The organism is Limosilactobacillus equigenerosi DSM 18793 = JCM 14505 (assembly GCF_001311375.1).
GTDB lineage: Bacteria > Bacillota > Bacilli > Lactobacillales > Lactobacillaceae > Limosilactobacillus > Limosilactobacillus equigenerosi.
In genome coordinates, this window is the sequence record NZ_BBAS01000001.1 from 115343 (window position 1) to 173013 (window position 57671).

The window sequence follows — 57671 nt, forward strand, 5'->3', positions numbered from 1 at the left end:
TAGCTTTCAGGTTACAATATGGAATAAGAATGCCGATAATACTTTAACGGAGGTTTAATTATGCAATATCGTAGCACCCGCGGAAATATTAAAAACACATTAAATTCAGCCCAAGCGGTCATCCAAGGACTCGCTCCGGATGGCGGGTTATATGTGCCCGTTGCCTTTCCGCATCCCGATGTTGATTTAGCTCAACTCAGCAATCTATCCTATCAAGAATTAGCCCAAGTCATCCTTAGTTGGTTCTTTGATGACTTTACTGATGAACAATTAACCACCATCGTCAACCAAGCCTATGGTGACCAGTGGGAAGATGACGCAATCGCGCCGGTCTCCGCCCAACACGATGGTAATTATTACTTAGAATTATTCCATGGTCCCACGCTGGCCTTTAAAGATATCGCCTTGCAAGTCTTACCGCGTTTAATGACCAAAGCCGTGACCCTTGAACACGTTGGTAAAGATATTATTATCCTAACCGCTACTTCGGGGGATACTGGATCAGCTTCAATGCATGGTTTTAGTGACCAAGCCAACACCCAAGTAATTGTCTTCTACCTGCTGGTGGGGTTAGTCCAGTGCAATTAAAGCAAATGCTTAGCTTACGGGGACAAAACTTAACCGCAATTGCGATTGAAGGGAACTTTGATGACGCCCAAACAAAGGTCAAAGAAATTTTCAATAACCATGATTTTGGCCACCGATTAGCGGTTAATGGTTATCAATTCTCATCCGCCAATTCAATGAATATTGGGCGGTTAATTCCCCAAATCGTGTACTATTTCGCCGCCTATGGTCAATTAGTCCAACGCCATGCAATTACGGTGGGGGACCAAGTTAATTTTGCGGTGCCAACTGGGAATTTCGGTGACATCCTCGCCGGTTACTACGCCCAACAACTCGGTTTACCAATTAAACACTTAATTTGCGCGTCTAATAAAAATAACGTCTTAACCGATTTCTTTAAGACGGGGACCTATGATCGCCAACGGCCATTCTACTTAACCAACGCCCCAGCAATGGACATCTTAGTTTCTAGTAATTTAGAACGGTTGTTGTTTGATTATTATCAAGGTGACGCCGACGCAGTAACAGAATTAATGGATCACTTAACTCAAAGCGGCCACTACACCGTCACGGCGGAAGTCCACGACCAATTAGCTCAAACCTTTCCGGCCGGCTTTGCGACTGAAGCTGAGGTCCGCGCCGAAATCAAACGCCTCTATGACCAAACTGGGTACTTAATTGATCCACACACGGCCGTGGCTTCACACGTCACCCATCAATACCAACAAGCCACGAACGATCAAACGCCAACGGTAATTATTGCCACCGCTAGTCCGGCAAAATTCCCCGAAACCGTCTTAACGGCCCTGAACGGTCAAGCACCAACACTACCGGTTTGGCAGCCATTCAAACCTTATTTGACCAACTTGGGCAACCACTTTCGCCAAACGTCCAATCATTATTCGACCAAACACCCCGGCCAGAACAAACGATTGCGACGAATGAAATGGAAGCAAAAATTGCCCAACTATTGAAGTTGGATGATTAACTAAAAAAACTCACCTAACTAAAAGCAGCGCCGAAACTAGTCTCACTAGTTCCAACGCTGCTTTTATTATTACGCCAGCCGGTCTTAACTACGCTCACCGAGCAAGCGACTAGGACTAACTGAAAACGAACCCCGACGTGTGCCACGTCAGAGCCCGTTTCTGAGTTAGCCTATCGTCGCTTTTTACGCTCGGTTCGCGACCTGATATTAACTACGTTCGCCACGCGGAAGCCTAGTGCCTAACTATGACAAAGTCGCCGACCCTAGCATAGCTAGTGCCAACGACCTGTCTACGTTAGGCCACGGCTTCCTTAATGCGTGGCTCACGACCTATTTAAAAATCAATTGATACGCTTGATACTTATCACGCTTTTCATCATCCCTAAGTGCGTCATAACATTTAACCAACGCTAAGGCATACTCAGGTAACATAAAATATGACTCTAATTGATGCACCCGATCAATCCCCGCCTGCAAAACTTGCGCAGCTGTTTCATATCGATGCTGATCGATTAAAAACAAACCGTATTGATAATTAACAACATTCAAATTTTCACGCTGATAATCATAACTATTTAATGCCGTAATAGCCAATTTAAACAACTCACTGGCTTGTTCATCATCCCCTAACCGATGACTAATAAAGGCAAGCGAATTAATTAATAGGAGCTCAATCTCATTTTGTGGCTGTTTTACCTGCCCCGCCATGGTATATGCTAATGCCATTTTAAGATAATGACGCGTCAGTAATTCATACCCGGTCACTCGAAAATAGGCACATCCGTAATAGTAATAATAACTTGAAAATCATGATTATTCGTTAAGCCGTTAATAACTGCTGGTGAATCAAGATACTCCAACATTTCAGCATATTGGTGCTGTTTGCATAAATTAAAAACATGTTTAGAAAATTGAGCTTGTAAGCCAAACTGAAGACTGGTTTGCAAGAATTCATGATCTAACGAAATTTCTAACCGCCGGCATAATTCAATAAACATCGATGCATTTGGCAGATAATTTCCTTTTTCGATACTACTAATCGTTGGCTGCGAGCAAATTCCATCTGCCAACTGACCTTGCGACAAGCCCATTGCTTGCCGGCGCTGTTTAATGATTTGCGCAATTTCGGTTTCTAATTCCTGCATTACACCCTCCCCTAAATCACATGGTTATTTCATATCAATATACCGGATTATGACCAGCTAAGCAAATTTCGTCCTCGTGATTTTGCCTGTTGATAAGCAATTGCCTCCTCAATTGCTTGATACCGAAACGTCTTATCAATTGGTAAATATAATTTATCCATTGCTAACAATTCAATTAGTTCTTGATACCCCTTTGGCAACAACGGTTCACTAATAAACTTCACGCCGGGTAGTTGATTCCGCGCAATCGACCAAACTGGAATTTTCGCCTTTAAATACTCATTAATTTCAGTTAAATATCCTTGATTGCTGAGATCAATCACAACGGGCCGCTTTCCGTGACCACGAATCAAGGACACATTAGCTAATGCTAATTGATGATTAAAATATGCTTGCGACTGTTCCCGAACAAGCGCCTGAATCGGAATTGGATCGTCAATCGCTAATAATTGAATTAAGGATAGTCCAACAACTGAATTGGCGCCCAATAAAATCACTTCATCCACTTGCAACTGTTTTAGTTTATGCTTCAAAACCATGGCAATATCAGCACCACCAATCAGCGCCGTGGCCTGTAAACTATCAACAGTATCAGGCAATTGGAAACAGTATAACGGAATTAGGGGATAGTTAAATTGCTGAAACGTCCCACTTGGATTTAGAAATAAGACGCGTTGGTTTAGTAATTTGGGTGAGCGAAATATTCCAGTTTCGACTACCGTCCCAACACCCCCATATCCCATTACCTTTGGATTTGAATTTCCCAATTGTAATAAATCATAACGTAATAGTGGCGTATATTCTGTTTTAATTTTAATCGCCGTGGGACTAACAGGCGGTTCTTCAACTTCAACCATATGCGGAGGCATGGAATTAGCGATGACCTGCATTAGTAGATTGCCTCCATTGTTTCGACTACCCGCTTAATCCCAGTTAAATTATCTTTAAAGGCATTGCGAATCACTGGTTTCAACATTAAAGCCACTCCGTTTAATGCCGTTGTTGATGTTAAAGATAGTGTTTGTTTCAGTCGTGTTTGATGCCTTGACAACGATTCAAGCTCCCATTCAATCAAACAATTAATGGTCCCATCAAAAGATTCATATTCAATTGTGTTACCACGCTGAGTTACTTTAATCGTTTCAGTAGTATTTAACGCCCCCCCATGCCGTAAAATCATATACTCATCATGATCAATTGTGGCGACTTGTTTAATTTCTGGGTTCCATTTAATAATATTTTCTAAATTTAGCAATAACTTTTCAATACGTTGATTATCTGCATCGATTAAAATCTCATTGGTAAATAATTCTTTGGTCATTCGATTAACCTCCATCTGCTGATGACATTAAAGTATGTTGGCCATATCATACTGACAACCTAGCATTTTTACTAATCGAGACCCTAATATTGATTATTATTATCGTAATATTTAGCCAACTAAAAAGGACCGAAGTCAAAAAAACTTCCGTCCTTCTAATTCTACTCATCCACTTTAATCTGGCTCGCAATCCATTGCACACCTTGTCGTTGCGTTGCACTTTGATAACTACTTGCTAATAATTCCTGCTTCGAAATTGTACTTTGTTCGTAACCTTGTTGATAAGTTGGTAAATCAGGATCTTCCTTAATTTTCCAAACTGTTATCTGATCACCAGCTACTTTAAAGAACAAATCACTAGCGGCAGTGCCAAAGCCAATTTGCTGCCGTCCTTGATTGTCTTTGGTCAAAATCATACTGCTAGCACCAGTCAGTTCTGTCTGCGGATAATATTTCCAATAGAGCATTATTGCTAATTCCGCTGGCGAAATCTCATTCGTTGATGATGCTTGACTGTTAGTTGCTTGCTGACTACTAATCTTAGCTGGAGGCATTGAATCCAGCGGTTGATTAGCTTGATAGTGTTCATAGCCACAGATTCCTGCGACCGCAATCACGACGAACCCGAATAACCACCAACCAAGGTATCGATGGCTAACTGGTTCTGCTACTTTAATCACGTTCGTTGCCTTCGGGGTTGGTTTAACTAACGTTCCACATTTCCCACAAAATTTAATTCCAGGCGTTAATTCACTTTCACAGCGATGACAATATTGCATTACTTCGCTCCTTCTTTAAACTGACAACTGACTAAATGATCATTCACGAGTCCAATCGCTTGTAAATACGAATACGTCGTCACCGGTCCCATGAATTTAAAGCCGGCTTTTTTTCAACGCTTTCGCTACCGTTTGCGCCACCGCTGTTTGACTCGGAACATCCGCCATCGTTGCCGGATAATTAATGATCGACGCTGGAATTAATTCCGTTAACAACGCCCCTAACGTTTGCCCTTGTTGATGCCAAGCAATTAAAATTTGGGCATTATTGATCGCCGCTTCAATTTTACCCCGATGACGAATAATCCCCGGATTTTGGAGCAAGTTTGCAATGTCAGTTTCGGTAAATCCTGCCACTTTAGCCACCTCAAAATTAGCGAATGCTTGGCGAAACGCAGCTCGTTTCTTTAAGACAATTTCCCACGACAACCCCGCTTGGAACGATTCCAATACCATCATCTCATAAAGATAGTCCTCGTTTAAATTTAGTTTTCCCCATTCTTGATCATGGTAAGTTTGCATTAATTCACTTGTTTGGGCCCATGGACACCGACTTTGATTTTCCATTTTATCCTCGCTTCGTACTTATATATATAAATTATGATTAGTATACTAAATTCTAGTTGTTTAGGCGAATTTCCCGGGAAATAACCGCCAAAACCACTGACGGAGAAGTGGCGGGTGACTGGCGGAAAGCTGGCGTGGCATTTTGAGTCGTTCGCCGTATAATTAAGACAAAGTTAAGTAAGGAGGCACTACCATGAGTGACAACAAAATCAAGACTTTTCGGAAACAACAAAATCTTTCACAAGAACAACTCGCCGAAAAAGCCCAAGTTTCCCTTCGCACCATTCAACGCTTAGAAGCCGGCGAAGAAACTAACACCACGACCTTAAACTTAGTCGCGGGGGCATTAGGCGTTGAAGTTAGTGACCTTGCTTCCCACGATGATTCTGAACAACATCAAGCTAAATTAGCGGACGCTGACGAACAGCTGCAACTCCAACTCCATGATCGCCATGATGAGTACAAAATGTATCGAACTTTCTATACCGTGGGCTACATCATCGTCATGTTTGCATGGGGCGCTTGTTTACCGCTCGTCCATAATGAAATTGCTAAATCCATTATGGGAGTCTTTTGGATTGGTGGTTGGATTATTTTTGGTGCCGGTCGCCGTTGGTTAACCTTATATAAACTCAATCCTAAATTAGATCAAAAATACCCCCTCACCGTTAATCGCCTTGATAAAAATAAATAATTTAACCCTGCGTCTAACTTCCGGCGCAGGGTTTATTAATTACTGATTGTACTTAATTACATCTCGGTAAACGTAATTAAATGACAGTTAACTTGTTTGGCTAATTGCTGACATTGCTCCGTAAAGCCATGTTTAGCAAATAAATAGAAGTGTTTTTGCGGGTACGAAAACAACCGACTCCGTTCAATTAATTTTTCTAAAACTGACACTGGCACTAATTCATTACGCCACTTACATTCACCAAAATAACCATTTAATGCCGCTTCATCAAAACCAACAATGTCCATTTCCACTGCCTCACGTTTTTTTGGCATCCGTCCCCCACCAATTACCTAATTCGATAAATGGGGTTGGTACTACTTCGGGTTGATATATGTGGTCCCACAAGTAATTCTGCGATAATTTTTCAAATTCTGGACCCATAAAGTGAGGTAGCAATTGCATAATTTGATCCAAGACGGGTTCAATTAGTCCTCGTTCAATCTGACTAACTCGTCTTCCCACAAAGGTATACCAAAATCGAAACATTCCATCGTTAATAACATACACTGATTTCCGGCTGCGTGCCTTCCCCAATTCCGTCACCGGAACTTTTTTCGCAATAATTCCTAAATCAATTAAATTATCCAAGTACTTACTTAAGCCCCCACTAGCAATCCCGGTTTTCGTTGCGATTTCTCCTTGGCGACTTGCTCCAGCTGCGATAGCTGAAATAATTGAATTGTAATTAGCTGGTTCCCGCAGTTCTTGATTTAAAAGACTGCTTGGTTCCGCAAATAAAATCGCATTGGGATTTAAGTAATTATCAGCAATATTATCCCGAATCCCTTTATTAGCTGACATCAACGATAAGTACATCGGAATGCCACCCGTAATTGCATTCAAGATAAAGACATCCTCCGCCGGCAAACTAGGAAAGTAGGCTTGGGCCTCAGCAAACGAAAATGGTTGCAGCTTAATTTGAGCCGTCCGGCGTCCATACAGCGGGCTTTGGTACCCTAAGACTTGATTTTCCATAAACGACATCGAACTACCGCACAAAATAATAAATAAATTGGTTTGCTTAAAATATAGATCAATATACGATTGCAACATTGAGCTAATTGGCGGGTAAGCCTGTGCCAGATACGGAAATTCATCAATTACTAATACTACTTTTTCCCGTTGTGAAATCCGAACTAATTTTTTTAAAGGCTTGCTCGAAATTAGCAAAACTTGGCGCATCTAAACCATCATCATCCCGATAATTATTAATAGCATCTGAAAAACGTTCTAAATTTTCTGTCGCACTTTCCTCTAATCCCGTGAAATAAATTGTCGCTTTATCTTTAACAAACTCATTAATCAGTGAGGTCTTCCCAATCCGTCGGCGTCCATAAACAATCGCACACTGGAATTGGTCAGCTTGGTATAAATCATTTAAAACTTGTAATTCTTTTTTTCGACCAATAAACATCTGTGGTCACCTCCTCCCTAAATTATATTTAACTATTTCGCATTTTACAACCTTACGATATTGTAACTTATGATATTGCAGAACGTACGGTTGCTATTTGCAGAAAAATTAACAATCCGAGGCATTAAACATCAAATCATAGCCCTGCAAACTAATTCATTGCCGAGCTAGGATTTTTAATTTTACAAACTCAACCTTAAAAAAAGCTGAAAATCTATTTGGATGCCTTTATTTTTTTATTAATTTCACTCACTACTCGTTTTTGTTCCAAAACAATGATTACCCAAATCACAACATAAATCAGAAGGAACAAACAGATTGATTGCCAATTAACCGGCCAACTATTAATTACTACCATGATTAAAAACAAACTAAATGTTCCTAATAAATGAATCCCCATGGAAATCATTAATGGTAAATCAGATTTTAAAATCATTGATAAAATCCCTATCAACCCTGATATCACAAATACTGAACCGACCCCAGTTACGGTTGGAGCTACCCCCGGATATAAAAACGTTAATATCAACAAGTAACTACTAGCCCCAAAGCCAATTCCAGTCACTATATACTCCAATACTTTACTAATCCACTTCATTTTAAAGCCCTAGTTTCCTTTCTAAATTCACCAAATATCGTCTTGAAATATCCGATCGTAAATTAACGGCTAGCATCGCCACCATATTGCCCGCAAAGCCACTTTCAATCGACTCCAAATAATTCAAATTAATAATCGAATGCCGAGAGACTTGGACAAAATCTTCGCTTAAATTTTCTAATACTTGGTATAACCGGCCATTAGCTTTCACCACCTGCTGCGTCGTGTAATACATTAAAACATTTCCTTGAACTTCAACTTTAACTAACTGATCAACTTTAATCGTAATAATCCGCTCAAGCGTCTTAACCGGAATTATACGTTGTTCCTGTGGTTTAAAATTACTAATATAATCAATTAATTTATCAATCGTATCAGTTTGGGTGGCCGCTTTAATTTCGATTTCGATTTCATCGTCTACTGATCCATTTGGTTGAAAGGTAATTTTCAATTTTTAAACGCTCCTTCTCCGGTTAAACAGCCATGACATGATAACAATAATAATTATTAAAATTAACATCATCCCCAGCATAATATAAAGATCATCAATCCGTTTTAATTGATAACCGTTAATTTTAAAGTAGATTCCCAAGTAATCAATCATTTGGTATCTAAGTTTAGCTGATAAATCATGCTGACTGACTTGATTAAGCAACAAACTCCGTAACGCTGCTGCTTCATAACTACTTGGCACTAATTTTACCAAAGCTTGTGTATGGGATGTCAACGCTCCATATGGTAAATAAGTGGCAACATCAAAACCCGCAATTGCCCCAATAATGGATGATAACCGACTAAACGTCGTTGATGAATGAATAAACAAAATAATAATGAGGTTTAATAAAGTAGCAACTAACGAACCAAGCCCCATATATCCTAACGACGGCCAAATCACTCCCGTAGGAATCAAAATTCGATCAACCAGTTTGAAATACCCCATCATTACCAATAGCGTAATAACTTGCATCATAAAACTAATTAGCGTCCCTGATAATACATACGCTAAATTTTGCTTAACTACGGATACATCGGTCAAACTCAAATCATCAATCGTCCGGGATTCTCGATCTTTAACTAATTGTCCTAACGCTTGAAAAGAAGTTGTAATGCCAGCAATACTGACAATTCCCGCCGTCATCCACAAATCTAGTAATTCCTTAATATTAGAAATCAATTTCCAATTAGCTTCCAAATTCGATTGTAAAAAACCAATAAAGATAACAAAGGAAATTAACGCGCCTAAACAAGACATTACCACCCCAGCTCGATTCGAAAAATAAATTTTAATATTTCGTTGGACTAATGCCACCATTATTGCAACTCCTTTCCTGTTACTGCAATGAATGCATCATCAATTGATCCCTGGCGATATTCAAACTCAATAATGTCCGTCTGAAATTCCTGCAATAACTTTAAAACTGCTTGCGTTGATAATGAACTTACTTCCACCTTTCCGGCATTAATTACTTTAGCTTGATAATTATTCAATAACTTTTCTGGGTTCGCCATTGCAATTGTTAATTTCGAAGGGGCATATTGCTGCTTAATTTCACTCGCTGACCCTTTAACTAACAGCTGACCATTTTCAAGAATATACATTTGATCTGCATTGGCAGCTTCTTCAAGATAATGCGTTGTCAAAAAAATCGTTAAACCATACGCTGTTTGTAATTGTTGCAATAAATTCCAAATGGCTAATCTAGTTTGCAAATCCAGTCCAGTGGTCGGTTCATCTAAAAATAATAAATCTGGTTTATCAATCAGAGCCCGTACAATATCAACTCGTCTTTTTTTGACCACCCGACAACATTCCATATTTCTGAGATAAAAACTTTTTCACCCCAATCACCTCAATCAATTGCGCCAACCATTCTTTAGAGGCGTGTTTATATAATCGTAAGCGTAAATTTAAATTATCACTAACGGTTAAGCTATCATCTAAAACACTAGTTTGAAACACGACCCCCATTTTTAAATTTTGGGCATACGTAATCCTCCCCTCTGTTGGGGCTAATAATCCCATTAAAATATTTATCGTGGTCGATTTTCCCGCTCCATTAGTACCTAAATAAGCAACTAATTGTCCTTGATCAATATTTAAATTAACATTCTTTAAAACCGTTTTTTTACCGTAACGTTTCGTTAAATTTCTTGCTTCAATCAACATTTCAAGTTAATTTCCTTTCTTGTCTATGTTGATAGCATACAAATTTAACCATCATCCGTATCGCGTAACTTGATAACTGGTTTAGGTATTGACATAAAAGGTATTAATTCATACATCAATTTGAATTTCAAATCGATAAAAATTAATTTGACCATGTCATTAATTAAAAATCCACCACTTAGAATATTAAAATTCTGAATGGTGGATCTCATTTTAAATCTAATCTATAAAAACTACCAAAAACTGCTATTATTTTGTTGAATCCAATAATTACCTTAACGCCAATTACCCAAACATCTTATAAATTATGTTTAAAAAAAATTAACCGTATCGAACCATGAACGATAGGCATCTTGCATTACGCTTACTTTATTTCTTTTGCTATATCTATTATTAGGCTGAAAAGGTATTGTTAACATATGTCCACTATTCTGAAAACTTTTGATAACCACACTTACATTATTATGGTTATTTTCTATTCTGTTCTTTAGCAAAATGCACGATTTATAGGAATCCCAAACCTCATCTTCAACACTACAAATAAGAGAATCTAATATATTTTGAGTTGATTTCTTCTTGACATTCGTATGAATACGTTCTATATTATTAGAAAATTCTAATCTTTTTATAATGATGCGTTGATGAGAAGAGTAAGGGTAACTAACTTCTAACAGTGACTACTAATGGTGAGAAGGTAGGTATTTGGTTACCGTGAAGATGAGCTCTGAGCAATGATGAATGGTCAGAACGACTGGCTATGATTCCGGAAGGATCCGTTACCATCCCTGGTATTTAAGATTACTTTCTTAAGTACTGTTGAGGCTGATAGTAATATCAGTGAATTTGGGTGGTACCACGTTATTGACGTCCCTAGGTGAGATTTCTTACCTAGGGATTTTTTAGTTAAGGAGGAAATAATAATGACTGAATTTAATACCAAATTAGTCCATCAACCGGCGCAACATGATAATAATACCGGTGCCGTTACCGTTCCAATTTATAAGGCCACGACCTTTAAATATCCAGAAGTGTGTGCACAAATCAAAGACGATTATTCACGTTCAGGTAACCCAACGCGACGGGCGGTTGAAGAGCAATTAGCTGCTTTGGAGGAAGGCGATTACGGCTTTTGTTTTTCGTCGGGAATGGCAGCGATCCATGCCGCACTGGCAATCTTTAAAAAAAAGGTGATCACTTGCTTGTTGGAAACCAGATTTATGGCGGGACATTTCGGCTACTTCATGAATTCTTTAAGCGGTGGGGGTTAACGATTACTGCTGTTGATACCCGAGATTTAAGTGCCATCGAACAGGCGATTCAGCCAAATACCAAGGCAATCTATTTTGAGCCAGTTACTAATCCGTTACTTAAGGTAACTTCAATCAGTCAGGTTTCCCAGTTAGCGCATCAATATAATTTATTAACAATTGTTGATAATACCTTCTTAAGTCCTTATCTGTTGCGACCACTGAATCTTGGTGCAGACATCGTCATTCATAGTGCAACAAAGTATCTTTAGGGGCATTCTGATATTTCCGCAGGAGCAGTGGTAGTTAGAGACCAATCTTTGGCAGAACGGGTTTACTTTATTCAAAATGCTCTGGGTGCAGTTCTTTCTCCTGAAGACAGCAATGAGCTAGCAAGGGGAATCAAAACACTCGGGATCCGTCTTGAACGTCAAATGGAGAATGTAAAAAGGATTATTCATTACCTTCAAGAATCAAATGCGGTTCAAAAAAATTTACTATCCTGGACTATCCGATCTTCCGGGATACCAAGAATTACGAAAAGAGGCCCGGGGAGCTGGAGGAGTATTTTCATTTGAGCTTACTGAACAGGTTAACCCGAGTGAGTTCGTTAACCACCTTCAACTATTTAAGTTAGCAGTTAGTTTAGGTGCCGTAGAAAGCCTGGTGGAGCTTCCAAGTAAGATGAGTCACGCTGAGTTAACCCCTGAAGAACAACTTGCTGCTGGTATTAAGCCGGGATTAATTCGGATGTCTGTCGGAATTGAAGATTATCGTGACCAAGTTAGTGATATTCAACAGGCATTCGAAAAGGCCCACAATTAGGAGGAAATCTTTATGTGTAAACAATCAATTGAAACAATCACTGCTCAAGCAGGAAGTCACTTAGACGGAAATAAGGCAGTTGCTTTACCGTTGTATTTTTCCTCAAATTATCGTCACGAATCACTAGCAGAGGCAAAAAGCTTTGATCCCCATCAAGGCTACACTTATTCACGAATTGCTACGCCTAACCGTTCCGTCCTTGAGCAAACGATGGCAAAACTAGAAGGTGGCACTGCTGGATTTGCCCTTAGTTCAGGGATGGCTGCTATTCAACTAGCCCTCAGTATTTTGAAAACAGGCGATCAATTAATTTCTTTGAATGACTTATATGGTGGAGACTTTCGTTATTTCCGTTATCTTCATAAACATTTTGGGATTAATTTTGACCAGTGGGATGGCCAACGGATTAGTGATTTACTACAGAAGATTACTCCACGGACAAAGGTAATTTGGTTAGAAACGCCATCTAATCCAACGATGAAAAAACTGAACATTGCTAAAATTGCTGCAGCAGTTCACAGTAAAAATACGCAAATTTTGGTGATCGTTGATAACACTTTCTATACACCGGTTTATCAGCGACCACTAACTGAAGGGGCGGATGTGGTTGTTCACTCGGCAACTAAGTACCTTTCTGGACATAATGATCTTTTGGGCGGAATTCTGGTTTGTAAGGACCGGAAGTTAGCGAAAGAATATTTTGAGTACTATATTACGACTGGTGATACGCTTGATTCTTTTGATTCATGGTTATTATTGCGAAGCCTGAAAACTCTAACAATCCGAGTTAAGCAGCACACGAAAAATGCCCAGGCAATTGTTAAATACTTAAAGGATGAACCCCGGATTGATAAGGTCCTTTATCCGGGGCAAGGTGGTATGATTAGTTTCTATGTAAAGGATGAAGCGGATGTAACAAGACTCCTTGACAATGTCAAAATTATTACTTTTGCCGAGAGCCTTGGTGGAGTTGAAAGTCTAATTACAATCCCGTACTACCAGACACATGCCGATGTTGAAATTGAGCAACGCCAGCGACTAGGAATTACCCCAAAGTTGCTTCGGTTGTCGGTAGGACTTGAAGCAGCTGATGACTTAATAGAAGATTTAAAACAAGCATTGGATTCTTGATAAAAATAATGACCTTTAGAGTTCAGACTTTGCCGAGCTCTAAAAGGCCTTTTACGTATTATATAAGTTTTATTTCGGCAGATTGTAAAATTTAAGTTGAACATTTAAGTGGACAGAAAAACCCATCAAGGACGTTTCATGAGATATATCGCTAACTACTTAGGCTTTAGTAAGACCACGATCTTTAACGAACTTCACCGGCTAATCAGTCACGGCCGCTAAATTGAGGAGCGGCCTCATAAAATCGAAACTCGCCAGGAATTTGGTCACTTTGAAGCTGACACCGTGCTTTCTGGCAAACGTAAAGGTCAAGCTGTGGAGCGTAAGAGTCGCCTGACCATTGTTAAACGGCTCCATGGTCGCTACAGTCAGTCCTTGACTCAAGCCGTTTTGGAACTAGCTAGTCAACTTCAAGATAAGCTAAAAACGCTTACTGTGGATCATGGAAAAGAGTTTGCTAATTACCAGGCAATTGAGCAGCTAACTGGTACTAATGAAATGAATGTTTCAATACAACTAAACTTGATACGTTTTTTTATTTCCTCAAATGTCAAATTAAGTTAGAAAAAGCACCCAGCTTTTACACTGAATGCTTTCTTCATATGGCAAACACTTTGGCAAACAACCATATTGAATTAACAGTTTTTTTCGTAGGTATTCCTTTTTCTAAAGCCTATAATAACGGCTTTCCCCCACCAAGTTATATTATATCTTTATTCCCATTCAATCGTGGAAGGCGGTTTACTCGTAACATCGTATAGAATTCGGTTCACATGATCAACTTCATTCACAATCCGTGTCGAAACCGTTTGGAGAACTTCCCATGGTAACTTAGCAAAGTCAGCCGTCATCCCGTCAATACTCGTGACCGCGCGAATCCCGACGGCATAATCATATGTCCGACCATCACCCATCACCCCAACGGATTTCATATTCGTCAAGACGGTGAAATATTGCCAAACGTCTTTGGTTAAGCCAGCTTTTTTAATTTCTTCCCGTAAAATGGCATCACTTTCGCGGACAATCGCCAATTTTTCGGGCGTCACTTCGCCTAAGACCCGAATCCCTAAGCCTGGGCCAGGGAATGGTTGGCGCCAAACGAGGTCATGTGGTAAGCCAAGTTGTTCCCCAAGGGCGCGCGCTTCGTCCTTAAAGAGCGTCCGCAGTGGTTCGATTAACTCAAAGCCTAATTCTTTTGGCAATCCTCCAACATTATGGTGCGACTTAATCGTTTGGGCGGTATCAGTCCCACTTTCAATCACATCCGTGTACAACGTCCCTTGGGCTAAAAAGTCGGCATCCTTTAACTTGCGGGCTTCGTCATTAAACACTGCCACAAATTCGCGCCCAATGATTTTCCGCTTTTGTTCGGGTTCAGCCACTCCTTGCAGGGCCGTTAAGAACCGTTCACTAGCATCAACTTTGACAATTTTAATGCCCAAACCATCCGCTAAGGCCGCCATCACTTGATCGGCTTCATTTTTCCGCAACAGTCCGTGGTCAACAAAAATCGCCGTTAATTGATCCCCAACCGCACGTTGAAGTAAGGCGGCCGTCACCGAAGAATCAACCCCGCCGGAAATCCCAAGAATTACTTTTTTTGTCCCCAACTTGTTCGCGAATTTCCGCCACTTGGCGCTCAATAAAGTCGGCCATCGTCCAATTAGCTTGAGCACCACAAACTTGCTTGGCAAAATTAGCTAACATTTGGTTCCCAAATTCCGAATGCCGGACTTCAGGGTGGAATTGTAACGCATAGAATTGGCGCGCTTCATCCGCCATGGCTGCCACCGGACAATTTTCACTCGTGGCAATCACTTTAAACCCAGTCGGGACGGTGGTTACTTTATCCCCGTGACTCATCCACACCGTTTGCGTTGTTGGCAAATCCTGAAATAGCAATGATTGTTCATCCGTTACTGTAATCGCCGCCCGGCCATATTCCGAATCATCCGCGGCCGATACCGTTCCGCCTAATTCATTGGCCATTAATTGCATCCCATAACAAATCCCCAAGATGGGAATTCCCAACTTAAAAATGGCCGGATCAACTTTAAACGCATCGGTCGCGTAAACACTATTGGGTCCCCCCGAAAAGATGATTCCCTTCGGATTAAAGGCCTTAATTTCAGCAATACTCATTTGATGTGAGCGTAGTTCCGAATAAATGCCGAGTTCTCGAATTCGCCGGGTAATCAATTGATTGTATTGACTTCCGAAATCGAGGACTAAAATCTTATCAACATCGACTGCTTGTGTCGTCATCATCAGTTCTCCTTTTTAATTAACGAGGGGTGGCTAAAATTATCCGTATTGTACGTTCATTTCTCTCCTAGGTCAATCACTGATAGATAAATTTCGCAATTAATTCTAACTTGCTATAATTTAATCAATTAATTAGAGGAGTTAACTTATGAATATTTATGGTGACCAGGCACAATATTTGCCGTTAATTTTAACCGATTTAGAAGACCGCTTAACCGATCTCAATCAGGCCCAACCAACTAAATTATATGAACATTTAATTGGCCGCGTAAAAGCTGAACCTAGCATGATTGAAAAATGTCACCGCAAAGGGTATCCAGTCACTGCCCACAGTGCCCTGCGTGAATGTAAGGACGCAATTGCCATCCGCCTCGTTTGTCGCTTTATCGAAGACGTCTACACCACGGTTGCCGTTTTAAAGCAACTTGATTGGGCGCAAGTCGTAACCGAAAAAGATTACATTAAGAATGCCAAACCCAACGGCTACCGGAGTTATCACCTGATTTTAGCGGTTACTACCCCGTATCCCGACGTTGATGGTCACACGCCCGGGCAATACTTTGTCGAAATTCAACTCCGCACGATTGCCATGGATTCATGGGCCAGTTTGGAACACGAACTGAAGTACAAACAAAATATCGACCATCCCGAACGAATTGCCAAAGAATTGCAACGCTGTGCCGAAGAACTGGCAGCGTGTGATTTACAAATGCAAACCATTCGCCACTTAATTCACCAAGATGAGGAGGCCTAACGATGAAAATTTTAGTTGCTGAAGACCAAGCCGACTTGGCCCGCTTACTCCAAATTGCCATTGAACGCCAAGGTTTTACCGTTGACATTGCAAATAACGGCCAAGTTGCAGTTGACCTCGCCACGCAACATGCTTACGACGTCATGATTTTAGATATTATGATGCCCGTTAAGGACGGCTTAACCGCCCTTAAAGAATTACGTCAAGCCGGCAATGATACCTATGTAATTATGCTTACTGCGATGGCGGAAATCGATGATCGCGTAACTGGGCTCGATGCTGGGGCCGATGACTATATGACGAAACCCTATTCGATTCAAGAATTAATGGCGCGGCTCCGCTCCCTTGATCGCCGCGATAAACAATTTGAAACCGGCCCAATTAACATTGCCAATTTAACGTTTGACCCCCAAGAACAACGCTTAGTCGCCCACACTTCGGTCCGCTTAGGGGCAACGGAAACGCGTGTCTTAAAACTGCTCCTTGCCAACCCTAATAAAGCCATTCCCGCCAGTCAATTACTTCAAGTTGGCTGGGAGAGCACTGATGGCGCCGACGAAACTGATTTGTGGATTACCGTTTCATATCTCAAGCAAAAGCTGGCAGCGATTGATGCTCACGTGACCATCACTGGGGAACAAAGTGGTCCCTTCACGCTCATCACCACGGTAGGTAATCATCATGATGATTAAACGGCTCCGGCAAACCTTCATTATTACCGCTTCGGCCGCCTTATTGCTCGTCATGTTAATCATGGGGGGCGCGATTGTCGGGATTGCCAATTGGAAAACCGAAACGCGCGCCGAACAAATCATGACCATTTTAGCCCAACATAATGGCGAATTAAGCCACGCGCAGGCTACCCAACTCGCCCATCAAAAGCTCGGCAAGGACTTCACCGCTAACAACGTTTTTCAATACCGTTACGTAATTGCCAGTGAAACGAGTGATCACCAATTAGGAATGATTGATCAGGCTAATTTCCCGAATTTACCTCGGGAAATTATCGCCACCTTAGTAAAACGTGCCCAACAAACCCCCGATAATCACGGGGTGTTATTATTAGGGAAAACCCAATATCGCTTCCAAAAACTAACCGGGCAACCGACGCGGTATTTATTCTTAGATCAAACTGCCATCGCCCAAACGCAGCGTGATTTAACGCGCTTTAGCGTACTGATTGGCTTAATTTGTTGGATAATTTTTACCATCGTGATCATCCTAATTGCCAACCGGGTCTTACAACCCATTATTGCCGCCGAACAACGCCAAAAACGGTTCATCACTAATGCTGGCCATGAATTAAAAACGCCCCTCGCCATTATTAGTGCTAATAATGAAATGGCTGAAATGTTGGACGGTCAAACCGAATGGACCACCAATAATACCCAACAAATCAAGCGATTGACTCGCTTAATTAACAATTTAATTAATTTAGCCCGTTTAGACGAAGATCCCGAAATTAAACTCACCAAAATTGACGCCTCAAGCTTGGTGAATCAAGTTGTCAATGACTTTAAGCCATTACTGGAGAATCAAGGCCTCAAGCTAAATTACCAAGTTAATCAAGGGGTCAAAGTGCTAGCCAACGCCAATTATTACACCGAACTTTGTAATATCTTGCTTGATAATGCCGTGAAGTATTGCGATCAAAATGGGACCGTTACCGTGACCCTAACTAAGCATTCCCGTGGCAGCGAATTAGTCATTGGTAACACTTATCAAGCCGGAGCTAACCAAGATTACACCGAATTCTTTGATCGGTTTTACCGGCAAGATACGGCCCATCAAATTGACGGCCCCGCCGGCTTTGGCATTGGGCTCTCAATGGCGCAAAACCTCGCCACCATCTTTCAAGCTAAATTAGCCGTGACTTATCAACATCAGCAGATTTTCTTTCATGTTAAATTCAGGTCGTGAGATCAGCTATCAAAGCGCCTATTGGCGTAACGATATAAATGGCGTCGGAACTGGCATCGCCAGGTTCGGAGTCATTTTGAGTTAGGCCCTAAGGCGCTGCTGAGCGAACGAAGTTAATATCAGGTCGTGAGCCACGCATCAAGGGAGCCGTGGCCTAACAAGACAAACCGTTGTCACTAGCACCGCTAGGGTCAGCGGTTTTGTCGTAGTTAGGCACTAGGCTTCCGCGTGGCGAACGTAGTTACAATGCTGCCGTCGAAGGTTATCTGCTACGGCAACTTAGTAACTTTGCTCACCGAGCAGCGACTAGGACTAACTAAAAACGGCACCCGATGCATTCGCATCAAGTCCCGTTTATCAGTTAGCCTGACGTCGCCTTTAACGCTCGGTTCGCGACCTAGCCTCACGACCTAGTCCTCTCGTAACGATACCTGGTCAATCACATGATGTTTCGTTTTATGCAAAATCACATCCGCGCGATTTCGAGTCGGCAAAATATAATTATCTAAATTCGGTTGATTGACCGTTTGCCAAACCCGCTTCGCCGTCGCTAATGATTCCATACGCGGTTGTTGCGCCATTTCGTGATAGTAGTTAGTCGGATCTTGAAAGGCGGTTTCCAATAAGGTTTCAAACCGTTCCAAATACCACTGTTGAATCAACTTCGCATCCGCATCAATATAAATTGAAAAATCAAAGAAATCACTCACATATAACCGCTGATTACTTGGCAGTTGTAAAACATTAATTCCTTCCACAATCAAAATGTCTGGTTTCGTAATCACTTGTTCTTTCCCATTAATCACATCATAGACTTGATGGGAATAAACCGGAACTTTAACCTCATCTACCCCGGCGTTAACATCATTTAAAAAGGTCAACAACCGTTCCATGTCATATGATTCGGGAAACCCTTTACGGTGCATAATCCCGCGTCGTTTCAGTTCGGCATTCGGATATAAAAAACCATCCGTCGTCACCATCGATACGTTACGCCACGGCATTAACCGTTGCAGCAGCAATTGTAACAACCGCGCCGTCGTACTTTTACCAACGGCCACCGAGCCGGCAATTCCGATAATAAATGGAATCCGGCGACTCGGTTGGTGTAAAAACGTTAACTTTTGCAGTTGCATCTGTTGATAATTTTGGACTTGCAATTGAATCAATTTAATCAATGTCAAGTAAATTTCTTGGACGTCCGCCAACGAGATTTGATCGTTAACCGACTTAATCGCATCGAGATCGGCTTGCGTTAATACCGGAGCTTGGCCCGGATAAAAACTGTGCCAAGTTGACCGATCAAAGTGGTCATAATTAATCCATTCATCCATTTTAGGGAATCTCCTTTAGACTAAAACAGCGGTCAGACAAGTCCGTCCACCCCGCTGCTAGTTTCCTTATTTAGTTGGGAATTTCAACGTCACCCCATTTAATTCTGGAGCATCCGTTTCGTAATCATCAATTGAATTGCGATGATCGTTTTGGTCGCGCCAACTCGTTGGGTGATCTTTTTGCTGTTGCTTCAAGGCTTTAAGCCCCTTCTTCAAGTTATATGAAACACCCTTCTTTTGCACTTTTTCAAACCCTGGCAAGTGATAGAACCGTAATAAATCCCCGTTTAAGAGCTTATCAGATAAGCCTAATTCCGTCGTCACATAGGCTTGCGTTTTATCAAAAGCTCGTTGTTGGGCCTTGGTTGGGTGCTTAATTTGCTTACCCGTCTTAGTATCAAAGTAATCACCGCCGGCTTCGTGTATTGCGGGGTGACCCAATCACCATTTCTAAACGGCACAATTTGATTATTTTGCGCTGACAATAAGTCTTGCCCAAATTGGATATACTTATCAGAACTAATCCCTAATAAGTCTTCAAGGGTTGGTAAAACATCAATTTCACCACCGTAAGTATCCTTGATACCCCCGTCAATGCCTTCCCCATTAATCATAAATGGGACTTTTTGCCACATCGCCAGGTCGTAATTAGTCACCGACTTCTTCCCTAAAATCTTGGCAATCGCATCCTTATGGTTTTCCGAAATCCCGTAATGATCACCATATAAAACTAGGACCGTGTTTTTCCGCATCCCCGTCTTATCTAAGTAATTTAATAATTCTTGGACTGATTGATCTAAGTAATGCGCGGTTTGCACATATGGATCAACCGTCTTATCCCCAGTGGTCAATTCCGGAAAATCAGTATTCTTCTTATCAATCAAATATGGATAGTGATTCGTCACCGTAATTAACTTAGCGTAAAACGGTTGTGGTAATTGATCTAAGTACTTTGCCGAATACTTCAAGAATAACTTATCTTTGGTCCCATACCCCATATCGGAATCCTTAACTTCTGGGAAATATTCCTTACTAAAGAAGTATTGGTACCCAAATGACTTGTAGGCGTTATCCCGATTCCAAAAACTTGGCACATCCCCGTGGAATGAAGCTGATGAATAACCGAGCTTTTGTTTTAAGAGTGCCGGAGCTGCTTGGAACGTGTTTGACGTCCCATACGTACTCATCGCTGACCCTTCTGGTAACCCATAAAGGGACGTTTCCAACATCAATTCGGCATCACTCGTCTTCCCTTGCCCAACTTGGTTAAAGAAGTTGCTGTATGCTAACGTATTTTGATCGTGATACAACTTATTAATCGTTGGCGTCACTTCCTGGCCATTAACCTTATAGTCAATTAAGAATTGTTGGAAACTTTCCAAGTGCAACACAATAATATTCTTACCTTTGATTTTGCCGTAGTAAGCTTGGTTCGGTTGCGCATAATTCTTCTTGATAAACCGTTCAATTGGCTTCATATCTTGATTGTCAGCTTTTGACCGAACCACACTCGTGCGCGTTGTTTTAATCCCATCATAAATCGTGTAGGCTTCAAGTCCTAAGTACTTCACGATGTAATTATTATCAAACGTCCGCGTTAACAATTGACTTCGATCTCCCTCGGCCATTCCTAGGTTAACCCCAAACAATAGCAATGATAAGGCTGAAATAGTCGCTGCATACCGCCGTTTAAAGGGCCGCATATCAAAGCGAATCACTTTAAAGGCCAATAATAAGATTACGAACACCACATCAAGGTAGACGCAAAAGTCAGTCGGCTGAATAATTTGACTCAAACTCGTGCCTAAATTCCCCGACGCACTTCCGGAGCCTTTAATTACGTTCAAGGTTAAAAAGTCAGAAAATTCTCGGTAGTACAAAATATTCGCTAACAACCACGTTGACACAATGGCATTAACAAGCAACATTAACCAATATGATAACCGGCCCCGGAAATACAGCGCCACCCCTAAAAATAGCAACGCTGCCGGCAACGTATTAAAGGCTAATAAGAATTCTTGCACTGGGCCCTTAACCCCGAGATTAAATTTTGTTTGATATGCCCAGTACATCTTAAGGGCAAATAAGACAACCGTGAACACGAAGAAACCAATCTTCGTATTCAACCCGTTACGAATTTTCTGCCAAGCAGATTTCATGAGTTTTCCTCCGCATATTAAAAATACCAACGCTTATATCATACTATAATTGCTAAATTACAACCTATTATTTTTAACATTCCTAATTTTTCTGATACAACTTTTGATCAACTTGACGAATCAACTCCGTTACCGGACCAATACTCGTCACCGTTAAGTTATGCATTGCCCGCGAACAAATGGTATAAATCAATTGCCGTTCATGGTCCCCCTGGTATTGCGTTTGATTAGCATTCCACACAATGACGGCATCAAATTCCAACCCCTTCGCTAAGTACGATGGCACCACAATCGTTCCTGGTACTAACCGTTGATTTTCCGTCCGAATTAATGTCACCTTTTCGCCACGCGCTTGGAGTAATTCCGTAATCCGCTCACTATCCGCCAAGGTCTTGCCGATAATTGCCGTTGTATCATTGGCTTGACGATCAGTTTGTAGCGTCGCCATCACTTGATCAACCGCCGCCTTTTCATCCGCCAATTCATAAATCAGTGGCAATTCACCTTGCCGCGCAAAGGCTTCAATTTGCTCCCCATCAAGTAACAATTGCTTCGTGAAATCAGTAATTTGTTGCGTTGACCGATAAGATTTCGTTAATTGCACCACCTTCGTATCATCATGACCAAACATTTGACCTAATTGTTGCAACAAAGTATGACTTTGATCATGAGTAAAGATGGCTTGGTTTAGATCCCCTAACAAGGTAAATTTAGCTTTCGGGAAATTAAATTGCAAATAAGCTAGTTGGAAGGCATCGTAATCTTGCACTTCATCGACAAAGACAAACCGCATTTCCCGTTGTCCCCGTTTCCCCGTCAATAAATCGTATAGGTATAAGTAAATACTTACTCCCGCTGCACTTAATTGGCGCTGCTTTAACTTAGCGACTTGTCCGTCAACGTAATTTGTCCAATCAGTAGGGGTTAAGCCGTACGCACTTAAATCGACTAACTTCGGCGTCACCCGTAATAAGTGAACATATTGGGCATTAATATTTAACCACCGGTGATGGTCAATCGCTCGCTTAACGGGCAAGAGCGCTTGCATCACCACCCGCCGAGAAATATATTTATTTTCCGCCGCTTCACTTTCTAATTCACCGGGGTGATCAGCCATCATTTGCCGAAGTTCTTCTTCGCTCAGGGTTTGAATAATTTCTTCCACCCACTTCGCCTTCATTTCGGTTCCTAAACGACCATTGAGGATCTTCATTAATTGTTCTTGCGTCGCATCAATCCGATTTCCCAGGTGATAATTTTGGTTAAACGAATAATAAATTTCAGCAATTTTTTTCCTTCGTAAAGTAGTCCCGGCCTTGGAATTTAATCGGTTTAACCCGTAAATGACCATCACGCCCTAAGCGTTTCGCATACCGGGTGACCGCATTAAAATATTGCCAACTCGTGAGCAGTGCCGTGATTTTTTGGTGGGTCGGAGCTTGATCCGCTTCGAATCGATCTTGAATCGATTCAATTTTAAACTTTGGAACCCGCCGGCTTAAATATTGGAAATACGTCATTTGGACCATATTATGTTCCCCAAGTTCAGGCAAGACTTGATCAATATAGTCATTAAATAATTGGTTCGGGCTAAACATAATCACTTGTGACGCCGTTAAATGTCCCCGATAACGATATAACAGCCACGCTACTCGTTGCAAAATCGCGGCCGTTTTACCGGATCCCGCGGCCCCTTGAACAAATAATAATTTTGCATCCGTATTCCGGATGATTTGGTTTTGTTGCCGTTGGATGGTCGTCACAATGCTCTTCATCTTAGTGCTGGAATGATTATCCAACGCCGCCAAAAGCATTTGGTCGGTCACCGCTTCTTCGGTATCATACATCGTCACAATCACCCCATCCTCAATTTGGAATTGGCGCTTTAATTGGACGTTGACCGTCTGTTCCCCATCTGGCGTTTGGTAAGCAATTTCACCTAACTCACCATCATAATAAATCGATGAAATTGGTGCCCGCCAGTCATACACTAAAAAGTGATCCGGCGAATCAGCAAATGACGCTAACCCAATATAAATCGTTTCGGCGGGCCGGTCGGGAGTTTCTTGAAAATCAATCCGAGCAAAGTAAGGCTTCGCTTGCAAGCGTTCAAGCGTTGTCACTTGATCAGCCGCATGTTGCCACGTATTTTCCCGTTCATCGAGTAATTGTTGTTGCGCCCGCACTGACATGGCGGTATCCATCATCCCCGAATACGTTGAGGTATTCATGCGAATATCATCAAATCCCTTTTGGATATCTGACATTTCGCGCTTGGTTTTCCCTAATTTTTGTTGGGCAACTTGTTTTGCGTGGTCAATTTTTTTCAATTACGTCATCCAATCGATGTTGTTCATAACTTTTAATATCCACGGTTATTTCATCCTCGCTCTGTAAAAACTTGATATTCTATTATATCACCTTAGCAGTGGTCACAAGGGAATTATGTTAAAATGGAAGCAAACGATTACGGAAAGGAATTTATCTTCATGGTAGTAAATGTTTACTTTGTTCGTCATGGACAAACTTATCTCAATGAATTCAATAAAATGCAAGGTTGGTCAGATGCCCCATTAACTGACAAAGGGTTAGCAGATGCTGACCACGCGGGGGACGTTTTAAAGGCTGTTTCATTTGATTATGCTTTTTCCAGTGACTTAAAACGGGCCGTTGATACCGCCAAGCACATCTTAGCGCGTAACCCTAGTGACCACACCGAACCAATCACTGACCCGGCCTTTCGGGAAGTCTTCTTCGGTTACTTTGAAGGGGACCACAGTTCCCTAACTGCTACAACCGTTGCTGGCATGACCAGCGTCAAAAGTTGGGAAGACTTAATCGCCATGGTCGGCATTGAAAAATCCCGCGACCTGACCAAAGCCGCCGATCCATTTAGCCGCGCCGAAAACGACGAAGAATTTTGGCATCGCTTAACCCCGGGGTTGGACCGCTTACGGAATTTACCAGATGGGAGCAATGTTTTGGTCGTGGCCCATGGGATGACGATTCGGTCGTTGATTAGTCGATTTACGGATACGAAAGCCTATTTAGACGCCCCAAAAAATGGTTCAATTACCAAATTAACTTTATCACCATCAACAACGACGGTTGATTACTATAATCACTTGACTTTAGGAGGAAACCAATAAATCTATGGAAAATACTGCGCAGCCGATTGATCAGATCATTATTATTGGGCTTGATAAGGGAAGCCCCGACTTCAGTTATTCAATGGACGAATTGCGAGAATTAGCTGCTGCTAATCACATGGAAGTCCTCGATCAACTCATCCAACCACTGGACCGTCCGAACGCAGCCACTTACTTTGGAAAAGGGAAAGTTGAAGAGCTCGCTAACCTTGCTGCTGCCTTAAATGCAACGACAATTGTTGCTAATGACGAACTTTCCCCCAGCCAAATCAAGAATTTAACTGATGCCACCAAAGTCCGCGTGATTGACCGAACGGCATTAATTTTAGAAATCTTTGCACAACGGGCCAAGTCTAAAGAAGCCAAGATTCAAGTTGAAATTGCCCAACTCCAATACCGCTTACCCCGTTTACGGACAGCTAGTAACATCACCCTCGACCAACAAAGTGGCGGGGGCGCTGGCATGTCTAACCGGGGGGCTGGGGAAACCCAAATGGAATTGGATCGCCGGGTCATCAAACGTCATATTAGCCACCTGCGCAATGAATTAAAAGAAATTCAACGTTCTGAAGATACAAAACGAGTGCAACGGGATAAAAGTCAAATTCCTACCGCTGCTTTGGTTGGGTATACTAACGCCGGTAAGTCAACGATTATGAATCAATTCGTTAATCGTTATGGGATTTCGGCGGACAAGCAAGTCTTTGAAAAAGATATGCTCTTCGCCACACTTGATACGAGCGTCCGCCAATTAACTTTTAATGACCAAAAACGGTTCTTATTAAGTGATACCGTTGGATTTGTCTCGAAATTACCCACGACGTTAGTCGAAGCGTTCAAATCAACGTTAGCTGAAGCTGCCCACGCAGATTTATTAATTCAAGTCATTGACTACTCTGACCCCCACTACAAGGAAATGATGGCCACGACTGAAAAAAACCCTCGCCCAAATCGGCATCACGGACATCCCGATGATTTACGTCTTTAATAAAGCCGATCGCACGGAATTTGAGTATCCATTAATGGAAGGTGAAGACCGCGTCATTATTTCAGCTCGTGATGATGACTCGATTGACTTATTAGAACAAGTCATCCGGCGTCACTTATTTAAGGATTACGTCACCACGACCTTACTAATTCCATTCACCGATGGTCAAGTTGTCTCATATTTAAACGAACACTGTAACATTTTAAATACCAGTTACGAAGCTGACGGTACCAAATTAGAAGTTGAAATTGCCAACGCTGACCTACCACGGTTTGAACAATACATGGTTGTTGATTAATCAACTAAACAGGAGGGATCAAACATGAACGAACAACGCGTCGCCCATATCAACGGTTACTTAGGACTCTTAATTACCTTATGTTTATTGGCCGGTGCCACTTGGCTAGGATTGCATGATCACTATGTTGTAACTACCACCCTCGTAGTTATCGCCGCCATTTTATTAAGCTCCTTAACGATTGTGAATCCCAACGAAGGAAAAGTCGTTACCTTTTTTGGGAGTTACTTAGGAACCATTCGCGATAGCGGTTTGTTTATGACCGTCCCATTCACCTATAAACAAACGATTTCCTTACGGGTCCGGAACTTTAACTCCCAAATTTTAAAGGTGAACGACTCCCAAGGGAACCCGGTTGAAATTGCCGCCGTCATCGTCTTCAACGTTATCGATACAGCCCAAGCGCTCTTTAGTGTTGATGATTACGAAGCCTTCGTTGAAATCCAAAGCGAAGCCGCCATTCGCCATGTGGCCTCGGAATACCCATATGATACATTAGATGACGACGATCAATTAACCTTGCGTGGTAATCCAACCGAAGTTTCCGCTCGCTTAGCCCAAGAAGTGCAAGAACGCTTGCAAGTCGCTGGGGTTAAAATTATTGAAACGCGGCTCACCCACTTGGCCTACGCGACTGAAATTGCCAGCGCCATGTTGCAAAAACAACAATCGGCCGCCATTTTAGCAGCGCGGAAAACGATTGTCGATGGAGCCGTTTCCATTACCAATGACGCCCTCAATCGCCTCGCGAGCGATACCGGCTTAACCTTAACCGAACAACAAAAAAATCGATGTCATTAACAATATCATGGTCGCCATCATTAGCGATCGTGGCGCGCAACCAGTCTTAAAAGTTGGAAAATAAATTTTACAAATTAAAAAGGTCGGTCCTTTCCCTACCATCATGGGAAAGGCCGACCTTTTTAGCAGCCATTTAATTAAATTTCTGCTTGCATCTTTTCTTCATCCTGTTATACTAAATAATCGTTGCAACACAACATATAGTGTTAGATCTAACCACCAACCACAACATATAGTATTTAGACCACAGAAAAGAGAATATCAATGCTTAATTATTTTAAATTTTTAATTCACCAATTACAAGGTTGGCCCAAGCAAAATTATTATTTATTTTACTTTAGTTTCGGCTGCCAAGTAATGACTTTAGTTGCCAATCCGATCACTTGGATTACGGTTGTAACCTTTATCGGGACGACCCTGGGAGTTTTATGCGTCCTCGCCATTAACGCCACCAAATCCATCAACGGGTGGCTCGGCCTTGTATCCGCGGCTTGTTTTATCGCCGTGGGCTACCAAGCTAAGAACTACTTGAGTATCGGGGAACAAATTGCCTATGTCTTAACGCTTGATCTCCCTGTTTTATTATCTGCCACTTGGAATGTCAATGTGGCCGCCAAAATCCGGAGTTTTACCCCTAAGTCGTGGACCGTGGCCATCTTAGCCACGGGGGTAGTTTACCTCGTCTCAGGCACGTTAATCGGCCAATTAACCGACGACCCTCGGCCTTGGATCGATGCGATTGCCTTCTCCATTTCCCTGACCGCTGGGTGATTTGTTTCTTGCGTTACAATAACCAATTCATTTGGTGGACGGCATCGGGAATTGCCCAAATCATCCTTTGGTACGTTTCTTATCAACAAGGAGCGGCCACGTTAGCGATGGCGGTTAACTCCTGCATTTACTTAGCGAATGATATCTTAGCCTTCACCGTTTCGCCATGGTATAACCAAACCGAACGGCAACGGATGATTAAACAAGAAACCGCTTATCAAGCCCAATTATCTTAATTTAACCTTACGAAAAAGACCGTCCGCAGACGGTCTTTTTTTTAATCATCTAATTTAACGTGGTCATTCACTTGCTTGGCAGCCGTTAAATCATCCCCATCAATCCGGGAATCTACCGCCCACCAATAAAAACCAATTGAGGCGATAATAATAACGATGAAGTCATATGGATACTTAATCCAATTAATCCCACCAAAACCTTCACTCCCAAGGTAAGAAATAATGGAAATAAAGACTAGATATACTAACATCCACAAAGATCCTTTAACTTGCTGGCCTAGGGGACGCTTGGTGTAGCGCATTTCATAGTAGAAATAAATTGGTAAGCCTAATAAGACCACCCCAATGACTTGAATCGTCGTTGGCCACATCGCCCAATAAATCACCAAGCCCGTTAAGATAAAGGAAACCGGTGCCACCCAGGCTAAGTGTTTGGAATTAAAGGGCCGGATAAAGTTCGGCCGCATTTTCCGCAAGGCTACCGCCGTTACCGGACCAGTTGCGTAGGCCACAAAAGTTGAAATTGAGACGACTGTTGCTAACTTACTCCAGTCCCGGAAGAAATAAACCAAGACCATGGCAACTAAAAGGTCCGTAATCATCGCAAAGCGCGGGGTTAAGTAACGCCGGTCTAAGCGGCCTAACCAAGCTGGGACATTCCCATTGCGCGTCATTGCCGCTAACGTTCGCGATGACGTGGCTACGAAGGTTACCCCCGTCCCAAACGGTGAAACAAACGCATCCATGTACAACAGAATTGATAACCAACCAATTCCTAACAAGACAGCTAAATCGGCAAATGGCGAGGCAAAGTTAACCCCATGCCAACCATGACTGGCAATCATGTTCGTTGGTACGGCGGCAATAAAGGCCACTTGTAAGAGAATGTAAATCACCGCTGTAATTGATAAAGAAATCCAGACACCCCGGAAAATATTCTTCGACGGATGCTTCATTTCCCCCGCCATGTTAATTACTGTTTGAAAGGCATCATATGACAAAATAATCCCCGAAACAGCGACGGCTTCAAAAATTCCGCGCGTACCAAAGGGCATGAAGTTACCAAAGTTTTGTCCGAGGTTATTCGTTTGGAAACCAGAAACCAGTAACATCAAAACTGTCAGACTTGGAATTACTAATTTAAATACGGACACTAAACTCGTAAACCGGGTTAATAATTTCACCGACCAAAAGTTAATCAAGGTAAAGACAATCATAATCGCAAAGACTAATAATAACCCTTGCGTCGTAATCGTCCCGTCGTGCATAAATTGGCGCGTCCAGTTGGCCCACTCCCAGGGCCACGTACTCATATATTGAACACACGCTACGGCTTCAATCGGAATTAACGTGATTAATGACACCCAATTGGCCCACGCCGCAATAAAGCCCAGCAACGGTCCGTGACTATATTGCGCAAACCGACTCATCTCCACTTTCGGGAAACATCGTCCCTAATTCAACATAGTTAAAAGCAATTAAGATCATCACTACGGCCCCGATGATCCACGAGATAATCGCTGCTGGTCCGGCAACCCGGGCCGCGGCCCCAGAACCAAACAACCACCCCGATCCAATCAGGAACTTAACGCCAACATGACGCCGGAAAATAAACTAATTTTATTTTTATTCACACTAACTCCTCCTTTTATTAATAATCTCAAATTATAGCATAATTATTTGTTATTTTCCGATTTACACCTAAATATATGCTATAATCGAACATGTAAACGCTTACGAAAAGAGGCAGTATTATGAAAATTGAACAAACACTTTTTGGTGAATACGAAAATCAACCTGTTTACAAGTACACGATGACTAACGACCACGATGTGAAAGCGAGTGTCTTAAACTTAGCTGGAATTTGGCAAGAATATAGCATTCCAACTGCCAATGGTCACAAAAACTTATTATTAAGTGCTGACTCCGTCAATGGTTTCATGGGTAATGGGTTATGTTTAAATAAAGCGGTCGGTCGGGTGGCCAACCGACTTGACCATGGTCAGTTCGAAATTGATGGTCATACCTACCAAATCGAACCAAACGATGGTGACAACGTGTTACATGGTGGGGCTCACACCTGGATGACTTATTTCTGGAACGTTGATACCCAAGTTAACACTGATGACGCCCAAGTTATCCTCACCCAAACCTTTACGGAAGCTGAAGATGGTTTCCCTGGGACGGAAAAGGTTAAAATTGTCTTTACCTTAGCTAATGACAACAGTGTCTCCATTGATTATTATGGCCAAACTGATCAACCAACCCTCTTTAACCCGACCCAACACACTTACTGGAACATCAGTGATGAAGGCGATGTCACCAACCTTGAATTACAACTTAATTCAACCCACCACTTAGCTGTTGATAGTGGTAAAATTCCCACAGGGGAAAAGGTGGCTAACGCAAACACCCCATTTGACTTTAGCAAACTTTCATCCCTTGGTGACGCATTAACACAAATGAAAGCAACGACCACGGAAGGTGGCTTTGACGATTACTTTGAAGTCATCCCAACGGACTTTAACGCTCCCCAACCAGTCGCCGTCTTGCATGATCCAAAGACAAATCGGACATTACGGATGTACTCCGACCGGAACTCAGTCGTGATGTACACTGCCAACGGGCTCGGCAGCGACCCAGATTGTGGCTTAACTTTGCCAAACAAAAACTGGGCTGGGGTGGCCTTAGAAGGGCAAACGTTGACGGATGCCATTAATCACCCTGGTTTTGGTGACACGGTTTTACGTCCTGACCAACCAATGCATAATAAGTTACAATTTAAAGCCGAATTTTAAGCAACATAAAGAGGCTGTGACATAGATCAGACAACCTCTTGAAAAATCGAACAGCGCAGTACGCAAATGGGCTCGCAACGTCGGAAATCCGAACGCTGCGAGCCTATTTACGCTTGCGGGGCGTGAAGACAAACTAAAATTGATCAATTTAATTTTAATAGTTTAACTATTTTAGTTCACTGACGATTGATAGCTACTAAGAAAGTAAACTTTCAAGCAGTTGTTCATGTCACGCTCCCTTTCTATTCCTTATCTTTATTGATTGGGACGTAAAGTAAACTTCCGTCATCCAAGATTTCAAGTTGGTATTCATCCGTCACTTTTACTAAATGTTCAACTAACTTGGGCACCGTTAAAATGTAGCTTGTTCCTACCTTCCGATGCCGAACAATAATTGGTTCACCTGCATTCACAACGTGTCGATTTAATTTCTCCATAATCTTTCTCCTACTAATACAATATATATTAAATGTCATTCTTATGTATTTAAATATATCGTTTTTTTCAACAAAAAAAATTACTGAATTATGTTTCGATGATAAAAATTTTTTTAGAAATTTTCATCATTGTATTAAAAAGCCAACCATGTTTATCAAAACATGATTGGTTAACTCCAATTAATTATCCTGATGACGGAACGTAATCATTCCAACCATTAAACTAAATAGTACCAAACCTAGTCCTACTAAGTTCCACTGGGTGCAAGTCCCGGTTTGTGGCAAGCTAGTTAATAAACTTGGCACTACCACGGCCGTTACTTTTTTATTCACCAACAACGGCGTCGGTAGCGTTAACTTCGGTAAATCATACGTCGGATAATCTCCTGGAATCTTCGTTACAATTAACGTATCTTGGGTCTGACTGACAGGAATTTCAATTCGAGTCGCACTATCATTTCCAATCGTAATTGTAAATGGATTAAACTTCGCATATCCAGTCGGTGCTTTTGTTTCAGTTAAGGTATATGTTCCCTTTAACAAATCACCGCTCGTTAACACAGCTTCCCCATTGACATCCGTTGTTGTCGTTAAGTCAACCAATTGGCCAAGGTTATTTTTACCAACTAAGTTAATCGTGGCACCAGCTAATTGTTTTTGATCTGACCCAATTTTGTGTACCTTAACTTGATAACCTGCCCCTGTTGCTGAACCATTCGTTAAGAACACCTTATCAAGTAAACTCGTCGCTGGGGTTTGATTCGTCGTCGTTAACGTTGCTTGGTTTCCATACTCACCATTAACCAAACGATTACTTGGTACATCAAATTGTACTGAATATAGCAAGACCGCTCCTTGCGCTAAATCACCTAAGTTCAACTTAAACGAACGCATATCAGTGGCAAATGTTAATAAATTCGTCAACGAAGGGGTTAAGGATTCGGTCATCGTATACGTCGTCCATGCTTTCGTAGCAGGATCCCAATCCCAATGAACCAAATCCAATTTAAATGACTTGGGATCATACGTCGTTCCTGGATAACCACTTAATTGATCAGTGATAACGGCATTAGTCAACTTGGCTTCACTAGCATTAATGCGTAAAGCCCAATCAGTCCCATTGTGCGCCGTTGAATTCATTTGATATTTCGCAAATATTTCATGCGGATTATCTTTAGGCACCACCGCCGTTACTGACGATGACTTAATTACTGGTTGATTATTGACCGAAATTGCCGTGTTAACCGTGGTTCCAGGAATCGTCGTCGGTGATAACCGTAATTGGAATGTTAGATTACCTTTCACATTTGAACTCGCCGCTGCGCGATCAGTAAAGCTAACGTTAACTCCATTTTTAATTGCTTCAACGTTGACATAATCATTCAAACTTAATGAATTGGGTTGAAAATTCAAATTATGATCCCAAGTCAATGCGAAGTAATCGCCGGCGACAACTGGTTGTCCTTGCGTATCAAAGTCAACATTCACTTGAACCGGTGTATACGAATCCAACGTGCGATCGTCAGGTATTCCTTTTACCGTCACTGTTACCTGCGGATTAACCTGCTTAGTTTGAACGGTTGGCACCATCGAGTCCGTCGTTAACTTAGTTGTCATAGTGGTTTCTGATGATTCTGGTCGTTGCATAGTGATAGCTGCTTGCGCAGTAATTCCGCTCCCTAACAACATCCCAAAGCCACAAATTAAACCTAACCATTTAAACTTATGATGTTTCATTACTTAACCTCCTTTCCAAAAATTTGTATCCAGCATATCTTGGAAGATTGTGCTAAATATATATATTTTAATTTTATTAACTTAAGTCTTAAAAAAATACATAATTTGTTCATTGTTTTTTTACAAATTACGCAATTTTATGGTTATTTTTAGTCCCATAATTTAAATCATATATATCAAATAAGGAATTCTTATCTATGATTAATCAATATTGGGAAATGAAACATCAACAATTTAAACAATTACTTGACCAAAAATTATAACCAATCCAAAAGACTCAGCCCACAAAGCAGGCTGAGTCTTTTTAAGTAAGTTAAGATTTATTAATTGCGCTTCCGCTTGAATCCAAGCATCAACGAGGTTGATAAGCGACTTGCACGACCAAACCAAAGTCGGCATCCGTCAAAATCGCATTGCCACTGCGTCCCGGTACTTTATGGGGTCCCCCGGTTAAATACACGTTGGCCAAATAAATTTGATATTGTTGCATGGCTGCTTGAACTGGGGTCAATCCTACTTTTGTAAGTGTTGCCACCGGTTGGGCGGTCATTTGATTTACCCCAATCCAAACTTGCGTCCCCCGGAGTTCAAAGAATGGCGGCTGTTGGCCGCGATCCAAGGCATCAACTGGCTTGCCCGTTGTTTGGTATTCTTCAGCAATTTCGGTATCAGTGAAACCATTGTAGTTCACCTTAAGTAATTGTTGACTCACCAATTCATCCGTCACCGCCCGCAAATTAGCTTGTTGACTCGCACTAATTACCACTTCAGTATTAATGACATCTTCGTTCGCATAAATCCCATTTGATTGCCGATAGTTAGCTAATTGTTCATGGCGTTCCCGGCGCTTGGCATCTTTAGCTTCCGGCGTTTCTGGGGTAAAACCAGTTAATTTCGTTAACTTCGGTGAAATAAAGTCATACTTTGAGGTCCGATCTAAAAAAATAGTAAATCGCATTTAAGTACACGTAATATGAAATCGCAATAATCGCTAATAAATACAATGATCCCCGCAACCAGGCATGGTTTTTGAGCAACATAAACGTGACGTAAACTAAATATAAATCTCCTAAGGCCGCAATAATCGTATAAATCCGGTTTTTAACCTTCACACTCATATTGAAGTAACCCAAGGAGCCATTAATCATATCTAAAAAGGTAAACATTTATCTACTCGCCTCCTTGCTGGCTGGTTGGTGCATTATTCGTCGTAGTGTTAGTAGTCGTTGGGGTCGCCGTGGTCGTAGCTGACTTAGTATCCGTATCCGCGGTCGTATTTGTTTGCTGTTTACTTGGCGTCGTCGGGGTGGCAGTCGCCCGTGAGTCATCAGTACTCGTATCAGTCGATGACACGCTTGATTTATCGACCTCACTAGTAGAACTCGACCGGTCATCTTGACTTAACGACCGTTCGTCTTGACTGAGACTCGTGGATGTAGTTGAACTAATCGCCGCCCCATTATTCGTATTTGTCGCTTTATTCACCCCATAATTCGTTGCCCCCAAAGCTAACACTGCTGAAACAAGGGCAAACGGGGTTACAAATGGTGGTATTTTCATTCCTGCTCCTCCGTAAGTTGTTGTGCGCAAGTAGCACATAATCCATATAATTCATAAGCATGTCCCAATAATTGGGCCCCAGGTAATTGGTCTTGAAAGTCCGCGGGATCAATTTCTGGCAAGCGGATTTCTTGCACCCGTCCACAACGTTGGCAAATAAAATGATGATGATGCCCGTGAATCGGATCATCACACTTTAATTTCACGGCTTTACCTTGGCGACGTTGGGTAATTTCAACAATCCCTAACTCATTAAATTCCGTTAAATTCCGATAAATTGTATTATGACTAACCCCGGGATAAATTGCCCGCATTTGATCATCTAATTCCGTAATATTTAAATACCGGTCGGGCGTGGCTGCTAATAATTCTAACAAACTTTGCCGTTGTTTCGTAACCCGAATCCCATGCTGCCGAACCGTTGCCAAAGCTTGTTTTAATTGCTCAGTCATTTAGTTCATCCCCTAATTCAGCTTGTACTAAGGCGGTTAGTTGTTGTTTCGTTTCGTCCCAGTCATCATTTACGATAACATGAGCGATATCTTTTAAAGCTGCCGGCAACGTTAAATCACGTTGAAATTCGCGGCTCGTAATCCGTGATTGAATTGAGGCTTGATCATCCCCGCGTTTCGTTAACCGGGTCACTAATTCATCCACCTTTGAAACCGTTAAATAAATCACTACCGCTTGGTCACCGAGCGTTGCCGATACGTTTGCGCCCCTTGCGATTCTAAGACCATCACGGCGGCCGGATGCTTTGCCCAGCCCCGTTCTAATCCTTGCATTGAAGAACCATAGGCTTTGTGATCGTACTCGACGTGTTCTAATAAGTCTAAGTGACTAAAACTTGCCGGGGTTTCAAAATAATAATCAATCCCATTTACTTCACCAGCGCGAGGGGGCCGGGTGGTGTGAGTCACCACCCGGGCAAAATTAAAGGTTTGTTGTAAGTATTCCTGCGCCGTCGTTTTTCCCGTTCCGGCCGGACCAACTAAAATAAAAACTTTCTTCATTACTTTTGCTCCGTCAAATGATCGTTAACCTGATCTAACAAGTTCTTTAAGTTATCATACGTTAACCGTTGCCGGGCTTCTGCATATGGTAACCAAACGGCATCCTTAATTTCCACGGCTTGCAAATCAATCGTTACCGTTGCCGGAACTTGGACCGTAAATAACGTCATCGTTTTATGATTGCCGTTGGGTAAATCATATTCAGTTTGAACGGCATAAGTCGCATCAATGTTTACTTGTAACTGGGTTTCCTCCCGAATTTCTCGGGTTGCGGTCGTCACTAAATCTTCATCGCCTTCGACATGCCCTTTCGGAAAGCCCCAAAAGTGGCCTGGATTTTGACTTTGCAATAATAAATATTCAATTTGATTAGCTTGGCGGCGATATACCACGGCGCCACTCGTTCGTTCTAGCATGATTTCCTCCTTAAAATTACTTTTTCTAATTGTTTTTTTAATCTTTTAACCAGTATAATTTATTCTATGTAATTCTACTACAAGTCGCACTATTAATTAACGGAGATTACTACGCCTATGAATATTTTTCGGAAAGAATCTTTAGATGCTTACCTCGGCGCGGATCGCCGCTTTGCTAAAACCCTCTCAGGATTAAACCTAATGACCCTCGGGATCGCAACGATTATCGGAACGGGGATTTTCATCTTACCTGGGACCGTAGCAGCTACCACAGCGGGACCCGGCGTTACTTTATCATTCTTACTTGCGGCGATTGTCTGTTCGCTGGCAGCAATGTGTTACGCTGAATTTGCGTCATCCCTCCCCGTTGCCGGGAGTGCTTACTCCTATGGAAACGTGATCTTTGGGGAAATTATCGGTTGGTTATTGGGCTGGGCCCTAATCTTAGAATACATGTTAGCTGTGGCCGCCGTTTCAACTGGGTGGTCAGCTTACTTCCAATCACTACTCGCTAGTGTTGGTTTTAAGTTACCAACGGCCCTAACCGCTTCTTACAATCCGGCGCACGGCACCTATATTAACCTCATTGCCGTCTTAATCGTGGTCTTGGTTGGTTGGATTGTTGCTAAAGGAATTCGTGAAACGATGCGGATTAACAACATCATGGTAGTCTTGAAATTAGCTATCATCTTAGTCTTCATCGGCGTCGGTTTGTTCTTTATTAAACCCGCCAATTACCAACCTTTTATGCCTTATCATTTTAGTGGGGTCTTAAAAGGGGCCACCGCCGTCTTCTTCGCCTTTTTAGGATTTGACGTCGTCGCCGCTTCAAGTGCTGAAGTTAAGAACCCCCAACGCAACATGCCATTAGGAATTATCGGCTCCTTATTAGTGGCCGCCCTACTTTACATGGGAGTTTCCATTGTCTTAACAGGAATGGTTAAGTACACGCACTTAGATGTTGCCAACCCCGTGGCCTTTGCCTTAAATTACATCCATCACGGTTGGTTAGCCGACCTCTTATCAATCGGGGCCTTAATTGGGATGTTTACGATGTTGCTGTCAATGACCTACTCTAGTTCCCGGTTAGTTTATTCCATGGGACGGGACGGCTTATTACCAAAGGCGATTGCTAAAATTGATCATCAGCAACAACCACACCGCGCTTTATGGACTGTGGTTACGATTGTAGCTTTAATGGGGGGATTAGTTTCCCTCGATCAATTAGCTAACCTTGTTAACTTTGGGACGTTATTAGCATTCACGGCCGTGTCCTTTGGAATTTTACCATTACGGAAGCGCCAAGACATTCCTAATCGTGGCTTTAAGGTCCCATTATACCCAGTCTTACCAATCATCTCGGGGCTTGCTTGTTTAACCATGATTTGTTTCTTATCCAAAGAAACCTTAATCGCTGCTGGAATTTGGTTCGCGATTGGCTTAATCCTTTACCTAACGTATGGTTACCACCATTCACGACTCAACCAAAAATAATCCAACACCACCGTTGCAATTCCGTTGTAACGGTGGTTTTCTGTATATAGATACTTTTTAAGGAGCGTGGTTTCATATGAAACACTTTTACTGTTATCACAATTGTAGTACTTGCAAAAAAAAGCCCAACAATGGCTTGATACACACCACATCACTTACACAGCCACTGATTTAGTAGCCACCCCGCCAACAGCGGCCCAATTTTTAAGTTGGTTTGAACAATTTGATCATCCGCTTAAATATTACTTTAACACCAGCGGTCAACATTATCGCCAACAAAATTTAAAAGCCCTCGTCCCAACTTTAACACCACAACAAGCGGCTGAATTGCTCAGTAGCGATGGCATGCTCATAAAGCGACCGTTAATGGTTGATGAACACCACTTAACTTGTGGCTTTAAAGTTGCTGAATACACCGATAAATGGAGTGAATAATCATGCCCTATTACCAATTTGCCAAACAGTTAACCCCCATCAGCGATCCCGTCGCTGACCTCAAACGACTCCGCTTCATTACCGACGCTGACGTCAAACTTACTGATGCCAACCAACTATGGCGGCACTTATTGCAACGGGTCGCCGTCCATACCCCAACGGCTGCTAGTTTTGAAACTTGGCTGGGCCAATGGTTAGCCAATCCGACTCTGGATTTAGCCACGTGGCTTAACCAAGCCACCCCCGTCACCAATACCATTTTTACCCGGGTGAGCTGTCAGTTACTCGGATTTGAACCGGGACGTGACTTTGATTTAACTGATCCTAGTACCTTTTTGACCACTAGTAAATTAACCCTGCCCCTTGGTGATGAACCCCTCACGCCGTCCGCCCTGCTCACTAACTTCTTTTGGCTCTTACTCACCCGGGGAAAAAATGGTCAAACCTTACTTGACACTTTAACTGGGGAAGGCTATTTAGCATGGAGTTATGCGCTCCCGGCCACGCAAAAGCCCTTGCTCTTTAACGGTCAACCAACGGCCAATTTTGACCCTGCCCAGTTCATCAATGAAGTCGTCTTCGTTGAAACGGACGTGGATACGGATCAAGACGGTCACGCCGATTTAATTAAAGTTGAAATTACCCGGCCACTTGATTCTAACCAGGGCTTACAAATCCCGGCGATTTTCACCGCTAGTCCATATAATCAAGGAACCAACGATGAGTGGGGCGATGAATTAATGCACAACGTGGACCAACCATTAACCCACGTCAATCCTGATTACCAAGCCCCCCAAGAACCAGCGTTCGCCCCGCCAACAACGCACCAACGGGTCAACGGCACTCGTGAGCAAGCCACGGAAACATTCGCTAACACCCCACGCTACACGTTAAACGATTATCTCCTCGCGCGGGGATACGCGAGTGTGTACGCCGCTGGGATTGGCACCAAAGACTCTGACGGCCGCCAAACCTGTGGCTCACCTGAGCAAACCGCCGCGATGCAAGCCGTCGTCGAATGGTTACACGGTGATCGAACTGCCTTTACTGATCGCACCAGCGGCATTGCCATTCAAGCCAACTGGTGTAACGGCCGGGTCGCCATGACGGGCCGGTCTTATTTAGGGACCCTAGCAACCGCTGTTGCTACGACTGGTGTACCTGGGCTGGCGGCCATTATCGCTGAAGCCGGCATTACGAATTGGTATGATTACTACCGCGAAAACGGTCTCGTAATGGCTCCTGACACGTTCCAAGGTGAAGACGCCGATGTCCTCGCTGCTGAAACTTACAGCACCACCCGTAATCCCGCCCGCGCTTTAGCTGACCACGTAGCGAATGAAAATTACCTTGCTCAAATGCGACAAGCCCAAGACCGCACCACCGGCCAATATAATGCCTTTTGGGCAGCGCGCAATTACCATCCGCACTTATCCCAAATTAAAGCGGATGTCATGGTCGTCCATGGATTAAATGACTGGAATGTTAAGCCTAACCACGCCAAAGCACTTTGGGAAGCGCTCCAAAAACTGCCGGGTGACCACAAACTGATCTTGCACCAAGGACAACATATTTATATCAATGCCTTTCCATCGCTTGATTTCAATGAAATGGTTAATTTATGGTTAGCCGAAAAATTGTGGCAATTTCCGAACCAAGCTGGTCAATTATTACCTGACCTTATTACCCAATCCAATCTAACGCCTGGCGTTTGGCAGCCAGTTTCAACCTGGCAAGCACCATTAATTCCAACTGCCCTTGGTCATCAAATGATTACTATTAATGACCAGCAAGCTGACGCTACCGCTACGACTTGGCGCCACCAACCCCTAACTTGGTTTAACTCCCTGTTAAATGATACTGACCACCACTTTAGCTACCGCGTGACGATTCCCCGCCACGCTTCGTGGTTAGCCGGCACCCCTACCTTAACCGTTCGTCTTAAAAGTAATCACAACGTCGGCATGCTCAGTGCCTACTTAGTCGACCACGGTACCGCCAAGCGCCTCACTACTACGCCACAACTGATTAACCGCCACGGGCTTCAACTTGGCTATCATTGGCATACCGATGATTTGCGGGATTTCAAACTCCAAAACCAACCAACTGAACGCCACGTCATCGCGTTTGGCCATACCAATTTACAAAATCCCACTGGTCCAACTTCATTCCATGATTTACAAGCTGACGAATGGGTGACGATTACGATGCCCTTACAACCTGTGATGCACGAACTAGCTGCCGACCATGAGTTAGAGTTAATCTTATTTGGTACCGACTATCGAATGTCATTTAGAGGCAACCAAGCGCTTACTTACACGATTGACCTCAGCCAAAGTAGTCTTGCCTTGCCATGGACCGATTTTAGCTTACAATAGTAATAGATGTGAAAACGAATTCAACATCACGAGGAGGAATAACTTTATGAAACAAGGAACAACCATTTTAACGTTAGATAACGGGTACCATTTATGGACCAACACCCAAGGAACAGGAGATATTCACTTACTCGCTTTACACGGTGGTCCCGGTGGTAACCACGAATACTGGGAAGACACGGCGGCCCAATTAAAGAAGCAAGGATTAAACGTCCAAGTTCACATGTACGATCAATTGGGTTCATTATATTCCGACCAACCCGATTACTCCGACCCTAAGAACAAAGAAAAGTTCTTAACGTACGAATACTTCTTAGATGAAGTTGAAGAAGTTCGCCAAAAGCTCGGCATCGATAACTTCTACTTAATCGGGCAAAGCTGGGGTGGTTTACTCGTCCAAGAATACGCCGTTAAGTATGGTCAACACTTAAAAGGCGCTATCATTTCATCAATGGTCGATGAAATTGACGAATACGTTACGAACATTAACCGAGTCCGGGAAGCCACGTTACCGGCTGAAGAAGTGGCCTTCATGAAGGAATGCGAAGCCAACAACGACTACGATAACGATCGGTACCAAAAGAACGTGCAAATTTTAAACGAAGAATTCGTTGACCGCAAACAACCATCCAAGTTATACCACTTAATGGATCTTGGTGGCACGGCAACTTACAATGAATTCCAAGGGGATAATGAATTTGTGATTACCGGGAAATTAAAGGACTGGCACTTCCGGGATCAATTACCAAAGATTACGATGCCAACCTCTTAACGTTCGGGGAACACGAAACGATGCCGTTAGATACCGCTAAGACGATGGCTGACTTAATCCCTAACTCACGCTTAGTAACCACGCCTGATGGTGGTCACCACCACATGGTTGACAACCCTGATGTCTACTACAAACACTTAGCTGACTTTATTAAGGATGTTGAAAACGGTCAATTTTAAACCACTAACGCACCCCACGGGAGATTTCCATGAAGTACTTAATTTTTGATGTCGACGGCACGTTAATTGATACCAAACAAATGTATATGCCTGCGATGATTGAGGCCCTCGCTGAATTTGGTTACCATTACGACGCTGAAACCAGTGCTAAATATCAACGTGAATTATTCGGGATTACAGGTTATGATTCATTATTACGAATTGGCATTGATGAAGCTCAAATCCCCCAAATTCTTAAGCGGTGGAATGAACTAACAATTCCCCGTCAACACTTAGTCACGGCCTTTGACCAAATTCCGGAAACAATTTCAAAATTAGCAACCCGCGATGACATCAAGTTGGCGATTGCCACGTCCAAAACCACCCCAGAAATTACTGATTTTAAGGGACAATTCACTTGGGCCGGTCACTTTAATGTAATTATTGGTGCGGATGATACTAAGGAACACAAACCAAATCCCGAACCACTTTTAACGGCCCTGCACAGCCTAGACCCAACTGCATCAGTGGATGACGCTTACTACATCGGTGATACCAATCACGATTTAGAAGCTGCCCACAATGCTGGGATGCACTTCGCCGGGGCGCTGTATGGTTCGGCAATGCCGGAAAAATTAGCTACGGCTGAAGTTAAATTAACGACCCCGAATGATTTACTGCAACTTTAATTACATTTCGGTTGCAAATTAACTCTTTTATTGCCCTCCTTCCCGTGCGCTTGTTAAAATTAATAACATGAAAAAGAAAAGATTCAGTTTAATTATTTCGGACATAATTGCTTTAGCACTGGTTACCTTAGCAATGGGTTATCTCCATGTGTTAACCCACTCTGATAGCCAAACCACTACTACCAAAATGTCCTCCAAACACCATAACGTTACTAAACAAGCCCACTCTAAGCATCAGCAACACCCTGCCGTTGATTGGCGCGCCCCCTCAGAAACGAATCCTTATCCAAATTTGACCAGCGTGCGAAATTTATGGATTAAAGTTTCCATTGCGCAACAACGCGTGTTCATTATGGATGGTGAACAAGTCTTGTACACCATGCTTTGTTCAACGGGAGCCAAGACGACACCTACACCAACCGGGACTTTCCATATCCAAGCCGAACGGGGACCGGAATTTTATAACAAAAAAAGTAAAGAAGGCGCCAAAAATTATGTCTCCTTTAAGGATCACGGTGTTTACTTATTCCATTCAGTTCCAACGGATAAAAAGGGAAACTTTATCGCAAGCGAAGCCAATGAGCTTGGCCATACCGCCAACTCCCATGGATGTGTACGGTTAAGTGTCGCTGATTCAGAATGGTTTTATAATAGTATCCCGGAAGGAACTAAGGTTGTAATTGAAAAATAGGTCGTAAGCCACGCATCAAGGAAGCCGCGACCTAACGTAGACAAGGCGTTGGCACTAGCTATGCTAGGGTCGGCGCCTTTGTCATAGTTAGGCACTAGGCTTCCGCGTGGCGAACGTAGTTACAAATAGGTCGTGAGCCGAGCGTTAAAAGCGACGTTTGGCTGACTTTGAAACGGGCCTTGACGTGGCAACACGTCAGGGTTCGTTTTCAGTTAGTCCTAGTCGCTTGCTCGGTGAACGTAGTTAATAATTAGGTCGCGAACCCAGCGTAAAAGACGCCGGTAGGCTAAGCGCAAAATAGGGGTTGACGTGGCACACGTCGGAGCCTATTTTTGCTTAGTCCTAGGCGTCTGCTGGGTGAGCGAAGTTACAAGGTTGCCGTAGAAGATAGTTCGGTGGTTGTCCGCCGAACGTAGTTAATATCCAGGTCGCGAGACAAAAAAACAGGAGCTCCCCCCAGTAATGCGGGAAGTGAGCTCCTGTTTTCATTTGGCTAATTTATTTATCTTGCATCAGTTGAGCTAAGGCCGCAAACGGTGAATCAAAATCATCATCGTCAGCAGCAGTTGCCGCCCCGGCTTGATGAGCAGCAACTTGTTCTTGCAAGTGGCTCACTAATGCTTGTTCTCCAGCCGTAATTAAGTTGAAATCAATGCGGGCCCCAGCCGCTTCCGCATGGCCGCCGCCACCAAAATAGGTTTCAGCTACTTCAGCCACATCAAGTTCGCCATTACTGCGCAAAGACAAACTCGTTGGACCGGCTACCATTACCGCTTTCACATTTGGGTGTTCCGCTAAGGTCCGGTGACCAAGGTCTGATTTATAGCTGTCCGCATACACTAGCGCCCAGGGTTGACCAGCCAATTCAAATTCAACGACATCTTTTAAGTGATGTTTCAAATATTGTTCCCGGCGTTGGTTCAACGTCTCAATTAACAATTGATTTTGGGTCCGGTAACTAGTCCAATCAGTTGCCAAACAAGCGGTCACAAATTGGGCTGACACATCTAACGGGTAGAACCAGAACAATTGATCTAATTCATCCGCCATTTGGCGCATCGAGGCTGGCATGTCAGCCTCATTTTGCCAATCCCACGTATCGTAAGCCCGAATTGCTTCCACCATTGGGCTAAGGCAGCATGCCGTGCCGGCGTTAGGTTAGCTCCCCAAGCTTCTTGTTGCACCCAATCCCAAACAATACTGGTGGCACTGGCATTTCCTGGTGTCGTCGGGTTAATTACATTCGCTGCGTGTTGTGCGCGTAATTCAGCTTCACTATCATGATGATCAAAAATTAACCAATGATTAGCAAACTGTTGATCAAGCTGTTGAAACGTATATTCATGATCCGGGGTCATATCCATAATATAAACATCCGTCACCAATTGACTTTCCGGACTCCCTAACCAGCGCCCTAAGACTTCATCAACTCGTCCGGCGCCAATCGTTTCAATTTGATACGTGATATCTTGCGCTAATTCTTGTTGGATTTGTGCTAGTAAATATGCCCCAAAGCCATCTAAATCATTGTGTGAAAAGATTTTTACAACTTGACTCATCTTAATTTCCGCCTTTCAAACTTAATTTTTCAACGTCGAGTTCTTTATCAAACCACCCATCCGCAAAACTCGCCTCGTGACTAACGACAATGACGTTGCCTGGAAATTTAGTTAAGGCGGTCTTTAACGCTTCTTTCGTTGGTTCATCTAAGTGATTCGTCGGTTCGTCCATCACTAAGAAATTGGCGGGCGTTAATTCTAGCATGGCTAGTTTAACTTTCGTTTGTTCACCCCCGGATAATAAATTCAGCGGTTTCATCGTATTGGCCGCATTAATCCCGGCCCGGGCTAAGCGTTGCCGAATCGTTTTGGGTAATAAAGTGGGAAAGGCATTTTGAATCGTTTGCAGCGGTGTCAAACTGGGATCATCCCAAATTAAATCCTGATCAAAGTAATTCACCACTACCGACGGGGAAAACTTTGCTTCACCGCCCAAGGATGGAATCACCCCTAAAATCGATTTAATTAACGTTGACTTCCCGACCCCATTAAATCCCTTTAAGCGTAATTTTTCGCCACTACTTAACGTAAACGAAACTGGATTTAACAACGGGTGCGTATACCCCGCGGATAATTCACTCACTTTTAAGGCATTCGCCGAAGCTGAGGCAACATATGGAAATTCAAAATGCGCCGGTAAATTATCACTCGGTGGATCAATCCGTTCCATCCGCGCTAACATTTTCTCCCGCGATTTGGCCATCGTCGACTTTGATCCCGCTTTGTTTTTCCGGATAAACCGTTCAGCCCGATCAATTACTTCTTGTTGCTTCGCGTATTCTCGCGCTTGTTGTTCTTGCCGTTCCCGTTTTTGGCGCATCGCTTGTTGGAAACTCCCGCGATATTTCGTGATTTTTCCAAAGGCCACGTCACAGATGGTGTTCGTGACTTGTTCTAAGAAATCATAGTCATGCGAAATCACCATCGCCGCCCCCGGATATTCATTTAAATAACTAATCAACCAATCGATATGCGCCGTATCTAAATAGTTCGTCGGTTCATCGAGTAAAATCACATCCGGGTCTTCCAGAAGCATCTTCGCCAAAATCACTTTCGAGCGTTGTCCCCCACTCATTTCACTCACCATGTGATCATTACCAAGTGCATCAAGCCCTAGTCCAGTCATCACTTGTTCAATCCGGGTATCTAATTCATAGTAATTCTTCGCATCTAATTCAGCTTGTAATTGCCCTGCCCGCGCCAGCTTTTTATCATCTAAGTCCGTTGCGTATTCAGTATACAATTGACCCATTAGCTCATTTTTGGCGTCCAATTCGGCAAACGCCGAGCGCAAATACTGAATTAACGTCATCCCCGCCGGAATTTCAACATATTGATCTAAGTAGCCAATTTTAGTATTTTTTTTGCCACGTAATCGTCCCTTCAACGGCTAGTAACTGTCCTATTAAAATTTTAATTAGCGTTGATTTACCGGCCCCATTTTCGCCGACAATCCCCATATGTTCGCCCCGCTCTAATTGAAAGCTGGCCGCTTGGTAGAGTTGCTTATCCGCAAAACTCATTGATAAATTTTTGACATCTAATATTGCCATGCCTAAAAGTTCCTTTCTACTGTTCCATCATCATTCGATTTTACCACGTTTTACTTGCACGACTGGTTCAACCACCCTTAAAATAGTTTAGTTAAGATTTCTTAAGGAGCTTCTTATGGATCATTTATTTGAACATACTTCAATCAAAAAAGCCTACTTTACCTTGGCGTTGCCGGTCGTATTAAGTATGATTGTCAATTTAGTTTACAACATGGTTGATACTTTTTTCGTTTCCCAAACCCAAAATCCCGCGTTAGTGGCGGGGGTTTCCCAAAGCGCCCCTATTTTCACCTTCTTAATTGCCCTTGGTGATATCTTTGGCCTCGGGGGGAGCTCGGTAATTTCTCGCTTATTCGGAAATAAAAAAATTCAAAACCGGGCGTAACGTCAGTGGATTTGCTTTCTACGGAGCCTTGTTCACTGGGATAATCACGGCCATTATTTTATTAATTGCCCGAACACCACTTCTTCATTTACTCGGGGCCTCACCAACAACTTGGCAATACGCCAGTCAATACTACACCATTTTAGTATTCGGGGCACCCGCGATTGTCTTCAGTTTAGCGCCCAGTAATATTTTACGGACAGAAGGGCTCGCAGTTTCGTCGATGAAAGCCAGTGTGATTGGGACCGTCACGAACATCATTCTTGACCCCATCTTTATTTCTGGCTTTCACTGGGGCGCCGCGGGAGCAGCTGGTGCAACCGTTTTGAGCCAAATCATTTCTGCCTTAATGTTAGCCTACTATACTGGCGTTAAAAGCCAACGCCTCACGGTTTCCATTCGTGAAACGAAAATTAGTCGCCACCTGCAACGTGAAATTTTAGCAATTGGGATTCCGGCTTCGATTACTAACATTATGATTACCTTCGCTACCGCCGTCACCAATAACTTCTTAATTCAATACGGGGCGGATAGCGTCGCCGCGATGGGCATTGCGACGAAAATTAGTATGATTATTAATTTAATTTTCGTCGGTTTCGCCTTCGGGGCCCAACCATTAATTGGTTATACTTATGGTGCCAAAGATGCGCAACGTTTCCGAGCCGTCGTCAAGTTTGATTTACAAGTCATTATTAGTTTCTCACTATTGATGACCCTCGTCATTTGGCTCCTCGCCCCCTGGTTAATGAGCCAATTCCTACATGATTCGGTAATTATCGCCAAGGGAACCACGATGATTCGCTGGCTGGTTAGTTCTTCCGTTTTTGCCGGAATTATCTTAGTCTTTACCACGATTTTCCAATCCTTAGGTAAAGCACAACCCGCCGGCTGGTTATCAATTTCACGCCAAGGAATTATCTTCGTCATCGTGATCGTCATCGCCCACGCTTTCTTCGGCTACCAAGCGTGATTATGGCCCAATGCTTGGCTGATATTTTAACGGCCTTATTAGCTTATTATTCTGGCTAAAATACCAACCCAAATTCTAACCACATCAAAAGGCGCCCGCTTCCGCGAGGCGCCCTTTTTAATCTCAAGTAAATTAATCTGAAACTACTAAGTACGACTTAATGGTTTCCCGCTTATCCATTGCTTGGTAAGCCGCATCCACATCGTCTAAAGCAAACGTCTTCGTAAAGACCTTTCCGGGGTTAATTTGACCATCTAAGACCGCCTTTAATAATCCGCCCTTCACGTAAGTCGTAACGGAAGCTGGACCCCCAGCAATCTTCACGTTCCGGTAGAAGCTTTCCGCTGGGTTCATGTTGGCCATATGTGGTAACCCAACCCGGCCAATCGTCCCACCAGGACGCACGACAGCCATCGCTTGCGCCGTTGAACTTTCCGCTCCGACACATTCTAAGACCGCATCAGCTCCGGTGCCACCAGTTAAGTCAAGGACTTGCTTAATCCCGGATTCGCCCCGATCAGCCACGACATCCGTTGCCCCAAATTCACGAGCCAACTTTTGCCGATCTTCATGCCGCGACATAATAATGATTTGCGCGGCCCCCAACATTTTGGCTGAAAGTACCGCACATAAACCAACGGCCCCATCACCAACGACTACGACCTTATCACCACGCTTAACATCCGCCGTCTTGGCTGCATGATAACCAGTTGGCATCACGTCAGATAAGGTTAATAAGGACTTGAGCATCCCTTCTGAATAATCACCTGGTTGACCCGGCACCTTAATTAGTGACCATTGGGCATGTTGGTAACGCATGTATTCCGCTTGCGCATCATTTGAGAAATTATCTTGGTGATTTAAACAGCCACCATCAAACCCGTTGATACAAGCAGCACAGTGTCCACAACCATGCGTGAACGGTGCGATTACAAAGTCACCCGGCTTAACGGTCGTAATGTCATCGCCGACTTCTTCAACAATCGCAATTGCTTCGTGGCCTGAGTTATGCCCTTCGGCAACGTGGTCAATCCCCCGGTAGTTCCAAAGATCAGACCCACACACACATGCCCGGACAATGTGTAAAATCACATCATCACTCGCTTGTAGCGTTGGCTTAGCAACTTCATTTAATTTAACTTCTTCGGCTTTCACCATTCCTGTTAATTTCATTGGTTATTCGCTCCTTTTGATTAATCGGGTTTATTCTGACGCTGTGTCATCGATTAAATCTTAGTCCTTTACTTACTAAAAGTCAAATAATTAGTAAAAACCACCGCAGCGCCTCGCACTCCAGTGGTTGTGAAATCTTATTCAGCTAATTTACGGTCTAAGTAGTGAGACAATTGTTGATAATCATACAACCCCGTCACCTTTTCTTTGGCTACCCCATCCCGGAATAAAACCAAACTCGGCATACTCATCACCTTATATGCTTGCGGAATCGTATTGTCTTGATCAACATCGTATTGTAAAAATTTAACCCGATCGCCATATTCTGCTTCTAACTTGGCTAAGACTGGGGCCATCGTTTTACAAGGACCACACCAATCCGCCCAAAAATCGACTAACGTCAGTGGTCCGTCAAGATGATCATGAAAATCAGTCGGCGTTAATGCTTGAGCCATCCTTATGCCTCCTTCTTGCGCGCAGGTGAATTAAAATCGTAATTACAAAGACCGCCACGATAAATAACCCAAATGGTCCGGAACCAATATGAATATTAATCGCTGGAATCGTTAAGAATAACTTCACCGCGATTACCGCGATTAAAATATAAGCCATTGGTTCTAATTCTGGAATCTTCTTCATTAACTTCATAATGAATTCGGCAATTCCCCGCATCGCTAAGATTCCGATTAAGCCCCCAATCAAGACAATCACTGGATTATCTGATACGGCTAAGGCTGCTAAAACCGAATCAACGGAAAAGACAATATCCGTGAATTCGATTTGCGCCACCACGGCCCAAAACCGTTTCCGTCCCGATAATTTATTTAACGGGTGTTTGCTCGTATCTTTGCGTTGCCGGCGGCCGAAGAACTTAGCATGGAAGAAGCGGTACGTCATGTACATTAGGTACACTGCCCCAATCACCTTGATTTCCCAGAAATGGATTAAGTACGTTCCAATCCCAATCACTAAGAACCGGAAAATATATGAACCCCAAATTCCATAGAATAAGGATTCTTCTTGTTCCCGCAAAGTTGGTAACACCCGCGTTTGGGCTGCTAAAACCACCGCATTATCAACGGAAAGTAAACATTCCATCATTACTAAAGAAAAGATGACCACCCAATCTTGACCAGATGAAATCACCGTTAACCAATTATGACCATCAAAAAACGGCCGATACAAATCAACAATAAAAGACAATGCTTTCTTCCTCCATAACTCGTCTTCTTACTTCATAAGACATATTGTACCAAACCTTCATCAAAATACCATTAATTGCCCTTTGAAGTTTTAGTGGTAATATAACAAGGGAATTGTTATAATCTGTAAGTAAACCATCAAGGGAGGAATAACAATGGTTAAAGCAACACGCGAATCACTTATTAAATTAACAATTAAGGAAATTACTGATCACGGTTATCAAAACATTACTTTACGGGGGCTTGCCGCCGAAATTAATGCTACGACGGGGGTTGTTTACTCACATTTTAAGAGTAAGAATGAATTATTCTCCGCTGTTACCTTATCACTTTCTAATGACTTAGCTAGTCGTGATGTCTACAATGATTTTAGCGACTCCAAGGCAACCCTTATCAAAATTTTGGATGATGTTATCAAATGGTATGAAACTAAGCCGAACCTTGTTCACTTTTTCTTAGCCAACCCAAGTCTCAATCATGTATTTGACGATAACAAGTTAGAATTACCATTCTTTGACTTAATCTACAAACACATTGAAAATATCCATAAACAAATTGGCCATGACTTTAACGAACGAGAAATGTACATCCGGTTATGGTCATTTATTTACGGTTACATCATGCTCTTAGAACAAAAGATGGCTACAACAAATCCGGAATTTGTGACGAAGACGGTTGAATTATTAATCAACGAATAATTTAGCAGTGGCGAAAGGATTAGGCGATGCTCAGTTCAGTTCAAATTAACGCCCATAATCACTGGGTCAGCGTCTATGAACCGCTCCCCAATGAACGGGAAACCTTATTTGCCAAATATGAAGTAACCCCGGATATGTTGGAATATGCAATTGACCCGTTTGAAAAATCACGGGTTGAGCTTGACCGCGAAGCCAATATTACCCTGCTCATTTTTGACGTTTTTGTCCCCAATGCCAATCCCGACGATGATATCACGGCGCCCTTAGGAATTATGATTACGAATAATAATGTAATTACCTTTACCAACGCCCAAACTAATTTTGTGAATGGTTTAATTGCCGAACTGTTACCAAAGTTCCCCAATCAAAATCAATCCATCAAAATTATGGATCTCGTTTTACCGTTGCTAATGAAGTTAGCGACCGCTTTTTTTCCACCAATTCGCAAAGCCGATTCCCAACGAAAAGCTTTACAACGTGGGATTCGTCGCCAGAATAACCATGTTTCAATTAACCAATTTATGGAACTTGAAACAAACCTGGTGTTCATTTTAACGTCGCTGCAAGGAAACGTGGCCTTATTACAACAGCTTAAACGTTTGATGGGGTCCAAATTAACAACGCCCCACCAAGAATTACTCGATGATATTATTATCGAAGCGCAACAAGGGTTGAAATGGCTCAAACCACGTCTGATGTGGTAGCGCGCATTTCCGGGGCCTATTCAAAAGTTTTGGATAGTAACCTAAACCAAACGATGAAGTTTTTAACGGTTTACTCAATTATTTTAGCCATTCCACCGATTGTTTCCGGTTTTTATGGCGAAAACGTTGACCACTTACCGTTCGCTAGTCATCCGTTTGGGTGGCAGATTACGATTTTAATCACCTTAATTTTCATCGCCATCTCGATTTGGATTATGTTCAATAAACGATGGTGGAAATAACCAGGTCGTGAGACGGACGTTAAAACCACCTTATCATAACGTTAAACCCGGCGTTGGCGGATAGCATATCCGTCGGCGTCGGGTTTGCGTTATGACTTGGTGGTTGTCCGTCGAACGTAGTTAATAACCAGGTCGTGAGCCACGAATCAAGGGAGCCATGGCCTAACGTAGACAAGTCGTTGGAACTAGCTATGCTAGGGTCGGCGACTTTGTCATAGTTAGGCACTAGGCTTCCGCGTGGCGATCGAAGTTAATATCCAGGTCGTGAGCTCAGCTATCAAAGCGCCTGTTGGCGTAACGATATAAATGGCGTCGGAACTGGCATCGCCAGGTTCGGCGTCATTTTGAGTTAGGCCCTAAGGCGCTGCTGAGCGAACGAAGTTAATAACCACGTCGCGAGCCAACAAAAATAAAACCCGTCCACCTCAAAACGTGGACGGGTTTTATAATGCCACAGCTCTTAACTATTCGTTATAACTAACAAATTTCAAATCGTCATCCGTTAAAATCAACCGGGATAAACTCCCATTTTTTGGTCGTTCGGTAATATCATACTTTCCCGCACCAAACCGTTCAACTAAACTTAAACAGGTATTACCATGACTAACCCATAAAACATTCGCTTCCGCGGGTAAATCTGCTTGCCTGATCTTTGCTAACCCTTGCTCGAGCCGCGCCCAGTATTCTTGATGATCTTCAGCATCGCGGAATGGATCGGCGTCTTTGAGCCAATCCTTAGCCGTATCAATCGAATGCGCCGTGACAATTTCTTTAAAGGTCTTGAGACCGTGTGGTAACCCAGCCATTTCCCAGGCCCATGACATATTTTCACCTTCATACGAGCCGTAAAATTCTTCTCGTAATTCGGGCAACGTTTGCGGTTGGGTCACTGAATCGGCATCATTTTGGCCTAAAATTAACTTCGCCGTTTCCACCGCCCGGCTTAAATCACTTGTAAAGGCGGCATCAAAGTGGATTTCCTTTAATCGTTGCCCCACCCGCACCGCTTGTTCCTGCCCCGTAGTGGTTAACGGACTATTACTCCAACCTTGTAACTTATTGTAACGATTATAAAAAGTTTGTCCGTGGCGAACGAGATAGATATTTAACTTCGTCATCACTAATCCCTCCTATTTCCTTTTAATTGTAACCGATTGCACCAAAATTGCCTAAGGTATTTCCTGACATGATTAGTAACCGTCCATTCCTTAAATATGGTAGAATATGAGCGTTAATCTTAAACCTAAAGGAGTCTCCCATGTTAAAAAAACTGGGTAATTTGGCCAATACCCGTCTTGGTTTATTTATTATCTTGACGGTTTTGTTTTGGCTTAAAAACTTATTAGCCTATTTTGTCGACTTTAATCTTGGCGAAAGCGGGCTCTTACAATTTATTTTATTAATCATCAATCCCCTTGGGAGCGCCATCTTACTCGGTGGCATCGCCTTTTACTTTAAAAAAAATCGCGCTATTTTTACCCCGTTTTATTAGGGATTGAAGCCTTAAATACTTTACTACTATACCTAAATGTCATTTATTACCGCGAATTTACTGACTTTATGACGATTGCCACCATGATGGGGTATTCCAAAGTCAATCAAGGGCTTAGTGGAAGTTCACTGGCGTTAACGCGTCCCCACGATATCTTATTTTGGCTCGATTTAGTAGTTATTATAATCTTAATGGTCATGCGCAAGATTAAATTTGATCCCCGCGCTGTGACACACCGCTTTGCCTTCGCGATTACCTCAATCGCTACGGTGATGATGGCGACCAACTTAATGGTGGCGGAAATGAACCGCCCTCAATTACTCGGTCGGACCTTTGATCGCAATTATATTGTTAAATACTTAGGGATTGATAACTTTACCATCTATAATCTCTTCCAAAGCCAACAAGTTTCTCATATGCGCCGAAGTGCGACCAAATCACAACTGGCCAATGTCCGAAAATTTACCAATGCCATTTATGCCAAACCTGACCCCAAAATGTATGGGATTGCCAAAGGGCGTAACGTAATTGTGATTCACCTCGAAAGTTTCCAACAATTCTTAATTGGCGCCAAAGTTAACGGCCAAGAAGTGACCCCATTTTTAAACTCCTTGACCAACCGCGAAGATACGTATTCCTTTGACAATTACTTCCACCAAGTGGGGCAAGGGAAAACGAGTGACGCCGAAAACTTACTCGAAACCAGTACCTTTGGTCTCCCACAAGGATCATTATTTGCCACGCTCGGCTCGGATAATACGTTCCAAGGAGCTCCAGCAATTTTGAACCAACGCGCTGGCTACTCGAGTGCGGTCTTTCATGGTAATGTCGCTAGTTTTTGGAACCGGAATAACGTTTATAAAAACCTTGCTACCAATACTTCTTTGATGCCAGTTATTTTGACACGTCCGGCGATAAGGCTACCGGATATGGCTTAAAGGATAAATTACTCTTTAAGAATTCAATTCCGTATTTAGAACAATTACAACAACCGTTCTATGCTAAGTTCATCACGGTTACGAATCACTTCCCATTTGATCTGGATAGTGAAGATGCCGATCCGAACTTTACAGCTCCGAATACCGGAAATACAACCGTTGATAATTACTTTGTCACGGCCCACTACCTTGATCAATCTTTGCAAGAATTCTTTAATTACTTGCAAAAAACTGGCCTTGATCAAAAATCGATTGTTATGATTTACGGTGATCACTACGGGATTTCTAACACTGAAAACAAATCCTTGGCCACCGTCTTAGGCAAAGATCCGAATAATTGGACTAACTTTGATAATATGCAACTACAACGAGTTCCATTAATGTTTGTCATTCCGGGAACGACGGGCGGCCACGTTGAGCATACGTACGGTGGTGAAATTGATACCTTACCAACCTTGCTTCACCTATTGGGAATTTCCACAAAGCGGTACACCTTCTTTGGCACCGACCTCTTCTCCCCAGAGCATCGGCAAGTCGTAGCGTTCCGGGATAATAATTTTATAACGCCGAAGTTTACCAGCATCGGCAATACCATTTATGATAATGCCACGGGAAAAGAAGCCAAGTTAACTGCTAAGCAACAAAAACAACTACAAGCCGATGATAACTTCGTCAATAATGAATTAAAACTTTCCGATTCATTAAACCAAAAGAACTTGCTACGTTTCTACACCCCCAAAGGATTTAAAGCCGTGGATCCAACGCAGTATAATTACGCGAATGGTTTGAAGAAGTTGAAACGCTTAGCTGCCAAATTAGGGGCTAAATCAACTAGTCTATGGAGTCAAAACAATGACCACTCGACCGCTGATGATTACTCGACGGATGCACCAGAGGCGAACCACTCCACTACTTCTGATAATCGGATTAAGATTACTAATCCTGATGGCAATAATAATTAACCTACTAAACCATGCTTACCGGCATGGTTTTTTTAGTGCCGTAATTAACGCTGAATGCAGAAAATGGTACGTTCACTGCAAAACGTAATCGTTTATTTTACAAAAAGTTTAGTTTCTACTTTGTATTAGCATTAACGATTTATGAAATGATAACAGAACTTTTTACAAGAAATGATTAAAATGCTGTCAAAACGCCAACACCACGTTACGTGTAAACGACTAATTTGTACCACTATATCTAGTATTTTTAATGAAATCCACCCCTATATCTTGTGTTTGACGGTGGAAATCGGTATACTATAATCATTGAAAATATGATTGGAGGATGCACGATGACGCAAGAAGAAGTAATCAATAATTGGCGCCAATTAGCTGATTGGCAAGTTGAAACTAAAACGGGCCAAGTTGAGCCCTTTTCGGAAATGCGGTTACGCTTAACCATGAACTATCTGCATTTACAAGCGGAAGCGGCTTTTTTGATTCAACAAATTGAAGATGTTATCGTGCGTCTGAGCCTTCACCGAGTTAGTGAAATTCGTGAAGTTGTTTGGCAAGTGCTCAAGACCCACGGGTTTACAGCCGAAGCCGCCGTATATGCGAACCACTAATTAGGCCTTAAAAAACTGCATCATTTGATGCAGTTTTTTTTGTTTTAACTAGTTAATTATTCTTAAAATGATCCCTTAATGCGTGGCTCACGACCTAATTTTCATCGATGAACTATGCATCGCCAACGAACGATCAGGATAAATTGTTTTCGTCATCGCATTAATTGCGGTCACAGCTTCACCGAACCCGGTCGCCATTAAATGCGCTCGCGATGGATACGTCACACAATCCCCCGCCGCATAAATGCCTGCTTGGCTGGTTTGTCCTTGTTGGTCGACTACTAGTTTTTGGTGGTCTAAGTTTAAAGCAACATCCCAATCGCCTAACTGATTATTCGAAGTAAATCCATAATTAACCAAAACGCGATCAACCGTTAAGCTTTTCGTTTCATCACTGCGCATTTTCTTGAGGGTCAATTCAACTTCATTGTGATCATTAACCACGACGCTCGCTGGTAAATATGGCGTCTGTTGCCGGACCGTTGATTCATTTAACAAGGCCACTGAATGTGGTAACGCCCGGAAAGTTTCGCGACGATGGATTAGGTCCACTGACTTGGCGACCGGGTTTAACATCAAGGCCAAATCTATCGCTGAGTTACCACCACCTAAAACGGCCACGCGTTGGTTTTGATAACTGGCCTTTTCGCCGACAAAGTAAGTTAATTGTTCATCACTTAACGTCTCAATACCCGGAATTTTCAATGGTCGTGGTTGAAAAGAACCATTGCCTAACGTAATCAAAACCTGTTTCGTTTGCGTAACACCATGGGCAGTGGTAATTTCAAATAATTGTTCCGCCACCTTCCGGACATTTGTCACTGTTTGACCGGTAACCACTTCAACCGGTGCCACTTGTAATTGCGCTTGCAAATGTTCCGTTAATTCCCGGCCAGTCACGCCTGGTAACCCAGCTACATCCCAAATTTGTTTTTCCGGATACAGTGCTTGCGGTTGGCCCCCTAATTCAGGTAACGCTTCAATTAATTGCGCCTTTAATTGGTGTAATCCACAGTAAAAGGCCGCAAACATCCCGACCGGACCGCCACCAATAATTGTTATATCATATATTTCCATTTTTTTCTTGTCCCCTTTTTAAATTCACCCCTCTATCTTACCACAGCATAGCGTATAATTAAGGGGTGCTAGTTATTAATGGAGCTTTTGAAAGGAGTTCAATCTTTATGGCAACGAAAAAGATAATTTTAGATTTAGATACTGGTGTTGATGACGCATTAGCGATTGCATATGCGTTAGCTGCTCCCGATGTTGATTTAATCGGGATTGTCGCTTCCTATGGGAACAACGTCTTAGATGTTTGTGCGGAAAACAGTCTTAAATTATTAGAATTATTAGGTCGGCCTGATATTCCGGTTTACAAGGGACTTCCTCATTCCAGCACAACTGATCACTTTGACGTGATGCAAGTTTCATTAGACATTCACGGTAACAATGGGATTGGGGATATTGACTTACCAACTCCGCAACGTGAATTAGAAACGATGTCCGGGGTTGATTTCTACATCGAAGCGGCCCACCAATATGGTGAAGATTTAATCATTATCCCAACTGGTCCAATGACCAACTTAGCGGCAGCGTTAGCCAAGGACCCCGAAATTGCCCACTTAATTGGTAACGTTACCTTCATGGGTGGTGCGTTAACCGTCGAAGGAAATGTAACCGATGTTGCCGAAGCTAACATCAACCAAGATGCCGAAGCAGCCAACGCCGTCTTAACTAGTGACTTACCATTAACGATGGTCGGCCTTGATGTAACCCTGCGGACGCTCTTAACAAAGCAAGAAACCGCTAAGTGGCGCGCCCTTGGCACAAAAGCTGGGATTGCTTACGCCGACTTAACCGACTTCTACATCGATGCTTACTACAACTTAGACATCGATAAAAATGGTTGTGCCTTGCACGATCCACTCGCCGTTGGGGTTAGCCTTGATCCAAGTTTTGTCCAAACGATTAGTCTTTTCATGAAGGTCATTTACGATGAACATAACTACGCACGGACAATTGGGGACAAGAATCGCTTAAACGATCCAAACCCGAACACTAAGGTCGCCGTAACCGTTGATAAGGACCGTTACTTAGCTACTTTCATGGATTACTTAACGAAGTTATTTGCACAACACTAATTTAATGCTATAATCATTACGAAAAGTTTATCGATCTGGGGCGCCATTGGGCTGAGAAGTACCCATCGAACCTGCTCTGGTTAGGACCAGCGAAGGGAGATCACATCACTAGCCATTCGTGTTAGTTTATCAACTTAATGATAATTGATCGAACCCGTTATGCTTAACCACGAGCGTAACGGGTTTTTTTTGATTACAATTTCAAGGAGGTATTTACGAATGCAAAAACCAACTTTTTCGTTACGCGACGTGATTTTATTAGCCATTTTAAGTTTAATTTTCGGGGCATTGTATTGGGGCTTC

36 protein-coding genes, 22 pseudogenes and 1 riboswitch (1 of these 59 cut by a window edge) are annotated in these 57671 nt (G+C 42.7%); of the genes and pseudogenes, 26 read left to right on the forward strand and 32 right to left on the reverse strand.

Features of this window, described 5'->3' with window-relative positions:
• Window positions 1-60: 60 nt before the first annotated feature.
• Window positions 61-1555 (forward strand): annotated as a pseudogene (gene thrC, locus JCM14505_RS00615) (threonine synthase).
• A 330-nt stretch (window positions 1556-1885) separates the two neighbouring features.
• Here thrC and JCM14505_RS00620 read toward each other — a convergent pair.
• The 6 genes and pseudogenes from JCM14505_RS00620 to JCM14505_RS00645 form a co-directional block, all read right to left on the reverse strand.
• A complete protein-coding gene (locus JCM14505_RS00620; protein ID WP_156249798.1) occupies window positions 1886-2281 on the reverse strand; it encodes a hypothetical protein in 396 nt (131 codons plus the stop codon).
• 35 nt (window positions 2282-2316) lie between these two features.
• Window positions 2317-2700, reverse strand: a complete 384-nt coding sequence (locus JCM14505_RS00625; protein ID WP_054652145.1) for a helix-turn-helix domain-containing protein — start codon at window positions 2698-2700, stop codon at window positions 2317-2319.
• A 47-nt stretch (window positions 2701-2747) separates the two neighbouring features.
• Window positions 2748-3569 carry an MDR/zinc-dependent alcohol dehydrogenase-like family protein gene (locus JCM14505_RS00630; RefSeq protein ID WP_153010952.1) on the reverse strand — a complete coding sequence of 274 codons (822 nt, stop codon included), beginning with the start codon at window positions 3567-3569 and terminating at the stop codon, window positions 2748-2750.
• A 20-nt stretch (window positions 3570-3589) separates the two neighbouring features.
• Entirely contained in the window at window positions 3590-4021 is a 432-nt protein-coding gene (locus JCM14505_RS00635; RefSeq protein ID WP_054652149.1) for an SRPBCC family protein, read from the reverse strand.
• A 161-nt stretch (window positions 4022-4182) separates the two neighbouring features.
• The gene (locus JCM14505_RS00640; RefSeq protein ID WP_054652151.1) at window positions 4183-4800 is read right to left on the reverse strand and encodes an Lreu_0056 family protein; all 618 of its coding nucleotides are present in this window, start codon (window positions 4798-4800) and stop codon (window positions 4183-4185) included.
• Window positions 4800-5367: pseudogene (locus JCM14505_RS00645) on the reverse strand (DNA-3-methyladenine glycosylase I). The gene JCM14505_RS00640 and the pseudogene JCM14505_RS00645 overlap by 1 nt, the downstream one beginning before the upstream one ends.
• 193 nt (window positions 5368-5560) lie before the next feature.
• Here JCM14505_RS00645 and JCM14505_RS00650 point away from each other — a divergent pair.
• Window positions 5561-6061, forward strand: a complete 501-nt coding sequence (locus JCM14505_RS00650) for a helix-turn-helix domain-containing protein (protein ID WP_054652153.1) — start codon at window positions 5561-5563, stop codon at window positions 6059-6061.
• 56 nt (window positions 6062-6117) lie between these two features.
• On the opposite strand, the pseudogene JCM14505_RS00655 reads toward JCM14505_RS00650, so the two are convergent.
• The 6 genes and pseudogenes from JCM14505_RS00655 to JCM14505_RS10240 all read right to left on the reverse strand — a co-directional run bounded on the left by JCM14505_RS00655 (window position 6118) and on the right by JCM14505_RS10240 (window position 10956).
• Window positions 6118-7517: pseudogene (locus JCM14505_RS00655) on the reverse strand (ATP-binding protein).
• 214 nt (window positions 7518-7731) lie between these two features.
• Window positions 7732-8115 carry a DUF3021 family protein gene (locus tag JCM14505_RS00660; RefSeq protein ID WP_054652155.1) on the reverse strand — a complete coding sequence of 128 codons (384 nt, stop codon included), beginning with the start codon at window positions 8113-8115 and terminating at the stop codon, window positions 7732-7734.
• Between the two features lies 1 nt (window position 8116).
• On the reverse strand, window positions 8117-8566 hold the full coding sequence (locus tag JCM14505_RS00665; RefSeq protein ID WP_054652157.1) for a LytTR family DNA-binding domain-containing protein: 450 nt from the start codon (window positions 8564-8566) through the stop codon (window positions 8117-8119).
• A 3-nt stretch (window positions 8567-8569) separates the two neighbouring features.
• Window positions 8570-9427 carry an ABC transporter permease gene (locus JCM14505_RS00670; protein ID WP_054652159.1) on the reverse strand — a complete coding sequence of 286 codons (858 nt, stop codon included), beginning with the start codon at window positions 9425-9427 and terminating at the stop codon, window positions 8570-8572.
• Window positions 9427-10282: pseudogene (locus JCM14505_RS00675) on the reverse strand (ABC transporter ATP-binding protein). The gene JCM14505_RS00670 and the pseudogene JCM14505_RS00675 overlap by 1 nt, the downstream one beginning before the upstream one ends.
• Window positions 10283-10593: 311 nt before the next feature.
• A complete protein-coding gene (locus tag JCM14505_RS10240) occupies window positions 10594-10956 on the reverse strand; it encodes an acyl-CoA thioester hydrolase/BAAT C-terminal domain-containing protein (protein WP_082405574.1) in 363 nt (120 codons plus the stop codon).
• A gap of 246 nt (window positions 10957-11202) precedes the next feature.
• Here JCM14505_RS10240 and JCM14505_RS00680 point away from each other — a divergent pair.
• From JCM14505_RS00680 to JCM14505_RS08540, 3 genes and pseudogenes are all read left to right on the forward strand, one after another.
• Window positions 11203-12354 (forward strand): annotated as a pseudogene (locus JCM14505_RS00680) (trans-sulfuration enzyme family protein).
• Window positions 12355-12366: 12 nt separating this feature from the next.
• Entirely contained in the window at window positions 12367-13485 is a 1119-nt protein-coding gene (locus JCM14505_RS00685) for a trans-sulfuration enzyme family protein (protein WP_054652161.1), read from the forward strand.
• Between the two features lie 108 nt (window positions 13486-13593).
• Window positions 13594-13977, forward strand: a pseudogene (locus tag JCM14505_RS08540) (IS30 family transposase); the annotation flags it as partial.
• Between the two features lie 221 nt (window positions 13978-14198).
• Here JCM14505_RS08540 and guaA read toward each other — a convergent pair.
• Window positions 14199-15750: pseudogene (gene guaA, locus JCM14505_RS00695) on the reverse strand (glutamine-hydrolyzing GMP synthase).
• 148 nt (window positions 15751-15898) lie between these two features.
• On the opposite strand from guaA, the gene JCM14505_RS00700 reads away from it, so the two are divergent.
• Genes JCM14505_RS00700 through JCM14505_RS00710 form a run of 3 tightly spaced genes read left to right on the forward strand, consistent with a single transcriptional unit; the run spans window position 15899 to window position 18424 of the window.
• On the forward strand, window positions 15899-16504 hold the full coding sequence (locus JCM14505_RS00700) for a GTP pyrophosphokinase (RefSeq protein ID WP_054652165.1): 606 nt from the start codon (window positions 15899-15901) through the stop codon (window positions 16502-16504).
• A 2-nt stretch (window positions 16505-16506) separates the two neighbouring features.
• The gene (locus JCM14505_RS00705; RefSeq protein ID WP_054652167.1) at window positions 16507-17196 is read left to right on the forward strand and encodes a response regulator transcription factor; all 690 of its coding nucleotides are present in this window, start codon (window positions 16507-16509) and stop codon (window positions 17194-17196) included.
• Window positions 17186-18424, forward strand: a complete 1239-nt coding sequence (locus JCM14505_RS00710) for a sensor histidine kinase (RefSeq protein ID WP_061209639.1) — start codon at window positions 17186-17188, stop codon at window positions 18422-18424. The genes JCM14505_RS00705 and JCM14505_RS00710 overlap by 11 nt, the downstream gene beginning before the upstream one ends.
• A gap of 410 nt (window positions 18425-18834) precedes the next feature.
• Here the strand turns inward: JCM14505_RS00710 and coaA are convergent, their stop codons facing one another.
• The 3 genes and pseudogenes from coaA to helD all read right to left on the reverse strand — a co-directional run bounded on the left by coaA (window position 18835) and on the right by helD (window position 24296).
• Window positions 18835-19758: a type I pantothenate kinase gene (gene coaA, locus JCM14505_RS00715; RefSeq protein WP_054652169.1), complete on the reverse strand. Its 924-nt coding sequence runs from the start codon at window positions 19756-19758 to the stop codon at window positions 18835-18837.
• 66 nt (window positions 19759-19824) lie between these two features.
• Window positions 19825-21917, reverse strand: a pseudogene (locus tag JCM14505_RS00720) (LTA synthase family protein).
• 82 nt (window positions 21918-21999) lie between these two features.
• A pseudogene (gene helD, locus JCM14505_RS00725) lies at window positions 22000-24296 on the reverse strand (RNA polymerase recycling motor HelD).
• A gap of 74 nt (window positions 24297-24370) precedes the next feature.
• On the opposite strand from helD, the gene JCM14505_RS00730 reads away from it, so the two are divergent.
• The 4 genes and pseudogenes from JCM14505_RS00730 to pnuC all read left to right on the forward strand — a co-directional run bounded on the left by JCM14505_RS00730 (window position 24371) and on the right by pnuC (window position 28160).
• Window positions 24371-25066: a histidine phosphatase family protein gene (locus JCM14505_RS00730; protein ID WP_306455170.1), complete on the forward strand. Its 696-nt coding sequence runs from the start codon at window positions 24371-24373 to the stop codon at window positions 25064-25066.
• A 4-nt stretch (window positions 25067-25070) separates the two neighbouring features.
• Window positions 25071-26352: pseudogene (gene hflX, locus JCM14505_RS00735) on the forward strand (GTPase HflX).
• 24 nt (window positions 26353-26376) lie between these two features.
• A pseudogene (locus tag JCM14505_RS00740) lies at window positions 26377-27217 on the forward strand (SPFH domain-containing protein).
• Between the two features lie 200 nt (window positions 27218-27417).
• A pseudogene (gene pnuC / locus JCM14505_RS00745) lies at window positions 27418-28160 on the forward strand (nicotinamide riboside transporter PnuC).
• Window positions 28161-28201: 41 nt separating this feature from the next.
• Here the strand turns inward: pnuC and JCM14505_RS00750 are convergent.
• Window positions 28202-29758: pseudogene (locus tag JCM14505_RS00750) on the reverse strand (APC family permease).
• A 156-nt stretch (window positions 29759-29914) separates the two neighbouring features.
• Here JCM14505_RS00750 and JCM14505_RS00755 point away from each other — a divergent pair.
• The gene (locus JCM14505_RS00755; RefSeq protein ID WP_054652171.1) at window positions 29915-30958 is read left to right on the forward strand and encodes an aldose epimerase family protein; all 1044 of its coding nucleotides are present in this window, start codon (window positions 29915-29917) and stop codon (window positions 30956-30958) included.
• Between the two features lie 242 nt (window positions 30959-31200).
• On the opposite strand, the gene JCM14505_RS00760 is transcribed toward JCM14505_RS00755, so the two are convergent.
• The 8 genes and pseudogenes from JCM14505_RS00760 to JCM14505_RS00790 form a co-directional block, all read right to left on the reverse strand.
• A complete protein-coding gene (locus tag JCM14505_RS00760) occupies window positions 31201-31395 on the reverse strand; it encodes a hypothetical protein (RefSeq protein WP_054652173.1) in 195 nt (64 codons plus the stop codon).
• 180 nt (window positions 31396-31575) lie between these two features.
• The gene (locus tag JCM14505_RS00765) at window positions 31576-33132 is read right to left on the reverse strand and encodes a SpaA isopeptide-forming pilin-related protein (protein WP_054652176.1); all 1557 of its coding nucleotides are present in this window, start codon (window positions 33130-33132) and stop codon (window positions 31576-31578) included.
• A gap of 352 nt (window positions 33133-33484) precedes the next feature.
• Window positions 33485-34090, reverse strand: a complete 606-nt coding sequence (locus JCM14505_RS00770; RefSeq protein ID WP_225352197.1) for a DUF6681 family protein — start codon at window positions 34088-34090, stop codon at window positions 33485-33487.
• A complete protein-coding gene (locus tag JCM14505_RS09275) occupies window positions 34050-34298 on the reverse strand; it encodes a DUF6681 family protein (RefSeq protein WP_225352198.1) in 249 nt (82 codons plus the stop codon). The genes JCM14505_RS00770 and JCM14505_RS09275 overlap by 41 nt, the downstream gene beginning before the upstream one ends.
• Window positions 34299-34302: 4 nt before the next feature.
• Window positions 34303-34692, reverse strand: a complete 390-nt coding sequence (locus JCM14505_RS00775) for a hypothetical protein (RefSeq protein ID WP_054652178.1) — start codon at window positions 34690-34692, stop codon at window positions 34303-34305.
• Window positions 34689-35144 carry a Fur family transcriptional regulator gene (locus JCM14505_RS00780; protein ID WP_054652180.1) on the reverse strand — a complete coding sequence of 152 codons (456 nt, stop codon included), beginning with the start codon at window positions 35142-35144 and terminating at the stop codon, window positions 34689-34691. Before JCM14505_RS00780 ends, JCM14505_RS00775 begins: the two co-directional genes overlap by 4 nt.
• Window positions 35137-35705, reverse strand: a pseudogene (locus JCM14505_RS00785) (guanylate kinase). Before JCM14505_RS00785 ends, JCM14505_RS00780 begins: the two are co-directional and overlap by 8 nt.
• On the reverse strand, window positions 35705-36124 hold the full coding sequence (locus tag JCM14505_RS00790; RefSeq protein ID WP_054652183.1) for a bis(5'-nucleosyl)-tetraphosphatase: 420 nt from the start codon (window positions 36122-36124) through the stop codon (window positions 35705-35707). The pseudogene JCM14505_RS00785 and the gene JCM14505_RS00790 overlap by 1 nt, the downstream one beginning before the upstream one ends.
• Before the next feature lie 114 nt (window positions 36125-36238).
• Between JCM14505_RS00790 and JCM14505_RS00795 the strand changes: the two genes are divergently transcribed.
• The 6 genes and pseudogenes from JCM14505_RS00795 to JCM14505_RS00820 all read left to right on the forward strand — a co-directional run bounded on the left by JCM14505_RS00795 (window position 36239) and on the right by JCM14505_RS00820 (window position 42738).
• Complete coding sequence (locus JCM14505_RS00795; protein WP_054652185.1) at window positions 36239-37615, forward strand: amino acid permease; 1377 nt, start codon at window positions 36239-36241, stop codon at window positions 37613-37615.
• Window positions 37616-37691: 76 nt separating this feature from the next.
• Window positions 37692-38050, forward strand: a pseudogene (locus JCM14505_RS00800) (arsenate reductase family protein).
• 2 nt (window positions 38051-38052) lie between these two features.
• Window positions 38053-40428 carry a Xaa-Pro dipeptidyl-peptidase gene (locus JCM14505_RS00805; RefSeq protein WP_054652187.1) on the forward strand — a complete coding sequence of 792 codons (2376 nt, stop codon included), beginning with the start codon at window positions 38053-38055 and terminating at the stop codon, window positions 40426-40428.
• Between the two features lie 46 nt (window positions 40429-40474).
• Window positions 40475-41379 (forward strand): annotated as a pseudogene (locus JCM14505_RS00810) (proline-specific peptidase family protein).
• A 29-nt stretch (window positions 41380-41408) separates the two neighbouring features.
• The gene (locus JCM14505_RS00815) at window positions 41409-42047 is read left to right on the forward strand and encodes an HAD family hydrolase (RefSeq protein WP_054652189.1); all 639 of its coding nucleotides are present in this window, start codon (window positions 41409-41411) and stop codon (window positions 42045-42047) included.
• A gap of 67 nt (window positions 42048-42114) precedes the next feature.
• Window positions 42115-42738 carry a L,D-transpeptidase gene (locus JCM14505_RS00820; protein ID WP_054652191.1) on the forward strand — a complete coding sequence of 208 codons (624 nt, stop codon included), beginning with the start codon at window positions 42115-42117 and terminating at the stop codon, window positions 42736-42738.
• Window positions 42739-43236: 498 nt separating this feature from the next.
• Here JCM14505_RS00820 and JCM14505_RS10515 read toward each other — a convergent pair.
• Both JCM14505_RS10515 and JCM14505_RS00830 read right to left on the reverse strand, forming a co-directional pair.
• A pseudogene (locus JCM14505_RS10515) lies at window positions 43237-44297 on the reverse strand (DHH family phosphoesterase).
• A 1-nt stretch (window position 44298) separates the two neighbouring features.
• A pseudogene (locus JCM14505_RS00830) lies at window positions 44299-45850 on the reverse strand (ABC-F family ATP-binding cassette domain-containing protein).
• Window positions 45851-45965: 115 nt separating this feature from the next.
• Here JCM14505_RS00830 and JCM14505_RS00835 point away from each other — a divergent pair.
• Window positions 45966-47284 (forward strand): annotated as a pseudogene (locus JCM14505_RS00835) (MATE family efflux transporter).
• A gap of 53 nt (window positions 47285-47337) precedes the next feature.
• Here the strand turns inward: JCM14505_RS00835 and JCM14505_RS00840 are convergent.
• The 3 genes from JCM14505_RS00840 to JCM14505_RS00850 all read right to left on the reverse strand — a co-directional run bounded on the left by JCM14505_RS00840 (window position 47338) and on the right by JCM14505_RS00850 (window position 49581).
• The gene (locus tag JCM14505_RS00840) at window positions 47338-48378 is read right to left on the reverse strand and encodes a zinc-binding dehydrogenase (RefSeq protein WP_054652193.1); all 1041 of its coding nucleotides are present in this window, start codon (window positions 48376-48378) and stop codon (window positions 47338-47340) included.
• Window positions 48379-48515: 137 nt separating this feature from the next.
• Complete coding sequence (locus JCM14505_RS00845; RefSeq protein WP_054652195.1) at window positions 48516-48833, reverse strand: thioredoxin family protein; 318 nt, start codon at window positions 48831-48833, stop codon at window positions 48516-48518.
• On the reverse strand, window positions 48808-49581 hold the full coding sequence (locus tag JCM14505_RS00850; protein ID WP_054652197.1) for a TerC family protein: 774 nt from the start codon (window positions 49579-49581) through the stop codon (window positions 48808-48810). The genes JCM14505_RS00845 and JCM14505_RS00850 overlap by 26 nt, the downstream gene beginning before the upstream one ends.
• A 154-nt stretch (window positions 49582-49735) precedes the next feature.
• Here JCM14505_RS00850 and JCM14505_RS00855 point away from each other — a divergent pair, with 154 nt between their 5' ends.
• Window positions 49736-50278 carry a TetR/AcrR family transcriptional regulator gene (locus JCM14505_RS00855; protein ID WP_054652199.1) on the forward strand — a complete coding sequence of 181 codons (543 nt, stop codon included), beginning with the start codon at window positions 49736-49738 and terminating at the stop codon, window positions 50276-50278.
• A 26-nt stretch (window positions 50279-50304) separates the two neighbouring features.
• Window positions 50305-51224 (forward strand): annotated as a pseudogene (locus JCM14505_RS00860) (magnesium transporter CorA family protein).
• 464 nt (window positions 51225-51688) lie between these two features.
• On the opposite strand, the gene JCM14505_RS00865 reads toward JCM14505_RS00860, so the two are convergent.
• On the reverse strand, window positions 51689-52342 hold the full coding sequence (locus tag JCM14505_RS00865; protein ID WP_054652201.1) for a histidine phosphatase family protein: 654 nt from the start codon (window positions 52340-52342) through the stop codon (window positions 51689-51691).
• 140 nt (window positions 52343-52482) lie between these two features.
• On the opposite strand from JCM14505_RS00865, the pseudogene JCM14505_RS00870 reads away from it, so the two are divergent.
• A pseudogene (locus JCM14505_RS00870) lies at window positions 52483-54616 on the forward strand (LTA synthase family protein).
• A gap of 332 nt (window positions 54617-54948) precedes the next feature.
• A complete protein-coding gene (locus JCM14505_RS00875) occupies window positions 54949-55224 on the forward strand; it encodes a hypothetical protein (protein WP_054652203.1) in 276 nt (91 codons plus the stop codon).
• Between the two features lie 87 nt (window positions 55225-55311).
• On the opposite strand, the gene JCM14505_RS00880 is transcribed toward JCM14505_RS00875, so the two are convergent.
• On the reverse strand, window positions 55312-56301 hold the full coding sequence (locus JCM14505_RS00880; RefSeq protein WP_054652205.1) for an NAD(P)/FAD-dependent oxidoreductase: 990 nt from the start codon (window positions 56299-56301) through the stop codon (window positions 55312-55314).
• Between the two features lie 107 nt (window positions 56302-56408).
• Between JCM14505_RS00880 and JCM14505_RS00885 the strand changes: the two genes are divergently transcribed.
• Together JCM14505_RS00885 and JCM14505_RS00890 are read left to right on the forward strand one after the other, a co-directional pair.
• Entirely contained in the window at window positions 56409-57368 is a 960-nt protein-coding gene (locus tag JCM14505_RS00885) for a nucleoside hydrolase (protein WP_054652207.1), read from the forward strand.
• Between the two features lie 26 nt (window positions 57369-57394).
• Window positions 57395-57483: riboswitch (TPP riboswitch) on the forward strand.
• A 104-nt stretch (window positions 57484-57587) separates the two neighbouring features.
• Window positions 57588-57671, forward strand: a pseudogene (locus JCM14505_RS00890) (ECF transporter S component) (it continues 467 nt past the right edge of the window).

What these genes read in the sequence shown, in the direction of transcription:
- JCM14505_RS00620 (WP_156249798.1), bottom strand. Translation starts at nt 2,281, where the DNA reads ATGGCATTAGCATATACCATGGCGGGGCAGGTAAAACAGCCACAAAAT.
- JCM14505_RS00625 (WP_054652145.1), bottom strand. Translation starts at nt 2,700, where the DNA reads ATGCAGGAATTAGAAACCGAAATTGCGCAAATCATTAAACAGCGCCGG.
- JCM14505_RS00630 (WP_153010952.1), bottom strand. Translation starts at nt 3,569, where the DNA reads ATGCCTCCGCATATGGTTGAAGTTGAAGAACCGCCTGTTAGTCCCACG.
- JCM14505_RS00635 (WP_054652149.1), bottom strand. Translation starts at nt 4,021, where the DNA reads ATGACCAAAGAATTATTTACCAATGAGATTTTAATCGATGCAGATAAT.
- JCM14505_RS00640 (WP_054652151.1), bottom strand. Translation starts at nt 4,800, where the DNA reads ATGCAATATTGTCATCGCTGTGAAAGTGAATTAACGCCTGGAATTAAA.
- JCM14505_RS00650 (WP_054652153.1), top strand. Translation starts at nt 5,561, where the DNA reads ATGAGTGACAACAAAATCAAGACTTTTCGGAAACAACAAAATCTTTCA.
- JCM14505_RS00660 (WP_054652155.1), bottom strand. Translation starts at nt 8,115, where the DNA reads ATGAAGTGGATTAGTAAAGTATTGGAGTATATAGTGACTGGAATTGGC.
- JCM14505_RS00670 (WP_054652159.1), bottom strand. Translation starts at nt 9,427, where the DNA reads ATGGTGGCATTAGTCCAACGAAATATTAAAATTTATTTTTCGAATCGA.
- JCM14505_RS00685 (WP_054652161.1), top strand. Translation starts at nt 12,367, where the DNA reads ATGTGTAAACAATCAATTGAAACAATCACTGCTCAAGCAGGAAGTCAC.
- JCM14505_RS00700 (WP_054652165.1), top strand. Translation starts at nt 15,899, where the DNA reads ATGAATATTTATGGTGACCAGGCACAATATTTGCCGTTAATTTTAACC.
- JCM14505_RS00705 (WP_054652167.1), top strand. Translation starts at nt 16,507, where the DNA reads ATGAAAATTTTAGTTGCTGAAGACCAAGCCGACTTGGCCCGCTTACTC.
- JCM14505_RS00710 (WP_061209639.1), top strand. Translation starts at nt 17,186, where the DNA reads ATGATGATTAAACGGCTCCGGCAAACCTTCATTATTACCGCTTCGGCC.
- coaA (WP_054652169.1), bottom strand. Translation starts at nt 19,758, where the DNA reads ATGGATGAATGGATTAATTATGACCACTTTGATCGGTCAACTTGGCAC.
- JCM14505_RS00730 (WP_306455170.1), top strand. Translation starts at nt 24,371, where the DNA reads ATGGAAGCAAACGATTACGGAAAGGAATTTATCTTCATGGTAGTAAAT.
- JCM14505_RS00755 (WP_054652171.1), top strand. Translation starts at nt 29,915, where the DNA reads ATGAAAATTGAACAAACACTTTTTGGTGAATACGAAAATCAACCTGTT.
- JCM14505_RS00760 (WP_054652173.1), bottom strand. Translation starts at nt 31,395, where the DNA reads ATGGAGAAATTAAATCGACACGTTGTGAATGCAGGTGAACCAATTATT.
- JCM14505_RS00765 (WP_054652176.1), bottom strand. Translation starts at nt 33,132, where the DNA reads ATGAAACATCATAAGTTTAAATGGTTAGGTTTAATTTGTGGCTTTGGG.
- JCM14505_RS00770 (WP_225352197.1), bottom strand. Translation starts at nt 34,090, where the DNA reads ATGCGATTTACTATTTTTTTAGATCGGACCTCAAAGTATGACTTTATT.
- JCM14505_RS09275 (WP_225352198.1), bottom strand. Translation starts at nt 34,298, where the DNA reads ATGTTTACCTTTTTAGATATGATTAATGGCTCCTTGGGTTACTTCAAT.
- JCM14505_RS00775 (WP_054652178.1), bottom strand. Translation starts at nt 34,692, where the DNA reads ATGAAAATACCACCATTTGTAACCCCGTTTGCCCTTGTTTCAGCAGTG.
- JCM14505_RS00780 (WP_054652180.1), bottom strand. Translation starts at nt 35,144, where the DNA reads ATGACTGAGCAATTAAAACAAGCTTTGGCAACGGTTCGGCAGCATGGG.
- JCM14505_RS00795 (WP_054652185.1), top strand. Translation starts at nt 36,239, where the DNA reads ATGAATATTTTTCGGAAAGAATCTTTAGATGCTTACCTCGGCGCGGAT.
- JCM14505_RS00805 (WP_054652187.1), top strand. Translation starts at nt 38,053, where the DNA reads ATGCCCTATTACCAATTTGCCAAACAGTTAACCCCCATCAGCGATCCC.
- JCM14505_RS00815 (WP_054652189.1), top strand. Translation starts at nt 41,409, where the DNA reads ATGAAGTACTTAATTTTTGATGTCGACGGCACGTTAATTGATACCAAA.
- JCM14505_RS00820 (WP_054652191.1), top strand. Translation starts at nt 42,115, where the DNA reads ATGAAAAAGAAAAGATTCAGTTTAATTATTTCGGACATAATTGCTTTA.
- JCM14505_RS00840 (WP_054652193.1), bottom strand. Translation starts at nt 48,378, where the DNA reads ATGAAATTAACAGGAATGGTGAAAGCCGAAGAAGTTAAATTAAATGAA.
- JCM14505_RS00845 (WP_054652195.1), bottom strand. Translation starts at nt 48,833, where the DNA reads ATGGCTCAAGCATTAACGCCGACTGATTTTCATGATCATCTTGACGGA.
- JCM14505_RS00855 (WP_054652199.1), top strand. Translation starts at nt 49,736, where the DNA reads ATGGTTAAAGCAACACGCGAATCACTTATTAAATTAACAATTAAGGAA.
- JCM14505_RS00865 (WP_054652201.1), bottom strand. Translation starts at nt 52,342, where the DNA reads ATGACGAAGTTAAATATCTATCTCGTTCGCCACGGACAAACTTTTTAT.
- JCM14505_RS00875 (WP_054652203.1), top strand. Translation starts at nt 54,949, where the DNA reads ATGACGCAAGAAGAAGTAATCAATAATTGGCGCCAATTAGCTGATTGG.
- JCM14505_RS00880 (WP_054652205.1), bottom strand. Translation starts at nt 56,301, where the DNA reads ATGGAAATATATGATATAACAATTATTGGTGGCGGTCCGGTCGGGATG.
- JCM14505_RS00885 (WP_054652207.1), top strand. Translation starts at nt 56,409, where the DNA reads ATGGCAACGAAAAAGATAATTTTAGATTTAGATACTGGTGTTGATGAC.